This window comes from Pseudoalteromonas sp. SCSIO 43095 (assembly GCF_023650455.1).
In the GTDB taxonomy this organism is placed as follows: domain Bacteria; phylum Pseudomonadota; class Gammaproteobacteria; order Enterobacterales; family Alteromonadaceae; genus Pseudoalteromonas; species Pseudoalteromonas tetraodonis.
In genome coordinates this window covers 2,983,530-3,041,200 of record NZ_CP087995.1, presented here as the reverse complement: position 1 = coordinate 3,041,200, position 57,671 = coordinate 2,983,530, and the positions used below count along the sequence as shown (strand labels likewise).

The following is a 57,671-nucleotide window of genomic DNA, read 5'->3' as shown; positions in this document are numbered from 1 at the left end:
AGAGTTAAAAAATGAACCTCAATGGTGGGATTCAATGTACGGCCAATAATCATTTAAATGCGCACTTAAAATAATTTATAAAAAGTGCGCTATATAAAAGTAATTTGATTATTCTTTTTTGTAATATAAAGTTACCGAAAAAATTAAACTCTGTGTTATGCATGTAACGAATAATGCTAACATGCAAGGCTACTATTAAAAAAATAACAGACTATGGCAATAAATGTTTTATTGGTTGAAGATGACGAGCTGCTAGTAAAGCGCATCCAAAATCATTTTATAAATACCGAGTTCTCTATTGACGTTGACGCAACGGGTGCCGATGCTTTAAGCATGGTTAAAAGCCGTGTAAATCAGCGCAGTGCTATTTCCTTGGCAATTATTGATATTGTGCTGCCAAAGCGCAATGGTTTACAACTTGCCAAAGAGTTAAATACGCTCACCGATATCGGTGTTATTTTGTTATCGAGTCGTGACTCACAAGCTGATCGTATTGCTGGTCTTGCTCAAGGTGCCGATGACTATATTTGCAAGCCTGTCGATTTACTCGAGCTTGAGTTGAGAATGCGCGCTTTATACAAACGTATTGCAAACAATCAACACGACGATGACAGTGAAGAGTTTATCGAATACGCAGATTTTAAACTCCATCCAGATAACCGCACACTCATTACAGCCAGTGGGATTGAATCACGGCTCACCGAGGCAGAGCATAAAGTGCTTATTTGTTTAATCGGCAATGCCGGTAAAGCCACTTCACGTGAAAAAATATCAGAAGAAATTGGCCAGCCTGATTGGAGCCCCAACGATCGTACTGTAGACGTGTTAGTGGGTCGTTTACGTAAAAAGCTTAACGATGAGAAAGATCAAAAACGCATCGTCACCGTGCGTGGTAAAGGCTATATGCTATCTATTTAGTATTGGGTTAACTGCGATAATAAACGCTCAAATGCCCGATAATTAAGTGCTTCTTTAAGCTCATTTAAACTAATTTGTGGCGCGCCTTTTAAATCACTAATGGTACGCGCTACTTTTATCACTCTATGATAAGAGCGCGGCGATAACGCCAGCTTTTCACTTGCTCTAGCTAAAAACTGTAGCTCCGCAGCGGGTAACTCGCAGTATAAGCTCATTTCTTTGTTATTTAGCCGCGCATTTACTTTACCTTGGCGTTTTAATTGTATTGCATAAGCCGCTTCTACTCGCGCTCTCACTTCAGCACTGGTTTCTTCTGCAGTCGTACTTTGTAGCTCCACGCTGCTTAGTCTAGGGAGCTCAATTTGCAAATCAATTCTATCGATAAACGGTCCCGATACCCGCGATAAATAACGCATCACTTGATCAGGGGTCGCCCGTTTATCATGATGGCACCCAGTCGGGCTGGGATTAAGTGCTGCAATAAGCTGAAACTGTGCCGGAAATTCCATTTGTCTTGCCGCGCGCGAAATCGTCACGGTTCCGGTTTCCATTGGTTCTCGTAACGAGTCCAGTACTTTGCGCTCAAATTCAGGCAGCTCATCTAAAAATAATACACCATTGTGCGCTAACGATATTTCACCGGGTTTAGGGTTAGACGAACCGCCTACCAGCGCAACGGCAGAGCAAGTGTGATGAGGATTTCGAAATGGTCGCTGACGCCAATTGGTTAAATCGATTGAGTGGCCAATAATGGAATACAAAGCGGCAGTATCAATGGCTTCATCATCTGACATGGTTGGCATTATTGTAGACATTCGTTGCGCAAGCATTGATTTACCGGTTCCTGGTGGTCCTAAAAATAGTAGGTTATGTCCACCTGCGGCAGCAATTTCTAGTACTCGTTTAGCACCGGGTTGGCCTTTTACATCACTTAAATCGAGTAAAAAGTCTGGCGCTTGGGTACAGTCAGGGTAGGTAATATTCAATGGTAAAGGTTGTTGGTTGAGTAAGTCTCCCCACACCTCTTGTATAGAGCTTACCGCTTTTCGTTTTACACCGCTGACAAGGCTGGCCAAACTATCGTTTTCAAGAGGAAGAAAACAGCAACGGTTTTGCTCTTTAGCTCCAAGCACTGAGGGTAAAATAGCATTTACTGCACGTATTTCACCATTAAGTGCAAGCTCACCATAAAACTCATACTTATGAATATCAGGGCAGACTATTTGCCCCGATGCGACCAAAATGCCTACCGCAATCGCAAGGTCAAACCGCCCGCCGTCTTTTGGTAAATCGGCAGGTGCTAAATTAACGGTGATACGTTGATCGGGAAATCCAAATTGAGAGTTTTCAAGGGCGCTGCGTACTCTATCCTTGGCCTCTTTAACCGATGCTTCGGGTAAGCCGACAATATGAAATGCAGGTAAACCATTCCCTAAATGCACTTCAACCATAACCTCGGGGGCATTAATTCCTACTTGTGCGCGAGAAAATATACGGGCTAATGACATTCCTTATCCTAGTTAACTGCTATATTAAACCAGTTTAGTCAGGATATTTAAAAACATGTAATATAATCTTCCATTTAATGGCCGAAAAGCGCAGCAATAAGGTCATTAACATACTCAAGATCATCGCCACTTCCACCGTTAAAGATAGGTTTATAGCTAACGTATACACGATACCACCAGCAATACAGGTAATAGCATAGAGCTCACCTTTGAGCAGCATAGGAATATCGCGGGCAAGCACATCGCGAATCAATCCACCAAAACAGGGGGTGATCACCGCCATAATAATAACCGTCATATCAGGCATACCGGCCAATTGCGCTTTTTGTGCTCCCATTACCGCAAAAAAGGCTAAACCAAATGCATCGGCTGTTTGTAAAACATAATAAGGAATCGATTTTTGTTTATTGATCAGTCGTGTTGTAACAAGCACTGCTGCTAAAATAGCATAGAAGTAGCTTTGATCGTGTAACCAAAATACGGGTTGATCGAGTATCACATCGCGAACAGTACCGCCACCAATAGCCGTAACGGTTGCAAGCACAACTACACCAAAGCCATCCATTTTCTTTTCATAGGCAACCAAGGTGCCCGATATAGCAAATACCGCTACGCCAATTAAATCAAACCAGTGATAGAGTTCAGTCATAATTTTTATTACAAAAAGTTTTAAAGAGTTTAACGCATAGCATACTAAATATTCAGCAATAACACTTTCAAAAAGTAGAATTAGAAAAGAACAGTAGGTATACGTGTTAAAAATAGCATGAGGGAATATGAATTTTAGGCATAAAAAACATGTTGTTTCAGTGGTTGCGGGAGCCGGATTTGAACCAACGAGCTACCCATTTCACTGAATTTTAAGCATAAAAAAACACGCTTTAGGCGTGTCGATTTAATAAAACATGTTATTTCAGTGGTTGCGGGAGCCGGATTTGAACCAACAACCTTTGTTGGCTAATGGGGAGCTGAGTCCGACGCGCTTTTAGACGCACTGAATTTTAGGCATAAAAAAACACGCTTTAGGCGTGTTGCTATACTATAACTGTTTATTTCAGTGGTTGCGGGAGCCGGATTTGAACCAACGACCTTTGCTGGCTAATGAAGAGCTGAGACCGACGAGCTACCCATTTCACTGAATTTTAAGCATAAAAAAACACGCTTTAGGCGTGTCGATTTAATAAAACATGTTATTTCAGTGGTTGCGGGAGCCGGATTTGAACCGACGACCTTTGCTGGCTAATGAAGAGCTGAGACCGACGAGCTACCCATTTCACTGAATTTTAAGCATAAAAAACACGCTTTAGGCGTGTCGATTTAATAAAACATGTTATTTCAGTGGTTGCGGGAGCCGGATTTGAACCAACGACCTTCGGGTTATGAGCCCGACGAGCTACCAGACTGCTCCATCCCGCGCCTGAAATTGCAGATTTGTTTATAGTTGCTTACATTACAACTTGGCTTCCAATCCTCTAAAGGAAATTGGTTGCGGGAGCCGGATTTGAACCGACGACCTTCGGGTTATGAGCCCGACGAGCTACCAGGCTGCTCCATCCCGCGCCTGTATATTTTAAGTCTATCGACTACTTAATTTAATCTCTTAAGTTAGAGTTTACAGTAACCTCAAACCTCTAAAGGAAATTGGTTGCGGGAGCCGGATTTGAACCGACAACCTTTGCTGGCTAATGAAGAGCTGAGACCGACGAGCTTTTCTTTAACTAGCATTTTTACAGTAACCTCAAACCTCTAAAGGAAATTGGTTGCGGGAGCCGGATTTGAACCGACAACCTTTGCTGGCTAATGAAGAGCTGAGACCGACGAGCTTTTCTTTAACTAGCATTTTTACAGTAACCTCAAACCTCTAAAGGAAATTGGTTGCGGGAGCCGGATTTGAACCGACGACCTTCGGGTTATGAGCCCGACGAGCTACCAGGCTGCTCCATCCCGCGCCTGTATGTTTAGAGTCCCAGAGCCGGATTTGAACCGACGACCTTCGACTTCAGGTTTAAGCAGTCCGGCGAATGATTTATCATTCTGCTCCATCCCGCGCCTGTAATTTCTTTGTAACAGTATCGTGTTATTCACAAGCCTGTTTCGAAGAGAGCGCTATAATATAGGAATAAACCTATAATGCAAGGTTTTACTAATTAAAAACGTTTAAGTGAACAAAAACCCATCAAAAGGCGGTTATTACACTAATCGCTGATGTGGGTTTATCATTTTTTGCCACTCCCAATCGGGATGCCCCATAACAATAAAGTCTGGGTTTTCTGTGCTTTCCCTTTGGTTATAGGTCAGAGGGTTAAACTCAGCATCGGTAATACACCCCCCCGCCTCTTCAACTATTACTTGTGATGCGCCAGTGTCCCATTCACCAGTGGGACCAATTCTTAAAAAGCAGTCAGCTTTACCTTCAGCAACAATACAAGCTTTAAGCGAACATGAGCCTAAAGCCACCGTTGCAAATTGCGCATTTAAATACTGACTCACGGCTTCTATTTTTTGGCGGCGACTTACAGCCAAAGTTAAGCTTTCGGGAGGCGCTACAAATATTTGTTTATCATGCTCGCCTTTACGCTTAAACGCCCCATTATTAGCGGTAGCAAAATAGGTCACGTCTTTTGCTGGCCAATGAATCACTCCCAATACAGGATGATTATTTTCTATCAGCGCAATATTAACGGCAAAGTCGCCGCTTTCTAATATAAATTCACCGGTGCCATCCATCGGATCAAGCAGCCAATAGCGTTGCCAGTGCTGCCTGTCTTCCAATGCTGGGATCGGCGTCTCTTCTGACATAATAGGAATATCGGGAGCTAGCGCTTTTAAGCCAGCAACAAGTACATCGTTTGCGGCTAAATCTGCTTTAGTAACTGGCGTACTGTCTGATTTTTCTTGTTGACCAATATCATCTTTTTTATAAATAGCCATAATTGCATCACCTGCACTTTGGGCAAGTGTTATGCATGGTTCAAGTAATTTATCCATTAGTCGCTCCTGAGGCTAAGTACTTATCTAATAATAGCAGAGCGGCAACACTACGTGCTTCAGTAAAGTCAGGTTGTTCTAATAGCGACTGCCACTGCGCAAGTGGCCATTTAACAAGCACTAATGGCTCTGGCTCATCACCTAATAGGGTTTCAGGGTATAAATCTTTAGCAAAGAGGATATGCATAGTGGCATTGAAATAACTAGGCGCCATAGTGACCGTTTTAAGTGCTTCAAAGTATTCTGCACCAAAGCCAATTTCTTCTTTGAGCTCTCGGTTTGCCGCTTGCTCAGGTGTTTCACCGGGGTCAATTAATCCTTTAGGGAAACCTAACTGATAGTCATTGGTGCCGGCGCAATACTCTCGAACGAGTAGTAGTTCGTTTTCAGCTGTGATGGGTACAATCATAACGGCTCCACGGCCACCGCCGCGAATTCGTTCATACTGACGCTCTTCGTCATTTGAAAATTTTAGTTCTAAAGACTCCACAGTAAATAAGCGACTTTTAGCGACAACATTATTACTGAGAATTTGTGGTGGTGTTGGGTGCTTTTTCTGTGTCATGGGCATCAATTTGCTATCATTGCAGTTATACTAATCATATACCCAAATGAGTATAAGATGCGAGTTTCAGTTTGAATTAAAAGCAATTTAAATGCAGAGTTAATCATAAAATATCTTACCCGTAGTTAAGGTTAAATATTTATCTGCCGTTATTGAATTCGCCCTTAATATTTCATCATTGGGTATATGTTTTTAGAGTTCAATTAACAGAGCCCATTATATTTCGCTTGCAAGCATTTCATCGCAACGTAATCATTTAACGCCTCAATTTCCACAAGGATATATCATGCTCAATTGGTCAAAAATCGATACTGTATTACTCGACATGGACGGGACTTTACTTGATTTACATTACGACACTGACTTTTGGCTCAATGTTGTTCCACAACAACATGCTCTGGCTCAAAATATCAGTTTTGAGGAAGCCCGCGCAGATATCTTAAAACGCTATCAGGCTGTGAGTGGCAAAATTCAGTGGTACTGCTCTGACTATTGGGAAGCACAGCTAAACTTACCTATTCTCGAATTAAAGCGTCAATCTGCACATTTAATTAAAATACGTGAAGATGTTCCGCATTTTTTAACTGAACTTCGACGTGCAGGTAAAGAACTCATTTTACTTACCAATGCTCATCCAGAATGCGTAATGCTTAAATTTGAACATACCGCTATTGATAATTATTTAGACGGAGTGGTGTCAACGCATGAATATGGGGTAAGTAAAGAGCAACAAAGTTTATGGCATAAGGTTCAAGGGGATTTAGGGTTTGATAAACGCCGCACATTATTTGTAGATGACAGCTTACCGGTATTAAATGCCGCACGAGAATACGGCATTGAGCATTTACTTGCGGTTGCTAACCCTAATAGCCAGCAACCGCATAATGTAATAGCCGATTACTTAAGCGTCACCGATTACCGTAAGCTTATTTAGGGTAACGCGCTACTAGGCCTTGATATACCTGTTTTGCAAAATCTACATGCTCAGTATCAAGGCTTTTAACTACTTCAACTAAGTGTTCGTTATCTTCTTTGCCATGCCACACTTTAATGTAGCTACCCTCTTTGTAACCATGATCCTGACGGAAGAAGTTCAGCGTATTTTTACCCACATAGCCACGATATAAATCATCAATATCCATACCGATTTGTGCCATACAACCGGCAAAAGCAGCCGCATTAAAGGTTTTATTGGCAACCGCACTGGCCGCTAATAGCTCAAGGGTTTGTTTGAAGTCATCACCTTGTTGTGGGGCGCTCATTTGAGTTTGTAGCTGCGTAGCGATTTGCTCGTAGCTGGTCTTACCGTCGATACGTAGCGATAAACCAAAATGAAAAATATCAACCAGCTCTAAAATTACTTGTTCAGTATCTGGCGTTTGTTTTTTCCACCATTTCCAACCGTAATGATCCAGCATTTCTGCACATTCAACCCAAATAGCTCTATACCACTCAAAGCCTTGACTAAACCATTGCTCATGTACTTTGGTATTCATGGCATTTTGCATTTCTAGCATAACAACTAGTTTGTTTAAATTCGCAGACATACTGGTTCCACTGTTGGATTTATAATTAGGGTAATAATACAGATAATATAACTTAACGACCAGCCGAAAACTCATGCCATGAGTTGATCAGGTCAACAAAGTCTTCAAAACCACAACCACTGCTTAAATCATTCTCTTCCAGCATGAGTTCATCATCTTGGTAGGCTAATATATCTTCGTTATCTTGATGCAACGCATGCGCTTCGAATAATGCTTCATCTTTAGAAAGAATTAGGTCAATTTCGTGGCCTTTAAGTGTTAACGGTTCAAAGCTTGAACTCACCGAGCTAATAAGTGCTTGTACCATCGCGACTTTTTCTTTGCCAATTTCTTCGTTTAACCAGCGGCCAATTAGGGCATGCTCGCTGCTTATTTTAATGCGCAGCCCGCTAATAGGGTCACGTATAAATTGATATTCCATAACTTTATTCCAGTACTGCCAATGCAACAGATTATAACCTAATCAGCTATGAATAATGAAAGCCAGATACAAAAATAGCGCCATAAGGCGCTATTTAGTATCATCAATTTAGCTAACCGCCTGAGCGATAGCGTGCAGCATCAATAATTGCCCATAAATGGAACACGGCACCGATTACGGCTGGAACAACTAAAAACCATAGCGCATAACCGCCAAAAACCAGAATTGCAAAAACAAGTGCCGCTAAAATACGGCCCTGCACCAACTGCCCTAAACCGGGGAAGAAAATATTACATAACGCTGCGATTACGTTACCGCCAGAACCTTGTTGAGACATACTAACCTCTGTAGTTTAATTAATTTCGTATGTGTACTTATTATTTATACTTACACACTTTATGCCAATTTATTAAAGCTTACAAATCATGTAGTTAAATTATTACGAATTTATCAGTTTAGTATTTTTTGCCAAATATAGGTCAAATTAGCAATTTTAAATAGTTATTTTAATTACTTGCTCAGTTTATACTGTTAACTATTCAACAACTTAAATACGTATTTTATAAATAGCTGTTTATAAAAACAGTATTTTATTTAGCCTAACAAAAACACCTGTTATACTGCCCCCATTATTGATTGAAAAGGCGTAACGATGGACGTTTCTGAATTACTCGATGGCTTAAATGACAAACAACGCGATGCCGTTGCAGCCCCACTACAAAACATGCTGGTATTAGCAGGTGCTGGTTCGGGTAAAACACGTGTTTTAGTTCATCGTATCGCGTGGTTAATGCAGGTTGAGCAAGCTTCTGCTTATAGTATTTTTGCGGTTACCTTTACTAATAAAGCCGCTAAAGAAATGCGCACGCGAGTAGAAGAAACCTTAAAAGCACCAGTCGGTGGTATGTGGATTGGTACATTCCATGGTTTATCACATCGTATTTTGCGCGCTCATCACCGTGAAGCAAACCTACCAGAAGCCTTTCAAATTTTAGATTCTGATGATCAGCTAAGAATGATCAAGCGCCTATTAAAATCAATGAATATTGATGACAAAAAATGGCCTGCTAAACAGTTTGGTTGGTATATAAGCGCTAAAAAAGATGAAGCTCTGCGCCCTAAAGATATTCAGGCATACGATATTAACGAGCAAATGATGCTGCGTGTTTACGCGGCCTATCAAGAAGCTTGTGATAGAGCGGGCCTAGTTGATTTTGCAGAAATATTACTACGTAGCTATGAGGTTCTTAAAAATAACCCAACCTTGCTGCGTCATTATCAGCAGCGCTTTGCGCACATGCTTGTAGACGAGTTTCAAGATACCAACACCATTCAATATGCGTGGTTAAAACTACTTGCGGGCGATACCAGCAGTATCATGATTGTAGGCGATGATGACCAAAGTATTTATGGTTGGCGCGGCGCAAAAATAGAAAACATTAAACGCTTTTTAACTGATTTTGACGCAGAGACGATTCGCCTTGAGCAAAACTATCGCTCGACTGCCACTATTCTTAAAGCCTCAAACGCGTTAATTCAAAATAACTCCGAGCGAATGGGTAAAAGTTTATGGACCGACGGTAACGACGGTGAACCTATCTCTATTTATGCTGCTTTTAATGAGCTAGATGAAGCGCGCTTTGTAAGTAGCAAATTACGTAGCTGGCTTAATGCAGGTAACGCACTACAAGATGCGGCTATTTTATATCGTAGTAATGCGCAATCACGGGTACTTGAAGAAGCGATGCTACAAGAAGGTTTAAAATACCGAATTTATGGCGGTATGCGATTCTTCGAACGCCAAGAAATTAAAGATGCTCTTTCATACTTACGCTTAGTGGGTAACCGCCAAGATGATGCGGCATTTGAGCGTGTTATTAATACGCCCGCCCGCGGCATTGGCGATAAAACATTAAGCCATATACGTGACTGCGCTCGCGCTGAATCTTTGCCGCTTTGGTATGCTGCTAAAGCCATTGTAGAGCAACAGCATTTATCGGGTCGCGCTTCTGGAGCGGTTGCCAAGTTTGTCGAACTTATTGAGCATATTGAAGATAAAATTAGTGACTTAACGCTGCATGAGCAAGCTAAATATGCCATTCAAACCTCAGGGTTAATGGCAATGTATCAGGCTGAAAAAGGTGAAAAAGGCCGTGCTCGGGTTGAAAACTTAGAAGAATTAATTAGCGCCTGCGATCAATATGAACTCCCTGAAGAGGAAGAATTTAGTTCACCACTACAAGGCTTTTTAGCCTACACCTCGCTTGAATCAGGTGAAGGGCAAGCTGATGAACATGAAGATGCGGTACAAATGATGACGCTTCACTCAGCTAAAGGCTTAGAGTTTCCGCTGGTATTTATGGTCGGTGTTGAAGAGGGCATGTTCCCATCACAACAAAGTAATGAAGAAACGGGCCGTTTAGAAGAAGAACGCCGTCTTTGTTATGTAGGTATGACCCGTGCTATGGATAAACTGTATATAAGCCACGCAGAAAGCCGCCGTTTATATGGTCAAGAAAAATACCACAGCCCATCGCGTTTTTTACGTGAAATACCCGAAGACTGCGTAGAAGAAATTCGCATTAAAACACAAGTCTCAAGACCGCCTGCTGCAGGGCGCTTTAGTGCATCAGTAAGCCATGCGGCATTTGAGGAAAGCGGGTTTAACTTAGGTCAACGCGTACTGCACGCTAAATTTGGTATAGGCACGGTGCTTAATTACGAAGGCAGCGGCGCACAATCGCGTGTACAGGTTAACTTTGACGACTTAGGTAGTAAGTGGTTAGTAACAGCTTATGCAAGACTACAAGCCGTTTAACCGCGTTATAAAGCATCTGCAACAGCAGCTAACGAATGCTAAACATCGTCAGTTACTGTTGCTTACAGGCGATAAAAATTGGTGTTATGAGCAATGCACTCAGCTGCTTGCTCAATTACAGCAACCCTCTTTTGTTCTTTCTAAAAACACAAATTTAGTTAATGCACATTGGCCAGAGCATACCCATCAAATTTTAGGGCAAGAGTGCGCCCATGCTGTTTATGATGGCTACAGTGGACTGGTGCCAGATAAACTAGCAGCCTTGGCGGGCGTAGTTCAAGCGGGTGGCTTTTTAATTCTATTACTTCCAGCGCTCAAATCACTTGAACATTGGTGCGATCCTGCGCTGCCATTATTTCAATCATTTGGACAAGCGCATCAATACAGCTTTTTTAATCAACGTTTAAAGCACTTACTGAGCAGCGCCTCCTTATTACATTTTAATCAACAAGATGACTGGGTTACTCTTGCCGACATTGATGCATCAGCAGGTACAATAGATTTTACCGAACAACAACAATGTGTTGAATTAATAAAAAAAACCGCGCACGGACGGGCAAATAGACCATTATTGATTAATGCTGATCGGGGACGGGGGAAATCAGCGGCGTTAGGGATTGCCGCAAGCGAGCTCAGCGATAAAAGAATCCTCATCAGCTCTATGCAATTTCGCGCATTGCACAGCAGCTTTAAACATTTAGCAAACGCACTTAATTTGGAGTATCAAGCAGGCAATAAATGCATTGCAAACATGCAATATATTGCACCTGATCAACTACTTAACGAACAGCCTGAGTGTGACTTGCTATTAATTGATGAAGCGGCAGCAATCCCTGTTCCAATGCTCATAAAACTACTCCACCTTTATCCTCGCGTGGTATTTTCAAGCACCATGGTTGGCTATGAAGGCAATGGTCGCGGCTATATTCTAAAGTTTACTCGCTACATTAAAACGCATTTTAAAAATATGCGCAGTATGACTCTTGAACAGCCTATTCGCTTTGCAAAGCAGGACCCATTAGAGCAGCACATTCGCACGTTATTAGCCTTAGATGCTGAACATCACAGCCTCACCTTATACTCTACCCCTTTGCAATTTAAGCAATTACAGGCACATCAACTTGCTAGTAACGAGTCACTACTTTATCAAGTGATTGGGTTGCTAACGCTGGCACATTATCAGACCAGTGTGAATGATTTACGCCACTTACTAGACGCCACTAAACAACATGTATTTGTTTGCCAACAAGGTGATAATATTCTCGGTGTCTGTTTAACTGCGATTGAAGGTGGATTTAATGCTGCCATGAGCAATGAAATAGCACAAGGAAAGCGTAGGCCTCAAGGTCACTTAATGGCACAAACGCTAGCACAATTGAGTTTTAATGCTGATGTTTTAAAACAACACTGCGCCCGCGTGGTGCGTATTGCCATTGATCCACAGCATCACAACAAAAAAATAGGCACACAGTTACTTAAATACTGTGAACAGCAATTGCAGAGCGAGTGTCATTGGTTTGGTGCCAGCTTTGGTGGCAATGCGCAATTACTCAGTTTTTGGCAAAGTAATGGCTTTGATTTAGTTAAACTCGGTTTTCAAAAAGATAAGGCAACGGGCGAGCACAGCGCATTAGTTGTTAAAAGCTTAACTAAAAGTGAGCAACTAGTAGAGCAATTAGTAGCACAGTTCGAAGCCGATTTCCCTTTGCAACTACTCGATCACTATAGTCAGCTTGATTATCAACTGGTCGCGAAAATTGTCTCTCATTTTAATACTCATACCGACAGTATCACTGAGCAATCAAGATTAAAGTCTATGTTAACAAGTGACTACCAGCTTTTTAATATAAAACCATTACTCTGGCGACGTTTTTGGGCATTGCCGTATAGCTTGCCAACCGATGACGATAATTTCCAATATGTTTTTATTAGGCTAGTATTACAAAATTGGACACCGAAAAATATCCAAAGTCAGTTAGGTTTGAATGGCACAAAGTCATTTAATACATTATTTAAAAAGGCTGTAAATAATTGGTATGAGCGCATTTCGCATAATAGTAAACCTTAACATTGTCCTTATAGCATTAGTGCTTGGGCAAACTTTCGCGCGTGCCGAGCAAACCAACGACAAAGTAATTAAGCTGGGCATGTCTACTGCACTAACTGGTCCTGCTAAAAATATTAGCCAATAGTTATATAAAGGTAGCAGCGTTTATTTTGACAAAGTTAATAACGCTGGCGGTATTAATGACGCTAAGGTGCTACTTTTAGTTGCTGACGATCACTATGAACCCAAACAAACCGTTAATAATACTCGTGAGTTTATTTACACAAATAAAGTTGATGCCCTGTTTGGTGCCAAGAGTACCCCAACCAGCCATGCAATTATACCTTTACTAAAGCAAGCTATAACGACGAAGCACAAGAACAAATCAAATACCTCGTTGAAGAGCATAAACATACTAAAATAGGGCTGTTTATACAGGCTGACGAATTTGGCTTATATGTAGAATCAGGGCTAAGAGAAGCACTCGCTAAATATAACCTTACACCGGTAATAGTTGCTCGCTACAAACGCAATAGCCAAGAAGTGGAGTCAGCACTTAATACCTTAAAATTAAGCGGAGTTACGGCAATCTGTTTAGTCGGCACTTATGAACCACTCTCTGAGTTTATTAATAGCGCCCAAAAGCAAGGGTTTAATCCTGAATATACTAGCGTTTCGTTTGTACCCAGCTTTGACTTATTTGATGAAGTAAACTCACCATCAAATATTATGGTAACGGAGATTGTTCCAAACCCACTAAATTGTAACGATAATTTTTGTACTGAGTTTTTAGCCGATATGCAAGCGAGCAACATTAAAAAACCGAGTCGTCTTCATTTTGAGGGTTATATTAACGCTATGGCATTTAGCAAAGCAGAAGATATAAAACCTCTCGATAAGTTGACTGAAATAGGCTTTGATATTGATCCACAAACAAGAAATATGATGCATGGATTAATTAAGCTAGCCGATAAACACAGCGTACTTATTGATCCAAGCGCTATATTTAAACCCAAAGAACTTCAAGCTTCTAACAACACACAAGAGCAGGAAACCGAAGCCTATAGACTGTTCTAAGCTAATTATTTGTTATAAACAACACTTAATAACAAAAGTTCGGTTAGTAGGCTTTAAGTGTACTAGCTTTAGGCGCTTATTGTTTTCCTTTTACCTGATGCCTTTTACCTTTCAGCTGCATTTTCACTTTATTCCAGACGTAAAAAAGCCCGACTATTGCTAGTCGGGCTTTCTCTTATTTGGAGTCGGTGCGCTACTTCGTAGCGACAACGCAGTAGAGTGTCGTGGTGCCCACAGCGGTAGAGAGCCACATAGCAAATGTATAGAGTCGGCATTAGGCGCTTATTATTTTCCTTTTACCTGATGCCCTTTACCTTTCACCTGCGTTTTTACTTTTCTGCAGACGTAAAAAAACCCGCTACATTACTGTAACGGGTTTCTCTTATTTGGAGCCTGGTAATGTCCTACTTTCACATAGCAAATGCTACACTATCATCGGCGCTGTTTCGTTTCACTACTGAGTTCGGCATGGGGTCAGGTGGGTCCAAAACGCTATTGTCACCAAGCAAATTTGGTGTAAGTTCGATTTAATCAAGCTTACTAAAATTTGGAATTTCTGATAATAAAAGTTTTCAAGTATCTACTTTAGTTATATTAACTTCTTGCTTAAACTGTCGCATAAAACGCGTTTGGCGTTGTATGGTTAAGCCTCACGGGTAATTAGTACAAGTTAGCTTAATGGCTCACACCACTTCCACATCTTGCCTATCAACGTTGTCGTCTTCAACGGCCCTTCAGAGACTTTTAAAGTCTAGTGAGAACTCATCTCGAGGCCTGCTTCGCGCTTAGATGCTTTCAGCGCTTATCAGTTCCGAACGTAGCTACCGGGCAATGCCATTGGCATGACAACCCGAACACCAGCGGTTCGTTCACTCCGGTCCTCTCGTACTAGGAGCAACCCCTCTCAATTCTCAAACGCCCACGGCAGATAGGGACCGAACTGTCTCACGACGTTCTAAACCCAGCTCGCGTACCACTTTAAATGGCGAACAGCCATACCCTTGGGACCGACTTCAGCCCCAGGATGTGATGAGCCGACATCGAGGTGCCAAACACCGCCGTCGATATGAACTCTTGGGCGGTATCAGCCTGTTATCCCCGGAGTACCTTTTATCCGTTGAGCGATGGCCCTTCCATTCAGAACCACCGGATCACTATGACCTACTTTCGTACCTGCTCGACGTGTCTGTCTCGCAGTTAAGCTGGCTTCTACCATTACACTAACCGTACGATGTCCGACCGTACTTAGCCAACCTTCGTGCTCCTCCGTTACTCTTTGGGAGGAGACCGCCCCAGTCAAACTACCCACCAGGCACTGTCCGTAACCCCGATTCAGGGGCCAACGTTAGAACATCAAAACTACAAGGGTGGTATTTCAAGGACGACTCCACAAAAACTAGCGTCTCTGCTTCTAAGTCTCCCACCTATCCTACACATGTAGGTTCAATGTTCAGTGCCAAGCTGTAGTAAAGGTTCACGGGGTCTTTCCGTCTAGCCGCGGGTACACAGCATCTTCACTGCGATTTCAATTTCACTGAGTCTCGGGTGGAGACAGCGTGGCCATGGTTACACCATTCGTGCAGGTCGGAACTTACCCGACAAGGAATTTCGCTACCTTAGGACCGTTATAGTTACGGCCGCCGTTTACCGGGGCTTCGATCAAGAGCTTCTCCGAAGATAACCCCATCAATTAACCTTCCGGCACCGGGCAGGTGTCACACCGTATACGTCATCTTGCGATTTTGCACAGTGCTGTGTTTTTAATAAACAGTCCCAGCCACCTGGTCACTGCGGCTCCCGTCCGCTTAGAGAGCAAGTCTCATCACAGATAGGAGCGTACCTTCTCCCGAAGTTACGGTACGATTTTGCCTAGTTCCTTCACCCGAGTTCTCTCAAGCGCCTTAGTATTCTCTACCTGACCACCTGTGTCGGTTTGGGGTACGATTCGGTATAATCTGAAGCTTAGAGGCTTTTCCTGGAAGTATGGCATCAGCAACTTCATCACCTTGGTGACTCGTCTCGTGTCTCAGCCTAACAGCAACCCGGATTTACCTAAGTCACTAGCCTACACACTTTCACATGGACTACCATCGCCATGCTTGCTTAGCCTGCTCCGTCCCCCCATCGCAATTATACCAAGTACGGAAATATTAATCCGTTTCCCATCGACTACGCCTTTCGGCCTCGCCTTAGGGGTCGACTTACCCTACCCTGATTAACATGGGATAGGAACCCTTGGTCTTCCGGCGTGCGGGTTTTTCACCCGCATTATCGTTACTCATGTCAGCATTCGCACTTCTGATACCTCCAGCAACCCTCCCGGGTCACCTTCAACGGCTTACAGAACGCTCCCCTACCACTCAAAATAAATTTTGAATCCGCAGCTTCGGTGCATAGTTTAGCCCCGTTACATCTTCCGCGCAGACCGACTCGACCAGTGAGCTATTACGCTTTCTTTAAAGGATGGCTGCTTCTAAGCCAACCTCCTGGCTGTCTGGGCCTTTCCACATCGTTTCCCACTTAACTATGACTTTGGGACCTTAGCTGGCGGTCTGGGTTGTTTCCCTCTTCACGACGGACGTTAGCACCCGCCGTGTGTCTCCCGGATAGTACTTTACGGTATTCGGAGTTTGCAAAGGGTTGGTAAGTCGGGATGACCCCCTAGCCTTAACAGTGCTCTACCCCCGTAAGTATTCGTCCGAGGCTCTACCTAAATAGATTTCGGGGAGAACCAGCTATCTCCCGGTTTGATTAGCCTTTCACTCCTAACCACAGGTCATCCCCTAACTTTTCAACGTTAGTGGGTTCGGTCCTCCAGTTGATGTTACTCAACCTTCAACCTGCCCATGGCTAGATCACCGGGTTTCGGGTCTATACCTTGCAACTATTCGCCCAGTTAAGACTCGGTTTCCCTACGGCTACCCTAATCGGTTAACCTCGCTACAAAATATAAGTCGCTGACCCATTATACAAAAGGTACGCAGTCACAGAACAAGTCTGCTCCTACTGCTTGTACGTACACGGTTTCAGGTTCTATTTCACTCCCCTCACAGGGGTTCTTTTCGCCTTTCCCTCACGGTACTGGTTCACTATCGGTCAGTTGGGAGTATTTAGCCTTAGATGATGGTCCACCTATATTCAGTCAAAGTTTCACGTGCTCCGACCTACTCGATTTCACTTAAAATGCGTTTTCATGTACGGGACTATCACCCTGTATCGTGGCACTTTCCAGAGCCTTCCATTAACACATAATAAGCTTAAGGGCTGTTCCGATTTCGCTCGCCGCTACTCTCGGAATCTCGGTTGATTTCTTTTCCTACGGGTACTTAGATGTTTCAGTTCTCCGCGTTCGCCTCGTTAACCTATGTATTCAGTTAACGATACCTGCAAGCAGGTGGGTTTCCCCATTCGGAAATCCTAGTCTCAAGTGCTTTTTACTAGCTTGACTAGGCTTATCGCAAGTTAATACGTCCTTCATCGCCTCCAACTGCCAAGGCATCCACCGTGTACGCTTAGTCACTTAACCATACAACCCAAACGGGTCTTTGTTTTGTGACAGTTTAACTTCGCCAGAAGTTAATATTGAATACTAAAGTAGATACCAATTAATCATAAATGATTAAATTGGCACTGAATGATACTGCTATCATTCTTTTTTACTTTTGAAAACTCTGTACAAATAACAATGTTATTTATACGAATTTTATTATCAGCTTTTCCAAATTTTTAAAGAGCATATTAATCAGTTAACCCAAAGGGTAAAACTAACTAACAATCATCTGTGTGGACACTACGAACAAATAAGTTCTAAATCGTATAAGGAGGTGATCCAGCCCCAGGTTCCCCTAGGGCTACCTTGTTACGACTTCACCCCAGTCATGAATCACTCCGTGGTAAACGTCCTCCCGAGGGTTAGACTATCTACTTCTGGAGCAACCCACTCCCATGGTGTGACGGGCGGTGTGTACAAGGCCCGGGAACGTATTCACCGCGTCATTCTGATACGCGATTACTAGCGATTCCGACTTCATGGAGTCGAGTTGCAGACTCCAATCCGGACTACGACGCACTTTAAGTGATTCGCTTACCCTCGCGAGTTCGCAGCACTCTGTATGCGCCATTGTAGCACGTGTGTAGCCCTACACGTAAGGGCCATGATGACTTGACGTCGTCCCCACCTTCCTCCGGTTTATCACCGGCAGTCTCCTTAGAGTTCTCAGCATTACCTGCTAGCAACTAAGGATAGGGGTTGCGCTCGTTGCGGGACTTAACCCAACATCTCACAACACGAGCTGACGACAGCCATGCAGCACCTGTATCAGAGTTCCCGAAGGCACCAAACCATCTCTGGTAAGTTCTCTGTATGTCAAGTGTAGGTAAGGTTCTTCGCGTTGCATCGAATTAAACCACATGCTCCACCGCTTGTGCGGGCCCCCGTCAATTCATTTGAGTTTTAACCTTGCGGCCGTACTCCCCAGGCGGTCTACTTAATGCGTTAGCTTTGAAAAACAGAACCGAGGTTCCGAGCTTCTAGTAGACATCGTTTACGGCGTGGACTACCAGGGTATCTAATCCTGTTTGCTCCCCACGCTTTCGTACATGAGCGTCAGTGTTGACCCAGGTGGCTGCCTTCGCCATCGGTATTCCTTCAGATCTCTACGCATTTCACCGCTACACCTGAAATTCTACCACCCTCTATCACACTCTAGTTTGCCAGTTCGAAATGCAGTTCCCAGGTTGAGCCCGGGGCTTTCACATCTCGCTTAACAAACCGCCTGCGTACGCTTTACGCCCAGTAATTCCGATTAACGCTCGCACCCTCCGTATTACCGCGGCTGCTGGCACGGAGTTAGCCGGTGCTTCTTCTGTCAGTAACGTCACAGGATGCAGGTATTAACTACATCCCTTTCCTCCTGACTGAAAGTGCTTTACAACCCGAAGGCCTTCTTCACACACGCGGCATGGCTGCATCAGGCTTGCGCCCATTGTGCAATATTCCCCACTGCTGCCTCCCGTAGGAGTCTGGGCCGTGTCTCAGTCCCAGTGTGGCTGATCATCCTCTCAAACCAGCTAGGGATCGTCGCCTTGGTGAGCCATTACCTCACCAACTAGCTAATCCCACTTGGGCCAATCTAAAGGCGAGAGCCGAAGCCCCCTTTGGTCCGTAGACATTATGCGGTATTAGCAGTCGTTTCCAACTGTTGTCCCCCACCTCAAGGCATGTTCCCAAGCATTACTCACCCGTCCGCCGCTCGTCAGCAAAGTAGCAAGCTACTTTCTGTTACCGCTCGACTTGCATGTGTTAGGCCTGCCGCCAGCGTTCAATCTGAGCCATGATCAAACTCTTCAATTAAAAAGTTTTATGTCTTTCGACAGCTCAATGAATTCTGAATTTATTTAATATCTTTCGATATTGAATTGACTGTGCTGAATAATTACTAAAAGTAACTATTCTGTTGGTCACTCAGTTTCTCTTTCGAGAAATCACATTGAGACTCTAAATTTGCTTGCCTCGTTACTTGCTCAATAAAGAACGAAGTAGCTTGGCTGTTAGAACTCAATCTGTACGAGTACCCACACAGATGATTGCTTTATATTGTTAAAGAACGTTGCGATTAAATCGTTAAACTTTATCTCGCTAGGGCTGCGCATATTACGCTTTCCTATTTTTTTGTCAACACTTAATTTTGTTAAACTTGAAAGTTTTCAGAACTAAGTTTTACTCGACTCACTGAGTAGCTCGTGCCTCGTTATGCGTTGCCCTCTGCCGTCTCAGTGGGGTCGCATTATAGGGAGATCCGAAAACAGATCAACCCTTTTTTGAAGAAAACCTGAAATAAATGACTGTTCGCTGGATATTTAGACTAAACGCTCATTTTAACCACTAAAAACTCCGCAAAGGTCGACTTAATTAGCTTACTTTAAGTTTCCAACCGCATTTTTTCTGATACTTAATCTCTTGATTTAGCTCACTTGCCATCAACGGGTGATTTTTTAACCAATTATTTTCAAATTGAATCACTAACTCTTCATTCTCAGCTGTTATCTTAAAGTTTGGCAACACATCATCTTGTCGGCGCATTGATAGAATAACAGCGATACGTAATAGTCGAACCATATACGCGGCAACAATACTATGTGCACCTAAATGATCTAAGCATCCCTTTTGAAGGTCCCAGCGATGACTATTAGCTATAGCAACAATTACTTTATGCTCTGATTGTGAAAAACCGGGCATATCGGTATTTTCTAAGATATAAGCGGTATGTTTGTGGTACTGCTTATACTCTATTAGTAAACCTATTTCATGAAGCTGCGCGACAGCATTCAAAAGCGGTAATCCGTTTTGTGCTTCAATCGGCCAATAATGACTGACTTCATTAGCTAACAGTACTGCTAAACTTGATACTCTAGATGCTTGCTTTTGATCCACATGATAACGATTCATAAAACCATCAATAGTACGTTGGCGAATGTCGGTATTGTGTAGCTCCGGTAGCATGCTATATAAAACACCTTCACGAAGCGCGCCACCCGCTAATCCCATTTGTTCTATTTCTAGTGACTCAAACAGTGCAATTAAGATAGCCAGCCCAGATACAAACACTAAACGTCGCTCTTCACTTAACCCTGGCAAGTCGAGTTCAGCGATAGTCTCATAAGCAATAGATTGTTGCTTAATGGTGTATAGCTTTTCAAGGGTGAGCATTTCATTTAAATTTTGTGCCACCATGATTTCTTGAATAGCTTGTACGGTCCCTGACGCACCAGAGGCAAGTTGCCAACCAGCCGTTTTATACTCAGGCGCTATTTCATCAATAACAGCACGCGCGGCTTTAATAGCAGTATTAAAGTTTGCTTCATTTAACTGGCAATCTTTAAAGTAGCGTTCAAGGTAAGTAACACACCCTATATTAAGACTTTTATAGTGACGTGCTTCAAAGCCTTGTCCGATCACCACTTCAGTACTCGCACCACCAATATCAATAACTAGCTGTTTGCCCGCACATGAAGAAGTGTGCGCAACTCCTTTGTAAATAGTTCGCGCTTCTAGCTCACCACTAATAACATTAACTTTATGGCCTAATATTTTTTCAGCACGTAATTTAAAGTCGTCGGCGTTGGTTGCTAAACGAAGTGTTGCAGTGGCAACAATGGTGATGTTTTTCTTGGGAATATCTTGCAAACGTTCCGCAAACAAGGCCAAACACTCCCAGCCTCGTTGCATAGCCTCTAAGCTCAATAGATTATTATCATCAAGCCCAGCGGCGAGTCTTACTTTGCGTTTGACGCGACCTATTGTTTGCAAGCCACCCGCCACTGATTTGGCAATAAGCATATGAAAGCTATTTGAGCCCAAATCAATGACTGCATATACATTTTTTTGCGGTTTAAGTTGCCCCACCGTTCAAAAACCTCTAGTTACGAATACTATCAAACTAACGGTCGGTTAAGACCGTCCTTTTTGGTAACCATTATTTGGGCGACGTCCGTTGTTATTACTACGATTACGTGGACCGGTAGAAAAATTACGTTTTCTGTGAATAGTCGGCTTAGTCAAATCATCTAGCAATGCACTTTTATCGTAATGCGATAAAGGGATGCTGTGCTCGATGTATTCTTCAATTTCATGAAGGTTATAAGCATATTGCTCACACGCAAAGCTAATTGCATGACCCGAAGCGCCTGCACGAGCTGTACGACCAATACGATGAACGTAATCTTCGCAATCATCAGGTAAGTCAAAGTTAAATACATGACTTACTTCTGGAATATGTAAACCACGCGCAGCAACATCGGTAGCTACTAAAAAGTCTAGCTCGCCTTTACTAAATTGCGCGAGTATTGATTGACGTTTCTTTTGGTTTACATCACCGGTGAGCATACCCACTCGATGTCCATCTGCTTTTAACCATGCATACACAGTTTCACAGCTGTGTTTGGTGTTTGCAAAAACAATGGCTTTCTCGGGCCATTCTTCTTCAATCAGGGTTAACAACAGCTTAATTTTATCTTCTTGTGAAGGATGAAATAGCTCTTCTTGAATACGTTTACCCGTTTTTACATCGGGTTCTATTTGCACATGCTCTGGGTTTGTCATATGTTCAAATGCAAGCTCTTGTACACGATACGACAGTGTGGCAGAGAATAATAAGTTTAAACGTTCTGATGTATCCGGCATACGACGGAACATATAACGGATATCTTTAATAAAGCCTAAATCGAACATACGATCGGCTTCATCTAGCACGACTACCTCAATTTCATTAAGGGTGTAACAGCCTTGCTTGTACAGATCTATTAGGCGACCTGTAGTACCAATTAAAATATCAACGCCTTTTTCTAGTTGTGCACGTTGTTTTTCGTAATCTTCGCCACCATATACTAAACCTAAGTTAAGATTACAGTGCGGCGCTAAAATTTTTGCATCTTTGTGTATCTGAATCGCAAGCTCCCGAGTTGGGGCCATGATCAGGGCTCTTGGATGTTTACTAGGTGCTTTGCTAGATTGTAATAACCGGTGGCATGTGGCGGTTAAAAACGCCAACGTTTTGCCTGTACCTGTTTGTGCTTGGCCCGCAATATCGCGCCCTTCACAAATAAACGGTAGGCATTTAGCTTGAATGGGTGTGCAATATTCAAACCCACTTTCGGTTAACCCGGCAACCACTTCCGGTGCAATAGCAAAGTCTGAAAACTTTTTATCGGTCAAATGTGTCTTAGTCATAGCGTTTAAGCATAACGTTTAAACTTGCAATAAGAAACAAGAGTGTTTAAATACGCACTAAATATTTCGCCTAACTAAACCGGAGAGCGCAATGAGCGAGAAAATAATCCAAATTACCGACGATAGCTTTGAAGCTGACGTATTACAATCAGACAAACCTGTACTAGTAGACTTTTGGGCTGAATGGTGCGGACCGTGCAAAATGATCGCCCCAATTCTAAGCGAAGTTGCTGAGGAATTTGATGGCCGTGTAACGATTACTAAATTAAACATTGACCAAAACGCAGGTACTCCACCTAAATTTGGTATTCGTGGTATTCCTACACTACTACTTTTCAAAGATGGTCAAGTGGCTGCAACTAAAGTAGGCGCATTATCAAAAACACAATTAGTTGAGTTTTTAGAAAACAACATCTAAGTGTAAATTTATAAAAAAAGGGCGCTCAGCCCTTTTTTTATTATTTATTTTACAGAAGTACTGGACGCTGCAGTAATGACCTGCTAGTTTATAAAGCCAACTAATCCTTAGTTATATTCAACAAACCTCACTCAACGATCTAATAAAGCGATTTTGAGTATGACAACTGTAATAAAGAACCCACCAATATGCATTTACGCGAATTAAAAGACAAGTCTATAAAAGAGCTTGTAAACTTAGCTGAGTCCATGGGGCTCGAAAACGTAGCCCGCTTAAGAAAGCAAGACATTATTTTTGCTATTCTTAAATCCCACGCCAAAGGCGGAGAGAATATTTTCGGCGGTGGTGTATTAGAAATTTTGCAAGATGGTTTTGGCTTTTTAAGATCATCAGAAGCTTCTTACTTAGCTGGCCCAGATGATATTTATGTATCTCCAAGCCAAATTCGCCGTTTTAGTATGCGTACTGGCGACTCTATTTCAGGTCTTATTCGTCCGCCAAAAGATGGTGAGCGTTACTTTGCTTTACTTAAAGTAAACGAAGTTAATTTTGATAAACCTGAAAACTCTCGCACTAAAATACTTTTTGAAAACCTGACACCACTACATGCAAACGAACGTTTTCGTATGGAACGTGGTAACGGCAGTAAAGAAGATATTACCGCACGAGTTCTTGATTTAGCGTCACCCATTGGCCGCGGCCAACGTGGTTTATTAGTAGCACCGCCAAAAGCGGGTAAAACCATGTTGCTACAAAATATTGCGCAATCAATCACACATAACCACCCTGATGTTACATTAATGGTTTTACTTATTGATGAACGTCCGGAAGAAGTGACTGAGATGCAACGCCTAGTAAAAGGTGAAGTTATTGCATCAACATTCGATGAACCAGCATCTCGCCATGTACAGGTTGCTGAAATGGTTATCGAAAAAGCAAAGCGCTTAGTTGAGCACAAAAAAGACGTGGTGATTTTACTTGATTCAATCACACGTTTAGCACGTGCTTACAACACCGTTATTCCATCATCAGGTAAAGTATTGACCGGTGGTGTAGATGCTAATGCATTACATAAGCCTAAACGTTTCTTTGGTGCAGCACGTAACGTTGAAGAAGGCGGTAGCTTAACAATTATTGCGACTGCGCTTATTGATACCGGCTCTAAAATGGATGAAGTTATTTACGAAGAGTTTAAGGGTACGGGTAACATGGAACTACACCTTAACCGTAAAATTGCGGAAAAACGTGTATTCCCAGCTATCGACTTTAACCGTTCTGGTACGCGTCGTGAAGAGTTACTTACTAAGCCTGATGAGCTCCAAAAGCTGTGGATTTTACGTAAGATAGTCCATGACATGTCAGAAATTGATGCCATGGAATTTTTAATCGATAAACTATCAATGAGTAAAACCAACGATGAGTTTTTTGATTCGATGAAACGTCAGTAATCTGAACGCTGGTTAACTAAATGTTTTTAAATAAAAAAGACACCAGATGGTGTCTTTTTTATTTTTAGAGTAAATCAGCTTATCTGTATTGCTTAAGCAGTACCAGCAAGTCATTTACTAATGTTGTTAACTTTTGAGTGTTAATTTGTGACTGAAGTAATTCATCATCTAGTGCTTTTGCCACTAATGCTATCTCTTTAAACTCAAACATTTGTGCCGCACCTAAAACTCGGTGGCTATCTTTTTGCAACGATTTATAATCTCCAACTTTAAAATGCTGTTCAATTAGCTCACTTTCTGTAATCAGGCTTTGTTTAAAACTCGCTACTAAATCACTCATATCTACATGGATACTTTCTGTCGATAAATCCTCATTTGCTGAGCTTAAGTATTTAGCTAAAACAGTGTAAAAAGATTCTTTGTCTATTGGTTTTGCTAAATAATCGCTAAAACCAAGTGATAAGTAGTGGTCAATCTCGTGGCTCATGGCATTGGCCGTTAACGCTAAAATAGGCTGCTCATAGCCACATTGTTTGAGTAGTTCAAACGCAGAAATACCATCCATAACGGGCATTTGAATATCTAAAAGCACCAAATCCGGATACAACTTTAAACTTTGCTCTACGGCTTGCTCACCATTTTCAACGGCAATCACTTCAAGTCCTAGGGAGTGTAAATAACGACTGATCAGTTTGCGGTTATCACTGTGATCCTCAGCAAGCACCACCTTACCGGATAACAACCTATGCCCCTCACCCGATTTAGCCTGCATATCATCGTGGCAAACTTGCTCTTCAACTTGTATACAAGGCAAATAGAACGAAAACTCACTGCCCTTTTTAAACTCACTCTGCACGCTAATATAGCCACCCATCATCGCTGCTAACTGCTGCGACAAACTCAAGCCCAAACCGGTACCGCCAAAACGTCGGCTAATGCTGTTATCTGCTTGACTAAAGCATTCAAAAATAAGCTTAAGCTGTGAGGATCTCATACCAATTCCAGTATCTTGAATACAAAAGAGCAGCCCTTGATCCGTTTTGCTAACAGCAATTGTTACGTGCCCCTTATGAGTAAACTTAATGGCATTGGCGCATAAATTAATAAGTATTTGTTTTACTCGAGTTAAATCTAGCCGCGTAAAATAGGTATCACCTAACTGACTCTCTAATATCAGTGACAAGCCTTTCGCTTTAGCTTGTGGAGAAAACATAGCATGAACATCGTTGATCAATCGCACCATATCAAAACAGCTAATGTTAAGCTCTAGCCTGTTTGCTTCGATTTTACTTAAATCAAGCACATCATTGATCAGGCTTCTTAAATGCTCACTTTGTCGTTGTATTACCCTAAGCTCATCTTGTAATTGCTCAGCCTTGTACTGACCACTAATAAGATTATCTGTTTGCGCCAAAATAGCGGTTAATGGCGTTCTAATTTCATGGCTTATATTTGCTAAAAACTGGCTTTTAACCTCGTTAGCTTCACGCAGTTCTTGCGCCACACTTTGCAGCTCTTTGGTGCGCTGTTCAACTTGATCACTCAGCTTTAACTTCGCTTGTTTTTCTGTTCGGCGTTTATAAACAGCAATTACTGTAATTAAAATCAATATGGCAACAATCATCAATAAGAACATCAGCTGTGAACGTTTAGCTATTTGTAATTCTTGTAAGTATTGTTGCTGTTTTAATTGTTTAATTTCTTGGTTTAGCTGATTTGATTCAAACTGAATTTGAAATTGACTGACCGCTTTTGAGGCTTCTTCGGTATTAACACTGCGCTGATAATCAACATACTGTTGATGCAAACTTAACGCTTTTTCATAATCCCCTAAGCTAGCATGGATCAGCGCTTCAATCCCCAAACCGTCTTTTATGCGCATGCCATTATTATACTCTTTGGCAAGCGTAATTGAACGCTCTGAGGTTTCTTTGGCATTTTCTGTATCGCCTTGCACAAATTGAACAGTCGATAACACGTGTAAAGCAGCCGCTAGTAACGACTTATTATCAGCCTCAAGTGCAAACTGCTGCCCTGCATTAGCATGATATAACGCGACATCAAATTTATTTAATTTAAGGTTAATTGTTGCTAAATTGGCGTGCTTAGTCGAAAGCTGAAAGGCGTTATTAACACTTTGATAGTAGCGCAAAGCTAATTGGTTGTAATGCAACGCTAACTGGTACTGCCTTGATTCAGTGTACGCCACACCCATGTTACCGTATACCTGTGCAACGCCATCGTCATCACCAAGCTCTTGAAAAACTTTTAAAACCTCACGATACATCTCAAGCGCGGACTCATAGCGAGAGAGACGAATATAAATACCGGCAATATTATGTAATATATCGGCTTTATCTTGTGCGCTCCCCACTTTTTCATAAATGACTTTGGCTTGCTGATAATAATCGAGGGCTAGCTCCATGTTATACATATCAAAGTAAGCGAGCCCAATATTACTGAGTAAGTTAGCCTGTTTAATCGGGCTTTTAAGGGGAACGGCAATGTTTAACGCGCGATTATAATCAACGACCGCTTGTTGCACTAACCCTTGATAATAAAGCACCACGCCTTGCATTTTAATTGCACGAAAATAAAGTTTTGGCTGTTCTTTAAGGGTGCTATTCGCCTCTAGTAATTTAAAATACTTTAGTGCGTTAGCTAAATCACTCTGTGTAAACGCCAGCTCCGCTAAGTCACTGTAAATGGTCACGCGTTTTAAGTTTGGAAGATCAGGGTTAGCTAATATGTCTGTTGCAAGGCGGTGCTTTTTAGTCCATGTTTGCTCAAGATCGAACTGCTCAAACAAACTTGTCTGCTCATTGGATAAAGCGTCGTTTGATGCACCACTCAGTACAACCAAAAGAACAATAAAGCAGATGCGCTTTAACCGAGTCAGCATAAAAATATCCTTTAATCCTTGCTAGCCATAATAAAATGACAGCCAAACAATATGTAAACATCTAATTTAGACGAATATAAAACAGGCATTCACGCCCACTCCTTGGGGTTTAATGTTACTTAGGTGTATGATAATTTGTTAAAGATACACCAATTAATAGATTGTAAACAATGTTTAACCCACTGATAGATGAGATTTTTGAACTATTAATCAATAAAAAAGTGTGGATGGTTCATACTTTAGCATCGGAACTAAAAGAACGTGGGTTACTTGATACCTTAGCTGCTGATCCCGAGCGTGATTTATTTAAACATAATTTTTTAATTATGAATGCACTTTATCAATTACAGCAGCAAGTCATGCCAAAACAGCAGCTACTGATTGAAAGTTTACACATTGAACTGGTGAGCGACCCTCGCCAAAACCAACTTCACCCAAACGATCCGCTGCGTGACTACTACTTAAACTGGCAAAACTTTGAAACATCAACAGCAGAAATTAACGCATTATTAGACAGCTTTTGGCAACGTTTCAGTAAGCCTAAACAACATGAAGCGCCTTTAAGTGCTCAGCTACATCAGCAATTAATCGCTCGCTGGCAATTAGTACAACCAATTACCTTAAAAACATTACAAAAGCGTTGGCGACAACTTGCAGTACAGCATCATCCAGATAAACAAGGGGGTGATAATGAAGTGTTTAAACAATTAAAAATAGAGTATGAGCAACTCAAGGCGAGCTGCTCATTTTAGATCGAGAATTAACGCGTTAGGCGACGCGCACGGATTTTACGTCCTTTAATATTACCTTCGGTTAATTTGCGTAACGCTGGTTTAGATGAGTTACGCTCTACCGCAACAAATGCCACGTTATCAAGTACGTTGATTTTACCAACTTGGCGCCCTGCTATACCATCTTTACCTGTTAATGCCCCTAAAATATCACCCGCGCGCACTTTTTGCTTTTTGCCTGCATCTATCATCAGCGTCACCATTTCAGGTTTGTATGGCGGCTTATCTAATAGGTTATAAGATGGCATTGGCTCAGGAGTAAAGTCACGCTCATAGTGGTCACCAATTTGCGCTACTTTAAATTGCTCTGCCTCACCATAAATAGAACACGCAATCCCTTTTTTACCTGCTCGTCCTGTACGGCCAACACGATGTACATGAGTTTGTGGATCGTGAGCTAAGTGATAGTTAATCACCATGTCCATGTCATCAATATCTAAGCCTCGTGCAGCTACATCGGTAGCCACTAAAATAGACGCACTCTTATTCGCAAAATGAATCAGTGTACGCTCACGGTCACGCTGCTCTAAATCACCATGCAGTGCCACCGCACTAAAGCCTTCATCGGCTAAATCATCACATACTTGCTGCGTTTCAACCTTGGTATTACAAAACACCACACAGCTTTGCGGGGTAAATTTAAGAAGTAACAGCTTAAGCGTTGGATAACGCTGTTTATTATTATCCATTTTGTAGAAGTATTGTTTAATCGTGCTTTTTTCTTGCTGCTCTTCTACTTTAATCATTTCTGGATTACTTAGTACACGCTTAGCAATGGCTTCGATTGATTTTGGAAAAGTAGCGCTAAATAACAACGTTTGACGATTGGTTGGAATGCGATCAATTATGGCATCAAGAGTATCTTGAAAGCCCATATCAAGCATTTGGTCGGCTTCATCAAGTACTAACGTTTCAACATCATCTAAACGCAATGTACCTTTGCGAATATGATCATCAACTCGCCCCGGTGTACCCACAATAATATGTGCACCATGTTCGAGTGAGCCAATTTGTGGCCCAATTGAAACTCCACCACACAAAGTTAAAATCTTAATGTTATGAATACCACGCGCTAGTTTACGCATCTCAACCGCCACTTGCTCTGCAAGCTCACGAGTTGGGCATAATACTAGCGACTGAATACGAAAGCGTTTTACATTTAGCTTGGCTAAAACGCCTAAACTAAATGCCGCTGTTTTACCTGAGCCTGTTTTGGCTTGGGCAATAATATCTTTGCCACTTAAAATAGGCGGTAGGCTTTGCGCCTGTACAGGCGTCATTTGGGTGTAGCCGAGCGTTGATAAATTATCAACTAACCCTGAAGGTAAGGCCAACGATGAAAAAGCAGTTGCAGTCACAGTAAATTCCATAGCAAAAAATAACTTGAGAAAAGTCTCAATTAATATGTGGCTAATAATAGCAGAATTAACAATTGGCAACCATTAGCAACGAACGATTAAAAACTGCAATAAAGACATTGCAAATGATAGTTGTTTTCATTAAGATCTGCGACGTTTTACTATTCTAATAATTCTAAGCCGGAAGCTACTAATGAAACTTAATCCTCTTTTTATCGCTCTTTTAGCCTGTACCTCTGCAAATGTATTTGCCAACACCGCAAATATAGAGCGCATTGAAGTTAAAGGTAGTTACTTCAACGACTACAAAGTAGATAATGCCAGTGGGGCAATGAGAACATCTACCTCATTACTCGAAACCGCTCAGTCAGTTACCGTAATCACTGACACTATCGTAAATGAGCAACTAGCAACCACTCTTGGTGAAGTATTGACCAATGATGCCAGTTTAACTGCAGGGTCTAAACAACGAAATAGAGAAGTATTTAACTTACGTGGCTTTCAATTAAGCTCATCAACCGGCTACCTGCGTGATGGCCATCAGCATTGGTCTCATTACCAACAACCCATTGAAATTTTAGAGCAAGTAGAAGTTATTAAAGGCCCTTCAAGTATTTTGTATGGGCAATCAGGTCCCGGTGGCCTAGTTAACATGGTAACTAAAAAGCCAACTGCACAAACGTTATTTAGTGCCAGTGCCGATGTTGACCAACATGGTTCAACCCGCTTTATGCTTGATGCTGGCGGCGCACTCACCGAGGCTGAAGATTTACGTGCTCGTGGTATATTAGTAAAACAAGACGTTGAATATTGGCGTGAATATCAAAACGGTGAAAACCGTGAGCGTGACCGCTTTTTAGGTGCCTTAGTTGTAGATTACGATATTGGCGACAACGCACTTGTTCGTGTTCATTATGACCGTACCGATGACAAAGCAGGCTTAGATACTGGCGCTTGGATAGATAATGATGCCAACATTATTGGTGATGACAAAACAATTCGTGATATGTCATGGGCCTTTACCGACATTACTGTTGAAAACATGGGTATTGATTTCAAAGTATTTTTAACCGATAACTGGCAAGTTAATTTAGGCTACAATGAGCAAACGTTTGAACGTCAGCGCTTTGAGTCAGCACCACGTAAGCCAAGTGACTTTATCGAAGGTGATAGTTACCAGTCACGTCCTTACGATCGCTTTGATGATTGGCAGTTTAAAACTGCTTTTATTGACTTCATTGGCGAATTTGAAACCTTGGGTGTACATCATCAATTACTTGTAGGTGCTAACTCACTGGATTATTACTACGGCCAATTACGCACATCTGCTGATACGATTAATTTTTCTGCCGGTCAAAATGAGCCTAATCGCCCTAATATAAGTTACAAATCAGATGACACTATTAGCTCATCTGCTTACGACTACTACGGGATTTATATCCAAGATTTAATTTCATTCTCACCAGAATGGCAACTATCACTGGGTGGTCGTTACGATAAACAAAGTAAAGAAAACAGCAATAACGAATCGTTCGTACCTAAAGTTGGTGTACTTTATCATCCAAATGCCTCTGCAACTGTTTATGCAAGTTACTCAGAAGGGTTTGAGCCGCAAAACGAAACATTAGTAAATGAAAAAGATGTTAATAACGGTATGAAGCTCGATGCTATTACCTCTGAGCAAAAGGAAATTGGGGTAAAATGGCAACTGTTTGATGATCGATTAATGCTTAGCGGTGCCTTATTTGATATTAGCAAAACAGGCACCTTAGTGAGCGAAGATCTTGTTAACCCTATCGGTGATATAACGAGCATTACCACGCAGGCAGGTGAGCAACGCCATAAAGGCTTTGAGCTTGCTGCTCAAGGTGCTGCAACTGACCGTTTATTTGTTATGGCATCAACCATGTATTTAGATGCTAACTATGAGCGTGATGAAAAATTAGAGGGCAAACGCCCTACTGATGCTCCAAAATGGTCTGCCTCTTTATGGACACGTTATGAACTCAATGACGCTGTTGCTTTTAATGCAGGTGCGTTCTACGAAGGAGAGCGTTTTGCTGATAACGCTAATACCGTAACAAAAGAGGGTTATACTCGTGTTGATATTGGCGCAACCTACAAGCTTAACTTAAATAACAATGATATTAACTTACGTTTAAATATTGAGAACTTATTCGATAAAAACTACCTAGTCGGCGGCGGTTTAAATAACGTTACCGTAGGTGAAGGCACAAGCGTGCGTTTAGCCGCACAATTTAGCTTCTAAGCTGATTCTCTATAAAGCCCATATCAAAAAGTATGGGCTTTATAAACCAATCCTTTATGACATAATTACTTACAGTTTGCTGCTTTACTAATTTATCACTTGCTCTAAAGTTGTAAATTAACAAGGAGCCTTATTATGTTGCTTTTCAATACGAGTCAGTCATTTCCTTATTTTGCACAAACGCAGTGCTGCCCCAATTGCCATAGCCGCGCCTATCATCTGATAAACCAAAGTCGCTTTTTACGCTTTACGGTTATTCCTGTTTTACCTTTAGCGCTAAGCTATAAATACGAATGCTATCAATGTGGCTATAATGCGCCTGCAAAGCTAAAGCAGTTACCTATTTTTGAAATTGTCACTCTACCTAAATACTTTATAGGAGTGTTTTTAGCGTTATGGGTGGGGCTGTTTTTTTACCAACAACACGCTGCAGCGCAAGCGCAAAAGCAACACTACTTAACTACCCCTAAAGCGTACGACACGTATTTAGTACACGCCGATAAATTTACTCATGAGCCATGGACACTGACCAACTTAAAAATTGCGCAGGTTTTAAGTTTTGATGAGCAGTTTATAACTTTTCAGGTAAGTAACTACAGCTATAAACGTAACAACGGCATTACGACAGCAATGCGTACTAGCTTATTAGTGCAAAACGGTTATTTCTCAACTGACAAAATTACTTTGCCTCGTAGCGAAGTTATAAGACTCTATAACGACGGGGTGATTTACGACGTACTACGCCCCTCAGCAAACAGTTTATATGGTGGTTTTGTAATGTTTCCGCCAAAACCTAAACCGCTATATAAAGGTTTAAAGCTCGACAAAAATAACCAACAAGGGATTACCTACTTTAAAAATGGACAGTATAAAGAAGCCGCTGAAAGCTTTAAGCTTGCCGCAAATGCCGGCTCGCAATGGGGGCAGCTAAATCTTGCGCAAATGTATCGAGATGGGCAAGGCGTAACTAAAAATGTAAAAACAGCAAAGTATTGGTACGAGCAAGCAATAGCGCAAGGTAATAGCAAAGCGAAATATGAGCTAAAACAGCTTTGTGACAATAGCCAATGTAAATAACCTAAGCTGTAGTTAAATAATTAATAGTGTGCGCTTTGATGAAAATATAAAACAAAGCGCAGTCTAAAAATTCGCACAGTAGTTATTTTTTAAATATTTTTGTATAAGCTAAATGCAGAATAACAATGCATAGCCCCGCTACTACCCCTAGTAATCCGTCAAATATAAGAGGGGCTAATATTTCGCCGGTGCCATTTAATAACGACTTACCTATGGTTATTACTTCTAATTGCCAATGATGTAGTAGCTCAATACCGTGGGATAAAATGCCGCCACCGACTAAAAACATGGCCACAGTGCCGGCAAAGGCTAAAAATTGCATAAGCCTTGGCGCTGCTGCTAATAAGCCTTTACCGATCAGCTCTTTAAACTTATTGGCCGACACCTTGGATTGGTTAAGTAAATACAATCCCGCGTCATCAAGTTTTACAATTCCAGCTACCAATCCATAAACACCAATTGTCATGATGATGGCAATAACACTTAGCACCAGTGCTTGATTCATTAATGTAGCCCCAGCCACAGTCCCTAAGGTAATTACAATAATTTCAGCAGAAAGAATAAAGTCAGTACGAATAGCACCTTTTACTTTTTGCCTTTCATATTCAACTAAATCTAACTTTTCATCATCATCTATCGTTTCCTCATGGTGAGGTAAAAAGCGAGCAAATACTTTTTCAGCGCCTTCAAAACATAAAAATAAGCCACCCATCATTAAAAGTGGTGTAATTAGCCAAGGCAACCACACACTAATTAATAACGCAGCAGGGACTAATATCGCTTTATTTAAAAAAGACCCTTTTGCCACTGCCCATACTACCGGCAGCTCTCTATCGGCAGTGACCCCTGTAACTTGCTGCGCATTGAGCGCCAAGTCATCTCCTAGTACGCCTGCCGTTTTTTTAGTCGCGACTTTACTCATGGTCGCAATATCATCAAGTAAGGTCGTTATATCATCAAGTAATGTTAAGAGGTTAGTGCCAGCCATGATATTCCCTAGCTAAAAATAAGAGCTTAAACATAACGTAAAGCCTTATTTTCACCAACGGTTAATTTAGCTTTGCTAAGCTCTTAATTAACCAAGCGACCAAATAAGTAAAACACAACCTAATGAAACACTACGCCATTACTATTACTTTAATAGCCCTGGTTGCATGCAATGAGCAACCCATTACAACAAACTACATGTGCGATAACACCGCTGCACAGCTGAATATTATTAGCAACAAACAGGCGACGCTCCGCTTTAATAAGCATGATTATTTATTAACTCATGAGGTGAGTGCCTCTGGTAGCAAATATATTAATACCAAGGTACTGTTTTGGAGTAAGGGCGAGCAAGCTATGCTAATAATTAACGGTAAAAAATATCAATGCACAAGCAATTAACCACTAACTAACAACATATTAAAAAACTTGCTACACTAACAAAAGTCTTAATACTGTTGATAAAGTTATGCATTCTATCGCTATAAAACATAAAATAATTTTAGCCTTTTCAGCTATTGGCCTATTAATGCTCACCAGCTGCATATTTTTTTACTGGTCACTCCATCAAATCAGTACCACTAACTCGCGCATAGAAACGTTAGCGGTTCCGGTACAGCAAGCAAGTAAAGACCTGCGTTTATCGCTACTTTCAATTACTAAATTTAATGCCATTGCTTACAGCCAAACTAAACTTGATTTACTACTGCAAAATAAAAAGCAAGCACACGCAGAGCAAACACAGTTTTTTAATAAATTAGAGACGCTAAAAGCGCAAGTTGCCAAACAACAAAGTATGCAAACATTACTTGTTACTATTCATAATGACTTCACTAAACTAAATACAATAAGCAACGACATGCTTGCAGTAAAAGAGCAACGCTTTAAGGCACAAAGTACCGCCGCAGCACTGACAGTTACCTTTAATGAACAGCTACGCGATCTGAGTAACCAATTACTTGATATAGAGCTCATAAACGTAGCAGGCAACCAGCAATCGCTTTTAAATGCAGTCTTTGGCACAGCGACTCGAATTGATGATTTATTATTTACTCTAAACAATAATGTCAAAGGCATTGGGCAAGTAACCACCTCAGAAGATATCAATGCCCACCAACAAGACACTTCTTTTTTACTCGATAATATTCAATCTAATCTTAGTTATTTAGAGCAACAAGCCTCTCCTATTACAAATAAGCTCAACGCCAATGAGTTAATAGCGGCGTTTAACGATTTAAGCAGCCTATTAAATAGCCCTGATGGGCTGTATGCATTGCAGAACACTGTACTCGATAGCAAAGACAAGGTTGATCAGCGGTTTGAAAGTTTTCAACATGCCTTTATCATTATAGAAAATCAGCTAATTGAGCTTAATAAACTTGCAGACACGCGCTTTGACTCCCTGCAAGAGAGCGCTAAGTCAGCAATCAATACCGGCTCTAGCTTAGTTATTATTATTGCTTTTGTTTTAATTGTTTTGCTGGTTATTATTTCAGTGTTTACTACTAACGCCATGCTAAAACCACTTAAAAAGGTAAATAAAGAACTCGCACGCATAGCCTCAGGTGACTTTTCACAGCGTAGTAATCCTCTAAGTAAAGACGAATTTGGTACCCTACTGCATAATACCAATAAGCTTTGTGATGATTTAACTCACCTAATAAAAGGGATCAGTAACGACGCCTACGAACTCGATAACTCAGCCATTCAAACCAGTGAAAAAGGGCAGCAAATGACCATCGTTGCTAAGCAACAGCTGGAGCGCAGCGCACAAGCAACCTCATTAGCGCAACGTATGCTACAAAGCTCACAAGCCGTTTACAAACAAGCGCAGAGTACCTCAAATGAAATAACAAATGCCTCGCAGTTTGCAAATGATGTCAATGACATTGCAAACAACAATAGCCAAAGTATTGAATCTCTTTTAAGCCGCTTAGATAAAGCCGTCACCAGCACCGAGGAGCTTGCGCAATACACCCAACTGATTGGCGCTATTGTTGATACGATTAGCAGTATTGCAGAGCAAACTAATTTGCTAGCGCTTAATGCGGCCATTGAAGCAGCAAGAGCCGGTGAACATGGTCGAGGATTTGCCGTAGTGGCCGATGAAGTGCGTTCGCTTGCAGCACGAACACAAAGCTCCACTAGCGAAATAACCACCATGATCAACACACTACAACAACATACTCAGACTACCCAAGCTGAAATAAATGATGGTCAACAACAAGCCAAGCATTGTGTTGAAAACAGTACTGAACTAAATGCAGCCGTTGAGCGTATCAAAAGCACGTTAGTATCGGTCAATGCAATGAGCAAAGACATTGCCCATGCATCGCATGAACAACTTGCAAACAGCACTGATATCCAACAAATAATGGCTAAGGTAACCGATCATGCCACCTTAAATGCCGACAATGCGACGACCCTAGCAAGCGAAAGTGAAGATGTTAACCAACTTGCACACTCTTTAAAAGATGCGGTAGAGCGCTTTAAGTTTTAAGTGCAAGTAATGACTTGGCTTGCATGAACTGGGTATAATACTTTTAACTTTTTGCTAAGTAACGGCCCACAATGAAATACAAAGATCTACGCGATTTTATCGATTTACTTGAAAAACGAGGCGAATTAAAACGCATCAGCCAAGAAATCGACCCGTATCTTGAGATGACCGAAATTGCCGATCGCACACTGCGTGCTAAAGGCCCCGCTTTATTATTTGAAAACCCGAAAGGGTATGACATGCCTGTTCTAGCTAACTTATTTGGTACACCTAAGCGTGTAGCAATGGGTATGGGCCAAGAAGATGTCAGTGAATTACGAGAAGTTGGTAAGTTATTGGCATTTTTAAAAGAGCCAGAGCCACCAAAAGGCATTAAAGAAGCCCTTGGACAAATTCCGGTATTTAAGCAAGTCCTTAATATGCCAGCCAAAGAAGTAAAAAAAGCACCGTGCCAACAAGTTATTTTACAAGGTGACGATGTTGATTTAACCAAGCTTCCTATTCAGCATTGCTGGCCTGGTGATGCTGCGCCTTTAATTACTTGGGGTTTAACCGTTACCAAAGGGCCTTATAAAAAGCGTCAAAATTTAGGGATTTATCGCCAGCAGTTACTTAGCAAAAATAAAATTATTATGCGTTGGTTATCTCATCGTGGTGGCGCGCTTGATTTTCAAGAGTGGTGCAAAGAACACCCTGGTGAGCCGTATCCGGTATCAGTGGCATTAGGGGCAGATCCTGCCACAATTTTAGGGGCGGTTACTCCGGTCCCCGATACATTAAGCGAATATGCTTTTGCCGGTTTATTGCGTGGCAGTAAAACGGAAGTGGTTAAGTCTATTTCGAATGATTTACAAGTACCGGCCAGTGCAGAAATCGTGCTTGAAGGGCATATTATGCCGGGAGAAATGGCACCTGAAGGCCCCTATGGCGACCATACGGGTTACTATAATGAAGTCGATGACTTTCCCGTTATGACGGTCACTCATATTACTCATCGTAAAGACCCTATTTATCACAGTACCTTTACGGGCCGTCCGCCTGATGAGCCAGCTATTTTAGGGGTGGCTTTAAACGAGGTATTCGTACCAATTTTACAAAAACAATTTCCAGAAATTGTCGATTTTTATTTACCGCCAGAAGGTTGTTCGTATCGTATGGCCGTGGTTACCATGAAAAAACAATACCCAGGGCATGCCAAGCGCGTAATGATGGGGGTTTGGTCATTCCTACGACAGTTTATGTACACTAAATTTGTTATTGTCTGCGATGATGACATTAACGCCCGAGATTGGAACGATGTAATATGGGCTATTACTACCCGCATGGATCCTGCACGCGACACCACGTTAATTGAAAACACGCCAATAGACTATTTAGACTTTGCATCGCCTGTCTCTGGCCTTGGTTCAAAAATGGGCATGGATGCAACCAACAAATGGCCTGGCGAAACAACCCGTGAGTGGGGCGAACCTATTGTTATGGATCAAGCCACTAAAGATCGCGTTGATGAACTTTGGGATAGTCTAGGTATTCTTTAACGACTTTGGTCTAGGCTATAAACTCACCCTGCGGATATGCTACTATTGCTCAAATAAAGTGCGTATCCGCTAATTTAAGGTAAAACATGCAAACATTACACGCTGACGTTGTTTCTATCAGTCCACTAACAGAATTTGTTCATAAAGTTATTTTAAAGCCGCAGCAACCCGTCACATTTGAAGCTGGCCAATATTTACAATTGGTTTTAGGTGAAAAAGATAAACGTGCGTTTTCAATTGCAAGCCGTCCTTCACAAACGGATGCTTTAGAATTACATATTGGTGCTTCAGTTGCTGACTCATATGCTATGCAATCGCTAGAGCACCTTCGTAGTGCCCACAATAATAATCAAACCGTGACTATTGAAGCGGGCTTAGGTGTTTCTCAACTACGTTTGCAGTGCGAGCGCCCCATTATTTTACTTGCTGGCGGCACAGGCTTCTCTTACGCAAAATCAATGGCCGATCACCTTGCTGAAATAAACTGTCAGCGCCCAGTGCTATTTTATTGGGGTGTTAAAGAAGAGTCTGCGCTGTATGCACACACCGAAATGAAAGCTTGGGCAGATAGCCATAAGCACTTCGAATTTATTCCTGTGGTAGAAAATCCTACTGACAGCTGGACTGGCCATACTGGTTATGTGCATAAAGCGGTAATGGACGATATCATCTCGCTTGAACCTTACGATATTTACATGGCAGGTCGTTTTGACATGATAGGCATAGTGCGCGATGACTTTATTAGCCACGGAGCCATTCGCGAAAACATGTACGCAGATGCATTTGCTTTTATAAAGTAAAAGATAGCAGATTATTTTTAAGGCACCTTAGGGTGTCTTAATTGTTTTTATTACCCGCCATTACCGCTGCGATGATTGTTATTACCTATTAAACTCATCAACATAAACAATTTCCTAAAATCCAATCTATAAACCATACTTTGTATAGAACATTCAGCGGGAGAAACCTAAATGCTAAATACAAAAGTAAAAGATTTTATGCAACACAAGTTGCCTCATATTACCCCTAATACAGAAATGACGACCGCCATTGCAGAACTACAAAAATTTAAATTGCTTGGTGCCCCAGTATTTGACGATAACAAGTTGCTAGTAGGTTTTATCTCTGAGCAAGAGCTACTTAAACCCCTAATGCAAAGCAGTTATTTTTGTGACGGTATGGTAAAAGTGTCGCAGTTGATGCAAACAGAAGTTGTGACGGTCAGCGGTGATACCAATATCATGGAATTAGCAGAACAAATGCAACCTGGTAAGCCAAAGAATTATCCCGTGGTTGATGGTGACGTTGTAGTTGGCATGATCAGCCGTGCCGATATTTTAAAAGCACTTTATGATAACTACGTTAGCTGTCAAACTCACATATAAACAAAAATGCCACTGTAAACAGTGGCATTTTTAATCGTATGGGTGATTAACGCTGTGCGACTTTGGTTTTGAGTGCCTGTTTATCTGCATCACTTAAATACGCCATTTCAAGTGCATTGGCTTGCGCTTTTTCCATATCAGCTTGCGATAAACCAGCTTGTGGCGCTGCAGTTGCATATTCGTACTCAATTTCAATCCCTTCAACAGCCGGATCATCGGTATTAATGCTGGCCAAAATGCCATGATCTAAAAACTGTTTAAGCGGATGCTTAGTTAAGTCATTGACTGTGCTGGTTTGAATATTGCTGGTTAAGCACGATTCAATACCAATACGGTTATCACGTAAATAATCCATTAGCGTTGAGTCTTCAATCGCTTTAACGCCATGCCCTATTCTGCTTGCACCAAGCTCGTTTAATGCTTGCCAAATACTGGCAGCACCCAATGCTTCGCCAGCATGCACGGTAACCGCTAAATACGCATCACGTACTTGTTTAAAGTGATCAACAAACAGCTCGCCAGGGTAACCAATTTCGTCACCGGCTAAATCAACCGCGACCAAATCATTTTTAAAAGCAAGTAAAGCATCCAGCTCGTGTTGACAGGTTTTAACACCATAAGTACGAGACAAAATACCAATTAAGTTTGCTTTAATATCAGCATCTTTTGTTGCACTTTTAATACCATCGACCACAGCTTCAACAACGCCCTGAGGATGTAAACCTTGGCTTTGTGCCATGTAGTAAGGGCTAAAACGTAGTTCTACGTAATCAAGGCCTTGCGCTTGTGCATCTTCAATGTTTTCTATCGCAATTCGTCTACAAGCATCATAATCACCCAGTACCGTGACCCCCCAATCAAGCTTTTGTAAAAATGCCATTAGGTTTGGCTCAGGATCAATAACCTGAACATGAGGAATAAGTGCCTCAACATTATCTGCTGGTAAAGCTATATTAAACTGACGACCAAGTTCTAATATGGTTTGCGCGCGTACATTCCCATCTAAGTGACGGTGAATATCTAGCAAAGGTATTTTTCTATTAATCATAGTAGCTACTCGGTTGAATTAAAATTGCGCGAATGATACGCAGGTACATTAATATTTCAAGTGTAGAATATTTAAAATGGCGCTTGGAGGCCTTATGTCTGCCTTTTGTACAAAAATACGTGTTACTTATCTAAGCGAGATAAATAATACCAAAGCGTTTTAAATAGCTCATCAGCTTCAATAGGCTTGGTCATGTAGCTATCCATTCCAGAGGCAATCGCTTTTTGAGCGTCTTGTTCGTGAGCGTTGGCGGATAAACCAATAATAGGTAAATCAATAAAACCTAACTCATTACGAATCACTTTTGTTGCTTGTAAACCATCCATATTAGGCATTTGAATATCCATAAATACTAGATCGTAGTTTTTTTCGCTAAGCATCGCAATCGCTTCTAAGCCATCTTTTGCGATATCAGCAATACCGTGTTTAGTTTCTAAAATAGCACTTACAACATGTTGGTTTAATGGGTTGTCTTCCACTATAAGTAATTGATATTTTTCTAAAGAAATATTACTGACATCAATTTTTGATAAAGCATCAGCACTGTATTTGGCTTTTGGCAGCGATGAATGAACTGGTAAGCTAAAAGTAAACGTAGATCCATGCCCCTCACTGCTTTTTAAATCAATAGCCCCTCCCATCAATTCGACCAATTTTTTACAAATACTCAAACCTAAACCAGTACCACCGTACTGACGCGACGTTGAGCTATCGGCTTGAGAAAAGGGTTTAAAAAGCTGTTTTTGAGCTGCAGAGCTAATGCCAATCCCGGTATCGTTAACGCTAAAGTATGTCATTTTTGATGATTGCCAAATCTTTAACGTAATACAGCCCTTTGCGGTAAATTTTACTGCATTATTTAATAAATTAAGCAGAATTTGCTTTAAACGAATAGGATCGGTATTGAGAGTTAAATGCGCATCGCTGTCATACTCTAATTTTAAAGAAAGCGATTTACTCTCCACCTCAAATTGCATTAAACCGACGATGTCCTCGGCTAATTGTTTGAGGTTCACAGGCTCTTGCATTAACTCAAGTTTACCGGCTTCCATTTTAGAAAAATCGAGTACATCGTTTAACACTCTTAATAATACACTTAGAGCACCATCAGCTTGCTCTATATAGCCTTTTGCTTGCTGCCAATCCTGTTGTTGTAGCGCTAGATAGTGCATACCCTTTATGCCATTTATTGGCGTACGTATTTCATGGCTCATGTTGGCTAAAAACTGACTTTTTATAGCACTGGCTTCATCGGCCTTTTGTTTTTCTTGGCGTAGCGTGAGTGTTTGCTTTGCCACTTGTTCGCGAATTCGAATATTGGTAGCCGTCACAGAGATCAAAAATATAATCAACAACCACACAAATAACATACCCACTATTTGCGCCAGCCAGTATATTAACCACGATGATTTTAAAACGGGTTGATGCAGCTCAACGCGCCACATTCGCTGACCAATTAACAACTGATATTTTTTTAGTAACACCATAGAATGATGCTCTGCAATATAAAGTGCCTGCTGTTTTTCAGTATTATTAATATCAAAAAAACTAATCGCAATACGCTCATTAGAGTCAAACGACAGCGACTTAGAAAGTTTAGCTAAGCTAACCACGGCAACAACAAATCCTTTAAAATCGCCTTCTGTTACCACATTTCCAAAAACGGGATACATAAAGAGTACACTTAATTCATCGTTATTCGGTATCAGTGCTGTCGGTTCACTGATCACCAATTCATTAAGTACTTTAGATTTAGTGAGTGCTGTACGCACTTGCTCGTTTGAACCTAAATCAAACCCAACAATATCTTTCATACCCCTAAGTGGATTTATATATTTTACAGGGTAATACAACTCTCGATAGGGGGCTTTTTGCCATTGCCCATTCGCTGATTTTTGTTTGATAAACGGGTTTTCGCTATCAACTTGCTCAATCCATGATTGATACTCGGCACGAGAATCATCAGTAATAGCAGGAACCCATTTAAAAGCGAGTATTTCTTCACTGTAGCTTAATTGTTTAGCCGTAAACTGCGTAAACTCACTAAAACTAACGTCTTCACTATTTGCTAAAAAACCACTTAATAAAGATAGATGTGCAATGATCTCATCTAACTTTTGATTTATAGCGCTTTGAGTCGCAAGCACTTCCGTTTCTTGTTTTTGAGTGTCTTTTTGTTTTTTTACACTCGCTGCACCATAAAAACTAATACTAATAATCGCATAAATAAGTAATGCAGGAACAATAACTTGTAGCCGATGACGCAACTGCGAATAGTTAAATATAGCCAGTACTAACGGGGTAAAAATCAGCACCCCAATTGAGTCACCTATCCACCAAGTAATAAAGGTACTGATGACATTAGATGTGCTAATAAAATGATTTAAAACAAGTAGACTAGTTCCTGCTCCAGCAGCTATGACACAACATAGCGGCCCACCAATCACCAAGCTTTGAATACTAAGTTTTAAAGAAGATAAATTAAGGGGAGCTTTAATGACTTTGGTAATAAGGAATGCACCAAGCCAAGCCTGAAAAAATATGGCGCAACTAACCCCGAGGGATTGGATTAATATTTGCCAATTTAAGATATCTGCGGAGTTATCTAAGTGAATTAAATTAACAAAAACCGCACCGGCAAAAATGCCAGCATAAGCGCGACGCCCCCATAGTAAAAAGCTTGCCAGCGCAATACCAGCCGGAGGCCAAGAGGCAACCGCATAACCGTTAACGGCGAGTAATAAATTACTAAGATAACCAGTAAAAAAATAAGCGCATGCAAGACTAAAAGAGAGTGTAAACACATTTTTCATAGCCTTCGCTCCTGCACTTTTAATTATTGATTTATAAAATATAATCCACTATTGGTAGAGCACAAGCGCCTTATCTAATTGTGCGCTGTGTTTATAGCTTAGTATAGCTTGTTGTCGATACTGTGATTTGTTATCGCTATTAAGCGCCTTGTCGAATACTCGTGCAGCTAAATCATAATCACCTTGGGCATTCGCTAAACACGCCAATGCTAATAATAACGCGTTATTGTGCTCGTCTTTTTTCAACCGTTCTTGAATGCTTGATTGCAACTTATATGCATTACTTGGCGCAGCTTCACGTAAAATGTCGGCAAGTTCAGTGTGGTGCTTAGCATGTTTGAGCATTTTAATTAACGCGTTTTCAATACTCGCCAACTGCCCTGTTTTTGCCATTTGAGTTAAGTACGCAGTGTGCGCATGTGCTTGCAATTTCTTACCTAATTGCTGGTACTTACTGGTTAGCTCATCACTTGCTTGAGCAGCAAAATAAGCTAAAAACACCTGCTGCCACTGCTTATCGCTCAATGCATCTTTACGTAATAAGCGCGGTAAAAAGTCTTCTAGTATTTTAAAGTGCTGCTGTTGCACCAACACTTCAGTGTACAATTTTAGCTCAAGTACCGTGGCTTTTTTAGACTCAGCCGCCATCCGTATTTGCGGTTCAATAACACTGCTGTCGCCACTGGCTAACCACAGTTTAGCCACTTTTAGTTGCTGCTCAGGGCTTATTTCAAACAAGTATTCCAGCGCTTTATCGGGTTGATTATTTGCCAGTGCAGCTTTTGCTAGTAACGCCAAACGTATGTCTAAAAATTTAGCTGGCACACTGTTACTTGATAACGCGCTTTCCACTTGCGCGTAATCGTCATTAATCAAGCTCCACAGCGCTTGCTCTATAGCTGCATGCTTGCGCTCTTGGCTGCGAGCAAAAAATCCATGTTTGGTATTTCTGTAAATAGATAGGCAGTAGCGTATGAATTTGTAAGTTAAATACAAAGCTGCTGCGCTCAGTGCCGCCATAATACAAAACGAAACAATCGTACCTTCTATGGTCGTGTTATTAAATGAAATCAGTACATAGCCTTTTTCATCTAACACGAAAGGAGTGATCGCTAATACCAATACAATAGCGACAATAAAAATGATCAACCCTATCATTGTGCCCACTCCTTAACTTGCTCAGTACTTTGCAATGTCACCTCAGGGTTAAAGTTAAGCGGCTCTTTTTCAAGGTTTACTAAAGTTTGTAATACCACTTTTGTGACATTATCATCTTGCTTAAAGTATTCATTAACCAAACGTTTTGTGTCGTTTAAGGCGCTAAAATAGATGCTGGCTTGCTTGCTCATTAGCGCATCTTGCGCCTGAGTAATATTGAGCTTTATGCGCTGATTAATTAGGTGGCGCTCTCTATCAGTTAATAGCGGCTCTATTAATACCCCTTCGTGATGGCGAATTGTAATAAAGCTATCAACTATTTTATTCCAGCTATTTCGGATGTTTTGTTGCCAATCACTCATATTTTCAGAGAGCGCGTTTTCGTCAATTACTGACGCTTCTTCTGGCAAATTAACCGCATTAAATACCAAGTTATCGATACGATCTCTTACACTATTTAACTGTAAGTAAATCGCCTCTGTTGCAACGGGTTTAATGCTATCGAGCGTTTGTATGTCTTGTATAATTGCTTGGCGTAACTCAAGCGTGCCTGGGTGGTCGCTTAAAAGTGAATCTAAACGTTTAAGCACTGCACTTGTGCCTTGATAATCTTGTTCAGCCCACAATTTAAATTCAGCCATACGTTGTAAGCTGGTCACTTCTTGTGGGTTTAATGTGTTACCACTTTGCTGCACTTTTTGCAGTGCTGCTTTTAATGCTTGCTGATTTTTTACAGAGTTTTCATTGAGCGCCATAGCAATTTGCTCTTCGCTCTTTTGTAACGCTTGCTGTAGACTGAGCTGCTCAGACTTAAGCGCTTGTAGCTCTTGCTGCAATATCTTATTTTGCTCTGTTAATGCATTAACCGCTAAATTTTGCACTTTACCGGCATTGAGCTTTTGATAAAACTCATAACCCACGCCACTGGCAACAAGTAACGAAATCACCAACGCTAAACTCCCCACCTTACTCACTTTATGGGTATTATTTTGCGTTTGATTATTGGCTTTTGCAGTGTCATTTTTAGCGGTGTTAGACGTGTTATTGGCTATTGGCTGCGCTGCTTTTTCTACTTTTGACGTCGCTGACTGTTCACTCATTTTGCTACCTTGCTGATTAATGCAGGCAAACATAGCGTGGTCGCTAGCCCCTGCCGCAGTATGTATATGTGTCGAATTTATTTTTTGCTGTTGTAAATAATCGCCAATACGCTCACTGGCAACATAAAATTCGCACTGTTGTAACCATGTTAGTTGCGCCGCGGTAAGGGTATTAAAAATGGCATCAACGGCGGCATTACTAGTAATGACTATACCGTGTACATTCTGGCTTTGCCAGTGGTCAATCCAGTCAGCGGGTTGTTGCGCTACCGGCTCGCGCTGATACACTACACAATTATTTAAAAAAGCACCGCGTTGTTTTAAGGTTTTTGCTATCTCAGGCCGCCCACCAATACCTTTAACTAACACAATATTACTGCCATCAACCTCAGCCAATGACTTAAGGGCCAGCAACCCCTCAGAGTCATGTTGTTTTGGCAGAGCCGCACGTACACCAAATACTTCATAAATGGTGTCGGCTGTTTGTTGGCCAACACCATAAAACTGCGCTTTGATGTTAATTGCAGGCTTAAGGGCACTCAGTGCATGTACTGCATCTTGCGAAACAAAAATAATTTTGTCGGCATTAACCAACGGGCTTAGCTCAACGCTTGTTGGGGTTAAATACGTTATTTTTAAAACAGGACATAAAGACGCTTGATAACCCGCTTGCTCAAGTTGCTGTGCAAGGGCTGCGCCTTTTCCTTCGGGCCGAGTTATCAAGATGTGTTTCATTATGCGTCTCGATATACGTCAGCAAGGATTTTATCTGCGCCTTGTGCTAAGAGTTTTTTAGCCAGCTCAATCCCTAATTTTTCCGCATTATCAACATGCCCACTAATTTCATCGCGTAAAATTTCGCTGCCATCAATAGCCCCAACTAAACCACGTAAATGCACTTGCTCGCCATCAACCAGTGCATACGCACCAATTGGCACTTGGCAGCCCCCTTCTAAGTGGCGGTTCATTGCGCGCTCAGCATTAACACGAATACGAGTTTCACTGTGCTCCAGCGGTGCTAATAAGGCTTTAGTAACTTCATCATTTATACGGCATTCAATACCGACAGCACCTTGACCATTAGCAGGTAACGACACTTCTGGCTCAATAAAGTCACGAATACGTTCACCCATTTCTAAACGAATTAGCCCAGCCGCTGCGAGTATAATCGCATCGTATTGACCACTATCAAGCTTTGCTAAACGTGTATTTACATTGCCACGTAAGTCACGAATTTCTAAATCCGGACGCATCGCTCTAATTTGACATTGACGACGTAAACTTGAGGTGCCAACAATGGCACCTTGCGGTAACGCATCAATATTGGCAAAATTATTTGAGACAAACGCGTCACGCGGGTCTTCACGCTCACAAATAACGTGTAACTCTAAATCATCTGGAAATTCGACTGGCACATCTTTCATTGAATGCACTGCAATGTCTGCTCGCCCATCAAGCATGGCTTGTTCTAGTTCTTTTACAAATAAGCCTTTACCACCAATTTTAGCCAGTGGTGTATCTAAAATAATGTCACCTTGAGTCGACATAGGCACCAGCTCTACACGCACGTCATCGTGAAAATGCTCTAGCTGCGCTTTTACAAATTCAGCCTGCCACAGTGCCAATGCACTTTTACGAGTAGCAATGCGAACTAACTTTGTTTTTTCAGTCATAAAATATCCATTAATAATTACTGGGGTCTGTTGACCTTCCAGGATTAAAACCTGTTCTATCTGAGGGCGATTTAATCAGCTAAAATTCTAAATTTTTTTTGCGCAATGAGTAAGCCTCGCTCATCAACCACATCAACGCGCCAATTCCCTAGCTGGGAATCCATAATATTTTTAGTTGAGTAAGTTCGGTAGCGCGGAGAAGTAACTTTGAGCGACACTTCCGCCATCACTTCCCCTTCAAATAACCAAATGTGCTTTACCTGCTGACCTTGTAAGTTTTTAAGCTCACTAAAAAATGACAATGATTCTTCAAATTGGCTTAAACGCACATCGGCGGCAAATACATTGGTTGGTTCACGATTACTCACACTGCGTGTCAATACGGCGCGGCTAATAGTAGCTGTATCTATTTTGGCACCTATGGCCACACTCGCAATTTGTGCTGATTCAGCAAATACTTTTTGCTCAGCCGGTTTTTCACTGGCCGTTTCGGTTTCAGGCGTTTGGTTATCTGTTGCAGCCATGGCTGCTTCTTCAGGCTCAGCAGTGAGCGTTGGCTCTACTTCTTGCTCAATATTACTTTGTTGAACTTTAGGCTCTGATGTTACTTGTTCGGTAATAGGAGCTGGTCTTTGCTCATCTGGGGAAAGGATTTTAGGTGCTGCAATTGCGACACCGCTCAGCGGCTCCTCACCAGCATCTGTTGCGTTTTCACTTTCTGCTGATGCTGCAGTATCATCGCTTAGCGACACAATTGCGGTTTGTTGCTCAGTAAAATCGAGCTGCTCATGAGGATGCGGCGCCCCTTGATCAGCATTCACAGCGCTAGACAGGCCGTAAATAACCGCTGCAGAGGTCATAATCACCAACATAGAAATACTCACAATACGACGCCAATGCCACTCATAGCTCACGCTGGGTTCACTAACCTGTGGTTCACGTTTTACATTTGCTGTTATTACTATTTTTTGACTCATTTTGACCCTCAGCGGCTCCTAAACTAACTTAAGCGAGAAATTAACCATTGGCGCACAGCTTGTAACTCTTGTGTACAAACCTGATGCCCCATTGGGTATTCTTGCCAACTTACATCCATGTTATGCGTTGATAACACTTCAAACGCACTTCTACCCGCGCTATGCGGTACAACGTCATCTTGGCTCCCATGAGCCATAAATATATTTAGCTGTGTTTGCTTTGCTTCATCAGCCAATTTATGTGGCACACACATATAGGTTGATAGTGCCATAACGCCAGCAAGCTTTTGCTCTAAACGCGGGGCTAAATGTAGCGATATGACGCCACCTTGTGAAAATCCCGCTAAAATAATTTTGTTCGCCGGTATGCCGTTAGCAATTTCTTGCGTTATTAATTGCTCAACTTTTGCTGCAGATTCCCTAACCCCCTGTTCATCTGCACGTTTGTCTAAATCCATCGATTTAATGTCATACCATGAGCGCATTTGCATACCGCCGTTAATAGTAACAGCCTGCATAGGCGCATGCGGAAAGATAAAACGCACACCTAGTTCACTGGGTAAATCGAGCTGTGGCGCTACTGGGGCAAAACCATCACCTGAATCACCCAAACCATGTAACCAAATAACCGTGGCTTTATGCGTCCCCTGAGCTGGGTATTGAACAAACTCTAAACTCATAGCGATGATTGCCACTTAATTTCTTGACCCGCTTGACGTGTTGACGCTTCATTGATGAAACTCCAAAACTCTGCGCCTGAGCGGTTATCGATCCATTGACCATCACGCATTTCAAAATGGTGACCATTAAATTTTGTTGCCACCCACACTTGATGCAACGGTGCTTGCTTATTAATCACAATTTTACTGCGATCTGGAAAAATAATTTCTAAAATACCTTGAGCCGATTCATAATCTAAATCTGCTTCACAATCATCAACTTGTTCTTCAATTGTGAACATAAGAGCTTCTGCTAACTGGTGATATTCGTGATCAGTCATCGTTAATTTCCTTTCAGGCAAGACGCCTAAATAATGGGTGCATGTTTGTACAGCTAGTGTAACAGGAATAAAATCATCCGCGAATAGCTGCATTTTTTAGATATTCTGTTACTCTGCGATTATAAAGCCAGCAACCGTATTAATCTAATGAAAGCGACATATACCTTACAATTAAAACAACTATTAATCAGCACCGTTTTGTTGTGTGCGTTAGCTGGCTGTGGTCAAAGCGGCCCGCTGTACTTACCAGAGCAGCCTACTGAACAAAATCAGCCAACAGACACCCCCAAAAAGCAAACACCTATTGAGCAAAAACAGGAGCAGTAAATGGATTTTTTTAATTATAAAAACAACCAACTATTTGCTGAAAATGTCAGCGTAGCAACGATTGCACAGCACTATGGTACACCGTGTTATGTGTATTCAAGAGCGACGTTTGAACGCCATTATTTAGCGTTTGCTAATGCAGCTCAAGATCATAAAAGCCTAGTGTGCTACGCCGTTAAAGCAAATTCAAATATTGCAGTATTAAATATACTGGCGCGACTTGGTGCGGGTTTTGACATTGTTTCAAAAGGCGAGCTCGCGCGGGTCATTAAAGCGGGAGGCGCAGCCAATAAAGTGGTGTTTTCTGGGGTTGCTAAAACCGCTGACGAAATTGCTTATGCGTTAGAATTAGGTATTAAATGTTTTAACGTTGAATCAATCTCAGAGCTTGAGCGCATTTCAGAAGTAGCCTGTGAGCTTAATCTAGACGCGCCAATTTCTATTCGTGTTAATCCTGATATTGACGCTAAAACACACCCGTATATTTCTACTGGCTTAAAAGAAAACAAATTTGGCATTGGTATCGAAACCGCGTTAAGTGTATATCAACATGCTGCGTCGTTACCTGGCTTAAATATTGTTGGGGTTGATTGTCACATTGGCTCACAGCTGACACAAACCAAACCGTTTTTAGAGGCGCTTGATAAACTACTGGCATTAATTGATGAGTTAAAAAATACAGGTATTGAGTTAAGCCATTTAGATATTGGTGGAGGCCTTGGCGTAACCTACGACGACGAACAGCCTCCCCACCCGAGTGAGTATGCAGCACAAGTAACACAGCGCCTTACCAATTATCGCCACCTTGAACTGATTTTTGAACCAGGACGGGCTATTGCCGCCAACGCTGGGATTTTAGTGACTCAAGTTGAGTTTATTAAGCAAAATCAAGACAAGTATTTTGCGATTGTTGATGCGGGTATGAACGACATGTTGCGCCCATCACTTTATCAAGCTTGGCAAAAAATTATTCCTGTCTCGGTGCGTGATGACGAAACACCTACCCACAACTATGATGTAGTTGGGGCCGGTGTGTGAAACCGGTGACTTTTTAGGTAAAGACCGCCCTCTAGCACTCAAGCAAGGTGACTTGTTAGTGCAGCGTAGCGCTGGAGCGTACGGCTTTACAATGAGTTCAAATTATAACTCACGCCCACGGGTTGCCGAAATAATGGTAGATGGTGAGCAACATCATCTTATTCGCGAACGCGAAACCATCGAAAGCCTATACCAAGGTGAGAAAATTTTACCATAAACGTTTTTGTTACCTAGCTGCTCTGTGGCATGATTAGCACAGAGCAAAACCGAATTAGAGCGCTATGTTAGTTAATTTTTCCAAAATGCACGGCTTAGGTAACGACTTTGTTGTGATTGATAATATTACACAAAACGTTTTTTTATCCCGTGATCAAATCAAAAAGCTGGCCGATCGCCATTTCGGCATTGGGTTTGACCAATTACTGATGGTTGAAGCCCCTTACTCACCCGATCTCGATTTTCACTATCGGATTTTTAATGCCGACGGCCACGAAGTAGAACAATGTGGTAATGGCGCCCGTTGCTTTGCCCGCTTTGTACGCATGAAAGGCTTAACCAATAAGCATAAAATTAGCGTTTCAACTAAATCTGGTAACCTCACCCTGTATATTGAAAAAGACGGCCAAGTAACGGTTAACATGGGACACCCTAATTTTGAGCCGAGCAAAATCCCGCTCAAAGCAACCAAACGTGAGCTGACTTACATTATTCGTGCAGAAGAGCATACCGTTTTTAGTGGTGCTGTTTCTATGGGTAACCCGCATTGCGTCATGGAAGTAGACGACATTGAAACGGCACAAGTGAGTACCCTTGGCCCGTTGCTTGAAAATCATGAACGTTTTCCACAGCGCGCAAATATTGGCTTTATGCAGGTTATTTCTCAAGAACACATTAAACTCAGAGTGTGGGAACGTGGTGTAAGCGAAACACTTGCTTGTGGTACCGGTGCATGTGCCGCTATGGTGATTGGCTTTATTCAAAACAAGCTCACCAGCACAGTGCAAGTTGATTTACCAGGCGGTAGCTTACAAGTTCGCTGGAGTGGCGAAGGCCACCCAGTGCGTATGACAGGCCCCGCTGAACATGTATTTGATGGGCAAGTTGCACTATGAGTGAATTAACTAAACAGCAAGTAATAGATTACTTACAACAGCACCCTGATTTTTTAATAAATCAACCTGCGCTATTAGCGCAACTTGAGTTACAACAGCAAGTTCAGGGTGCGACTTCGTTAGTACATATTCAGCAACGTCAACTACGTGAACACAATACTCAGTTAAAACATCAAATCGAGACGATGACCAAGCATGCCACGCAAAATGAACTCGTGTACCGCTTGTTCAGTCAATGCCATCGTCAGCTTTGGAGCAATTACGACTTTAATACTTTGGCAAGTAACTTACGCAACATTATTTGCATGAGCCCGACTATCAATGAGTGCAAACTCGTAAGATACGACAGCGCGTTTGAGGGCTTAGTAGAGCATAGATTGTCAGATAGTAATCATTATTTAGGGCGGGTAAATCAGCAAGAGCGCGACTTACTCTTTAACGATGATACCCAATCGGCCGCCCTGTATTTAATTGGCGAACCTACTAACCCCTACGCAATTTTGGCTTTTGGCAGCCACGATGAGAACCACTTTGAGCCCTCACAAGATAACTTATTTGTGTTAGATTTTGTACGCTCATTACAAATACGGTTACTGGAACTGGCATGAGCGACGACACGCCAAATATTAGCGACTTAAGCGATAACTGGCGTACACCCATCACGTTATTTAGTGATTACTTAAAATTTGAACGCCAGTATTCAGCGCACACCGTCAATCAATATGTTAGCCAATTAGGTTTTGCCGCCTTGTATTTTAATAAGCTATGCGACAATTGGTTTGCCGTACAAAGTGAGCACATTCGCCGTTACAGCATGGCGCTGCGCGCTAAGCAACTGAGCGGCAGAACAATCAGCTTAAAGCTAAGCTGCATTCGAAGTTTATATAAGTTTTTAAAAGCAAAAAATATTACTGAGCAACCGCATTACCATAACCCCGTGCAAGGGATAAAAGGCCCTAAATTTGCCAAGCCTTTACCTAAAAATCTTGATGTTGACCAAATGGCACGTTTACTCGAAATACCCGATGACGATCCACTTGCCATTCGAGATAAAGCCATGATGGAACTCATGTATTCATCAGGTCTGCGCATTAGCGAGTTAGTTGGTGCTAACATGCAGGATATAAACGCCCGTAATGGTGAAATACTGGTACGTGGTAAAGGTGCAAAAGAACGCCTAATACCGGTTGGCTCTAAGGCCCTTGAGGCATTAAAGAAATGGCTCGCGGTTCGGCCGCTATTTATGGGCGCAGACGAACACGCGGTATTTTTAAGTAGTAAAAAAAACCGTATCTCTGTGCGCCAAGTCCGTTTGCGAATGCAAGAATGGGGCATTAAACAAGGTATAAGCTCACAAGTGCATCCGCATAAATTACGCCATTCATTTGCGTCGCATATTTTAGAATCGTCTGGCGATTTACGAGCAGTACAGGAGCTATTAGGCCACAGTAGTTTATCTGCAACCCAAGTTTATACTCATTTAGATTTTCAACACTTGGCTAAGGTGTACGACAACACCCATCCACGTGCTAAAAAACGGACCGATTAGGGTAATAACCATGATCCGATTTAATCGCGCAATTTCTCCTTTTTCTGTACTAAGCTTTGACTTAGACGACACCTTATACGACAACCGCCCAATCATAACCGCAGCCGTTCAGGCACAAATTGATTATTTAAATGCGCTGCCAGGCTATAAAAAACAGGGGCCACAGTTTTGGCAACAATGCCGTGAGCGAGTTGTTCAACACCAACCTGAACTCATTGATAACGTCACTCAGTGGCGTAAACATACCCTACGCTTAGTTTTGTCTGAGCTTGGTTTTAAAGACGATGAAGTAGAGCATCATGCACACAGTGCTTATCAAGCATTTGCTGATGCGCGCAGTAATATTGAAGTGAGCGAAGACGTACTAACATTGCTCGATAAACTAAGCCAGCACTACAAATTAATTGCCATTACTAACGGTAATGTAGAGGTTGAGCGATTTAATTTAAAAGATAAGTTTGAACTGGTGCTGCAAGCTGGCTTGCACGGTAAAGCTAAACCACATACGACCTTATTTGATCAAGCTGCAACACATTTGCGTATTAACAACAGTGAAATTTTACACATAGGTGACAGCCTTGATAGCGATGTGCAAGGTGCTAATAACGCTGGCTGCCAGTCTGTGTGGTTAAATAATCAAGCACAAGCCTATGCCTACAAAGGACTTGCTGATATTGAAATAACCAACATTCATGCGTTAACCCACTTAATTGGTAAATAAACTATGCTTGTTTTATTGGCTCAATTGAATATAAATCAATCACAAGATAGGTTAGGGGTAATTACTTAACAATATCTTATAATAACAAGGACAGCGTATGACACTCACAAACTACTTAACAACGCTCGCGAATGAGCCTAAGAGCATTGGTTTTGCTGATACTATGGCCATTATTGATGCGCATTATACTTTTACAGCGTGCAGTTTTAGTAACCATGGGTTATTGAGCTCTGCGAGTGAAAATAACGGTTCATGCAAAATTTTTGCGTTTGCTAAGCTCAATGGTATTAGTAAGCAAAATACATTAGATTGTTTTGGGGCATTTTATCGCGAAGACGTACTAAACAACCCAGATGCAGACGATCACATGAATATTCGCACCTTTATGTTAGCGCCTGAAGCCACCCCATTTTTAGGTATTACCTTTGATGGTACGCCATTAACAGCAAAAAAATAACGCTCCAATCAGCGTTATTTAGCCACTATTAGCGGTTTTTCCATAAAGTAACGAGTGCCATTAAGTGGGTAATTATCAAGTTGATATTTAACTTGGTAACCCCGTTTTTCATAAAAAGGCTTGGCTTGAAAATCTAAGGTGTCAAGCTGAGCCTGAACGGCACCCATTTCAATTGCTGCATTTTCAAGTGATGTTAATAACGAATCAGCCAAGCCATTGCCTCGTGCAGATTCATCGCACCATAACCAGCTTATTAGCAACCAGTTACCAAACACATGACCGCTTATGCCTGCAACTAACTCACCTTGTTTATCGAGATATTTAAAGCCAAGAGGTTGACGCTGTGCGTCGAAGTGCTGAGCATTAAACTCAAGCATGTGCGCGCGCAGTGCTTGATTTAATTGCTCAGAATTATCGGGATGTAATAGGTACATTGGATGATTTCAAATAAAGCTATATTAGCAAATACCTGACATTAAAACAGGTTGTTTTGCCCAAAGGGCACTTCGAGCATATTACTGGAAATTTTTTCTGGTTGACCACACATTTCATCATAAGCACTGGTGTGCCTTAGCATCATTTGTGCATAGGCGATATCTTCAAAGCGTTTTTGAATATGTAATGGGCTTGGTGCCTTCACAAATTCACCATTACTTTCTTGTACGTAGTATTCAACATTATTTATGACAACAGACACTTGGTACAAGGCCATTTCCAGTGAATGAACAACCACTTTTTGTAATGGCTGATGCTTTTTTAGTTCTGAAAATTGAATACCCATAGTAACCTACCTACTGTTAAATTAACTGTCCAAGTAATCAATACGCAGCTTTGCTATAATCGCGATCAATATTTTTTAATTACACGGCATTATGGATACAAAAATTCGACTCGCTAAATACATTGCCCATGCCGGTGTTTGCTCACGAAAACAAGCGTCGCGCTTGATTGATGAAGGCGTTGTCATGGTTAATAATCGCCCCGCTAATCATATTGATCATGTCGACGAAAACGACCGTGTTATCGTTAATGGTCACGCCATTAAAGGCCCAGCCGATTTAGTGTACTTTGCCTATCACAAACCGGTAGGGATTGACTGTAAACTCAATCAGCACGACCCAAGCAGCCTTATTCATCATTTACCGCAACTAACACGGGTATACCCTATTGGTCGCCTTGATAAAGACTCACGCGGATTGCTTATTTTGACCAATGATGGAGATTTTTGTAACCAGCTGATCCATCCAGACTTTCATCAACCTAAACGCTATTTAGTCACCGTCAATAAACCTTTAGATGCGGATTTTTGCGAAAAAATGGCTGCAGGCGTCCCTGTCGATAAGCAAATGACTTTGCCGTGTGAGGTGACTAAAATCACTGACAATCAGTTTAGTATTATTTTAAAACAAGGACTCAACAGGCAAATTCGTAAAATGGCGCATTACTGTGGTTACAAAGTGATTGATTTATACCGCGTACAAATAAGTGAATTACTGTTAGACCATTTAAATTTACCTGAAAACCAGTTTATAAAAATTAATAAAAGCGACATTTTAGGCTAACAAGCTCACGCTCCCCCCCTCACTTTAATGCGATAAAAAATATAAAATAAACCTGCAAAAATAGATTACAAATGTAGTCTTAAATTAAAGATTACACTTGTAGGCAATAAAATGATCGAATTATCAAAAGCAGAATTTGAAGTGCTGGACGCACTCTGGATTAACTACCCCGCCACAGCCAGCCAAATTATTGAGCGTTTAAGTGACGATAAACAATGGCACGAAAAAACCATTAAAACCTTATTGGGTCGTATTGCCCCTTTGGTAAGTGGCTTCGCTAAATCGGATCAACTCTCTCAGCAAGATATAAACGAGCTTAAAAAAGTCATTGATGACTGGGAAAATAATCAAAAGTAAGGAGTTTGCATGGTAATTTAAATAGGATTTAATTGGCTCATTGAACAGCTGCTATTATTAAGTCTGTTGTTTGCAGGGTTTGTTTTACTTGAGCGCTTTGGCTTAAAAACCCTTGGTTCACGCTTTGTGTATAAATTAGCTTGGTTAATACCTGTATCAGTTCTGTTGGCTAATTTACCTAGTGCAATTAAGCCACTACAAAATAGCAGCATTAGTTACTATTTAATTACACCTAATCAGGTACTTACAAACGACTTGAGTGTTAGTTTGGCGCTACTGTATGTCATTATTACTACGATCTTATTAATTGCCGCTGTTGTTACCCATACCCGATTTGTCAAAGGCCTACAGCTCACTGAATTAGCGCACTTTAAGCAAGTAACAGTAGGAGTACAAACTTATACCAGCGCTCAGGTGGCTACGCCCATGGTCATTGGTGTTTTTAATAGCAAACTGGTATTGCCGCACAATTATAATACTCTGTTTGATAAAGCTACATTGGCGCTTATTTTAGAGCACGAAAATGTGCATATAAAACGCAAAGATAACCTAACAAATGCGCTGCTATTACTGGCTACAATTTTAATGTGGTTTAACCCTTTAGCTTGGATGGCTTACGCAAGCTTTAGACGCTTACAAGAGCTGACTTGTGATGAACGGGTACTAAGCAATAAAACCACAAAGCAACTGATTTTATACAGCAAAGCCTTAATAAACTGCGCTGCCAATGCGCCAGCGGGTCTGATGGCTTATTCTCGTTATAAACTGACGGCGATCATGCCAATAGCGGCTCCCATGCCTACCAGCCAAGTGATCGAGCGAATAATATCGAGGTTTAAATAATAAAAAGTACAAAATAAAATACGCGCTACAATATGCGTCATCGCTAAAGTTTCGGTTACGGCATTAACATTGTTTGTGCCTAATACAGCAGCCAAAGCAACGGCAAAAACCGCTAACGATTCAAAACAATTTTGATGAGCAGCCAGCGCCCGTGCTCCGAGTCCTGTAAGTTGTGTTTGTTGTTGCCGCGGATGTTTATTATCGTAACCACCGAGCTTATTCATTTCAATAATAGCTGGGATCCTTGCAACATAAGGCATGATCACTGCAATTAAGGCGCAAACCAATAAAATCGTCATTATCATTCTCGAGTTATTATTTATGACCCAAAATAACACAGCAAATAGAAAAAAGCCGCCAAATATAAATAACCTGAGCTCTGGCGGCTAGCAGTAACATCCCTCACACTATAGCCGATTTAAGCAGTGCGTCACTGTGGCAAATTGTCGCAGGTGATGAATATTCATTATGCCTTTTTGATGGTCGCTTTCATGTCACAGTACTGCTAAATTACTCCTCCGCTTTTTTGTATGTTATTTAAGATGATTTGGATTTTACTCACTATTTTTGCCGCATTTATGCAGTCATGGCGTAATGCGCTGCAAAGTAAATTAAGCGCTCATGTCAGCGTTGCTGGCGTTACTCT

General features: G+C 41.6%; 47 protein-coding genes, 3 tRNA genes, 3 rRNA genes and 3 pseudogenes (2 of these 56 cut by a window edge). 27 read left to right on the top strand and 29 right to left on the bottom strand.

What is annotated here, in order from left to right:
* Positions 1-49, top strand: partial view of an alpha/beta hydrolase family protein gene (locus LOC50_RS14340; protein ID WP_250653406.1) — the final stretch only. The gene continues 2,444 nt to the left of window position 1, outside the view; the window shows 49 of its 2,493 coding nt (coding positions 2,445-2,493); the start codon falls outside the window, past its left edge; it ends in the stop codon at positions 47-49.
* Between the two features lie 164 nt (positions 50-213).
* Positions 214-918, top strand: coding sequence for a response regulator transcription factor (locus tag LOC50_RS14335; protein WP_013463763.1), 705 nt, complete (start codon positions 214-216; stop codon positions 916-918).
* On the opposite strand, the gene LOC50_RS14330 is transcribed toward LOC50_RS14335, so the two are convergent.
* The 7 genes from LOC50_RS14330 to nudE form a co-directional block, all read right to left on the bottom strand.
* Complete coding sequence (locus tag LOC50_RS14330; protein ID WP_036980878.1) at positions 915-2,426, bottom strand: YifB family Mg chelatase-like AAA ATPase; 1,512 nt, start codon at positions 2,424-2,426, stop codon at positions 915-917. The genes LOC50_RS14335 and LOC50_RS14330 overlap by 4 nt on opposite strands.
* Before the next feature lie 34 nt (positions 2,427-2,460).
* A complete protein-coding gene (locus LOC50_RS14325; protein WP_024601286.1) occupies positions 2,461-3,075 on the bottom strand; it encodes a trimeric intracellular cation channel family protein in 615 nt (204 codons plus the stop codon).
* Between the two features lie 690 nt (positions 3,076-3,765).
* Positions 3,766-3,842 (bottom strand) — tRNA-Met (locus tag LOC50_RS14320).
* Between the two features lie 67 nt (positions 3,843-3,909).
* Positions 3,910-3,986: transfer RNA gene (locus LOC50_RS14315), tRNA-Met, on the bottom strand.
* Positions 3,987-4,298: 312 nt separating this feature from the next.
* Positions 4,299-4,375 (bottom strand) — tRNA-Met (locus LOC50_RS14310).
* A 241-nt stretch (positions 4,376-4,616) separates the two neighbouring features.
* On the bottom strand, positions 4,617-5,414 hold the full coding sequence (gene cysQ / locus LOC50_RS14305) for a 3'(2'),5'-bisphosphate nucleotidase CysQ (RefSeq protein WP_036980876.1): 798 nt from the start codon (positions 5,412-5,414) through the stop codon (positions 4,617-4,619).
* Positions 5,407-5,979: an ADP compounds hydrolase NudE gene (gene nudE / locus LOC50_RS14300; protein WP_024601288.1), complete on the bottom strand. Its 573-nt coding sequence runs from the start codon at positions 5,977-5,979 to the stop codon at positions 5,407-5,409. Before nudE ends, cysQ begins: the two co-directional genes overlap by 8 nt.
* A gap of 286 nt (positions 5,980-6,265) precedes the next feature.
* Between nudE and yrfG the strand changes: the two genes are divergently transcribed.
* Positions 6,266-6,913 carry a GMP/IMP nucleotidase gene (gene yrfG, locus LOC50_RS14295; protein ID WP_069440199.1) on the top strand — a complete coding sequence of 216 codons (648 nt, stop codon included), beginning with the start codon at positions 6,266-6,268 and terminating at the stop codon, positions 6,911-6,913.
* Here yrfG and LOC50_RS14290 read toward each other — a convergent pair.
* From LOC50_RS14290 to LOC50_RS14280, 3 genes are all read right to left on the bottom strand, one after another.
* The gene (locus LOC50_RS14290) at positions 6,906-7,526 is read right to left on the bottom strand and encodes a dUTP diphosphatase (RefSeq protein WP_036980873.1); all 621 of its coding nucleotides are present in this window, start codon (positions 7,524-7,526) and stop codon (positions 6,906-6,908) included. The genes yrfG and LOC50_RS14290 overlap by 8 nt on opposite strands.
* A 52-nt stretch (positions 7,527-7,578) precedes the next feature.
* Positions 7,579-7,947 (bottom strand): YacL family protein, encoded by a 369-nt coding sequence (locus tag LOC50_RS14285; protein WP_036980872.1) that lies wholly within the window; start codon positions 7,945-7,947, stop codon positions 7,579-7,581.
* A 112-nt stretch (positions 7,948-8,059) separates the two neighbouring features.
* Positions 8,060-8,284, bottom strand: a complete 225-nt coding sequence (locus LOC50_RS14280) for a hypothetical protein (protein WP_013463755.1) — start codon at positions 8,282-8,284, stop codon at positions 8,060-8,062.
* A 315-nt stretch (positions 8,285-8,599) separates the two neighbouring features.
* On the opposite strand from LOC50_RS14280, the gene uvrD reads away from it, so the two are divergent.
* From uvrD to LOC50_RS14265, 3 genes and pseudogenes are all read left to right on the top strand, one after another.
* Positions 8,600-10,765, top strand: coding sequence for a DNA helicase II (gene uvrD / locus LOC50_RS14275; protein ID WP_214553450.1), 2,166 nt, complete (start codon positions 8,600-8,602; stop codon positions 10,763-10,765).
* Positions 10,743-12,833, top strand: a complete 2,091-nt coding sequence (locus LOC50_RS14270) for a GNAT family N-acetyltransferase (RefSeq protein WP_250653405.1) — start codon at positions 10,743-10,745, stop codon at positions 12,831-12,833. Before uvrD ends, LOC50_RS14270 begins: the two co-directional genes overlap by 23 nt.
* A pseudogene (locus tag LOC50_RS14265) lies at positions 12,802-13,889 on the top strand (ABC transporter substrate-binding protein). Before LOC50_RS14270 ends, LOC50_RS14265 begins: the two are co-directional and overlap by 32 nt.
* 391 nt (positions 13,890-14,280) lie before the next feature.
* Here the strand turns inward: LOC50_RS14265 and rrf are convergent.
* The 5 genes from rrf to rhlB form a co-directional block, all read right to left on the bottom strand.
* Positions 14,281-14,395, bottom strand: a 5S ribosomal RNA gene (rrf, locus tag LOC50_RS14260).
* Between the two features lie 133 nt (positions 14,396-14,528).
* A 23S ribosomal RNA gene (locus LOC50_RS14255) occupies positions 14,529-17,415 on the bottom strand.
* A 291-nt stretch (positions 17,416-17,706) separates the two neighbouring features.
* Positions 17,707-19,242 (bottom strand): 16S ribosomal RNA (locus tag LOC50_RS14250).
* Together the 16S, 23S and 5S rRNA genes form the textbook arrangement of a ribosomal RNA operon.
* A 558-nt stretch (positions 19,243-19,800) precedes the next feature.
* Positions 19,801-21,294 (bottom strand): guanosine-5'-triphosphate,3'-diphosphate diphosphatase, encoded by a 1,494-nt coding sequence (gene gppA / locus LOC50_RS14245; RefSeq protein ID WP_069438777.1) that lies wholly within the window; start codon positions 21,292-21,294, stop codon positions 19,801-19,803.
* 45 nt (positions 21,295-21,339) lie between these two features.
* A complete protein-coding gene (gene rhlB, locus LOC50_RS14240) occupies positions 21,340-22,617 on the bottom strand; it encodes an ATP-dependent RNA helicase RhlB (RefSeq protein WP_010392673.1) in 1,278 nt (425 codons plus the stop codon).
* A gap of 91 nt (positions 22,618-22,708) precedes the next feature.
* Here rhlB and trxA point away from each other — a divergent pair, with 91 nt between their 5' ends.
* Complete coding sequence (gene trxA, locus LOC50_RS14235; RefSeq protein WP_013463750.1) at positions 22,709-23,035, top strand: thioredoxin TrxA; 327 nt, start codon at positions 22,709-22,711, stop codon at positions 23,033-23,035.
* Between the two features lie 188 nt (positions 23,036-23,223).
* Entirely contained in the window at positions 23,224-24,483 is a 1,260-nt protein-coding gene (rho, locus tag LOC50_RS14230) for a transcription termination factor Rho (RefSeq protein ID WP_013463749.1), read from the top strand.
* Positions 24,484-24,562: 79 nt separating this feature from the next.
* Here rho and LOC50_RS14225 read toward each other — a convergent pair whose 3' ends face one another.
* Positions 24,563-27,385 (bottom strand): tetratricopeptide repeat protein, encoded by a 2,823-nt coding sequence (locus LOC50_RS14225; protein WP_250653404.1) that lies wholly within the window; start codon positions 27,383-27,385, stop codon positions 24,563-24,565.
* Between the two features lie 170 nt (positions 27,386-27,555).
* On the opposite strand from LOC50_RS14225, the gene LOC50_RS14220 reads away from it, so the two are divergent.
* Positions 27,556-28,137, top strand: coding sequence for a DNA-J related domain-containing protein (locus LOC50_RS14220; RefSeq protein WP_248533581.1), 582 nt, complete (start codon positions 27,556-27,558; stop codon positions 28,135-28,137).
* 8 nt (positions 28,138-28,145) lie between these two features.
* Here the strand turns inward: LOC50_RS14220 and dbpA are convergent, their stop codons facing one another.
* Positions 28,146-29,534 carry an ATP-dependent RNA helicase DbpA gene (gene dbpA, locus LOC50_RS14215; protein WP_171034688.1) on the bottom strand — a complete coding sequence of 463 codons (1,389 nt, stop codon included), beginning with the start codon at positions 29,532-29,534 and terminating at the stop codon, positions 28,146-28,148.
* A 193-nt stretch (positions 29,535-29,727) separates the two neighbouring features.
* Between dbpA and LOC50_RS14210 the strand changes: the two genes are divergently transcribed.
* Entirely contained in the window at positions 29,728-31,803 is a 2,076-nt protein-coding gene (locus LOC50_RS14210) for a TonB-dependent siderophore receptor (protein ID WP_214552288.1), read from the top strand.
* 135 nt (positions 31,804-31,938) lie between these two features.
* Complete coding sequence (locus LOC50_RS14205) at positions 31,939-32,880, top strand: tetratricopeptide repeat protein (protein WP_250653403.1); 942 nt, start codon at positions 31,939-31,941, stop codon at positions 32,878-32,880.
* 82 nt (positions 32,881-32,962) lie between these two features.
* Here LOC50_RS14205 and LOC50_RS14200 read toward each other — a convergent pair whose 3' ends face one another.
* Positions 32,963-33,868, bottom strand: coding sequence for a DUF808 domain-containing protein (locus tag LOC50_RS14200; RefSeq protein WP_036980862.1), 906 nt, complete (start codon positions 33,866-33,868; stop codon positions 32,963-32,965).
* A gap of 122 nt (positions 33,869-33,990) precedes the next feature.
* Here LOC50_RS14200 and LOC50_RS14195 point away from each other — a divergent pair, with 122 nt between their 5' ends.
* From LOC50_RS14195 to LOC50_RS14175, 5 genes are all read left to right on the top strand, one after another.
* Positions 33,991-34,269 carry an MliC family protein gene (locus tag LOC50_RS14195; protein ID WP_250653402.1) on the top strand — a complete coding sequence of 93 codons (279 nt, stop codon included), beginning with the start codon at positions 33,991-33,993 and terminating at the stop codon, positions 34,267-34,269.
* A 67-nt stretch (positions 34,270-34,336) separates the two neighbouring features.
* Complete coding sequence (locus LOC50_RS14190) at positions 34,337-36,367, top strand: methyl-accepting chemotaxis protein (protein WP_250653401.1); 2,031 nt, start codon at positions 34,337-34,339, stop codon at positions 36,365-36,367.
* 71 nt (positions 36,368-36,438) lie between these two features.
* On the top strand, positions 36,439-37,905 hold the full coding sequence (gene ubiD, locus LOC50_RS14185; RefSeq protein ID WP_250653400.1) for a 4-hydroxy-3-polyprenylbenzoate decarboxylase: 1,467 nt from the start codon (positions 36,439-36,441) through the stop codon (positions 37,903-37,905).
* An 86-nt stretch (positions 37,906-37,991) separates the two neighbouring features.
* A complete protein-coding gene (gene fre / locus LOC50_RS14180; protein ID WP_069438769.1) occupies positions 37,992-38,705 on the top strand; it encodes an NAD(P)H-flavin reductase in 714 nt (237 codons plus the stop codon).
* Between the two features lie 171 nt (positions 38,706-38,876).
* Complete coding sequence (locus tag LOC50_RS14175; protein ID WP_013463737.1) at positions 38,877-39,290, top strand: CBS domain-containing protein; 414 nt, start codon at positions 38,877-38,879, stop codon at positions 39,288-39,290.
* 46 nt (positions 39,291-39,336) lie between these two features.
* Here LOC50_RS14175 and add read toward each other — a convergent pair whose 3' ends face one another.
* The 8 genes from add to cyaY all read right to left on the bottom strand — a co-directional run bounded on the left by add (position 39,337) and on the right by cyaY (position 49,059).
* On the bottom strand, positions 39,337-40,338 hold the full coding sequence (gene add, locus LOC50_RS14170; protein ID WP_250653399.1) for an adenosine deaminase: 1,002 nt from the start codon (positions 40,336-40,338) through the stop codon (positions 39,337-39,339).
* 122 nt (positions 40,339-40,460) lie between these two features.
* Positions 40,461-43,151, bottom strand: coding sequence for an ATP-binding protein (locus LOC50_RS14165; RefSeq protein WP_250653398.1), 2,691 nt, complete (start codon positions 43,149-43,151; stop codon positions 40,461-40,463).
* A gap of 48 nt (positions 43,152-43,199) precedes the next feature.
* Complete coding sequence (locus tag LOC50_RS14160; protein WP_036980855.1) at positions 43,200-44,309, bottom strand: heme biosynthesis HemY N-terminal domain-containing protein; 1,110 nt, start codon at positions 44,307-44,309, stop codon at positions 43,200-43,202.
* Entirely contained in the window at positions 44,306-46,144 is a 1,839-nt protein-coding gene (locus LOC50_RS14155; protein WP_250653397.1) for a uroporphyrinogen-III synthase, read from the bottom strand. Before LOC50_RS14155 ends, LOC50_RS14160 begins: the two co-directional genes overlap by 4 nt.
* Complete coding sequence (gene hemC, locus LOC50_RS14150; protein ID WP_250653396.1) at positions 46,144-47,082, bottom strand: hydroxymethylbilane synthase; 939 nt, start codon at positions 47,080-47,082, stop codon at positions 46,144-46,146. Before hemC ends, LOC50_RS14155 begins: the two co-directional genes overlap by 1 nt.
* A gap of 71 nt (positions 47,083-47,153) precedes the next feature.
* A complete protein-coding gene (locus tag LOC50_RS14145; protein WP_250653395.1) occupies positions 47,154-48,059 on the bottom strand; it encodes a DUF2914 domain-containing protein in 906 nt (301 codons plus the stop codon).
* Between the two features lie 23 nt (positions 48,060-48,082).
* Entirely contained in the window at positions 48,083-48,739 is a 657-nt protein-coding gene (locus LOC50_RS14140) for an alpha/beta hydrolase (protein ID WP_036980847.1), read from the bottom strand.
* Positions 48,736-49,059 (bottom strand): iron donor protein CyaY, encoded by a 324-nt coding sequence (gene cyaY, locus LOC50_RS14135; RefSeq protein WP_013463729.1) that lies wholly within the window; start codon positions 49,057-49,059, stop codon positions 48,736-48,738. The genes LOC50_RS14140 and cyaY overlap by 4 nt, the downstream gene beginning before the upstream one ends.
* Before the next feature lie 147 nt (positions 49,060-49,206).
* Here cyaY and lptM point away from each other — a divergent pair, with 147 nt between their 5' ends.
* From lptM to LOC50_RS14100, 7 genes and pseudogenes are all read left to right on the top strand, one after another.
* Entirely contained in the window at positions 49,207-49,386 is a 180-nt protein-coding gene (gene lptM / locus LOC50_RS14130; protein WP_036980845.1) for an LPS translocon maturation chaperone LptM, read from the top strand.
* Positions 49,387-50,641 (top strand): annotated as a pseudogene (gene lysA / locus LOC50_RS14125) (diaminopimelate decarboxylase).
* 64 nt (positions 50,642-50,705) lie between these two features.
* Entirely contained in the window at positions 50,706-51,536 is an 831-nt protein-coding gene (dapF, locus tag LOC50_RS14120; RefSeq protein WP_013463726.1) for a diaminopimelate epimerase, read from the top strand.
* Entirely contained in the window at positions 51,533-52,144 is a 612-nt protein-coding gene (locus LOC50_RS14115) for a DUF484 family protein (protein ID WP_076922602.1), read from the top strand. The genes dapF and LOC50_RS14115 overlap by 4 nt, the downstream gene beginning before the upstream one ends.
* Positions 52,141-53,085, top strand: a complete 945-nt coding sequence (locus LOC50_RS14110; protein WP_250653394.1) for a tyrosine recombinase XerC — start codon at positions 52,141-52,143, stop codon at positions 53,083-53,085. The genes LOC50_RS14115 and LOC50_RS14110 overlap by 4 nt, the downstream gene beginning before the upstream one ends.
* A gap of 10 nt (positions 53,086-53,095) precedes the next feature.
* Positions 53,096-53,806 carry an HAD-IA family hydrolase gene (locus LOC50_RS14105; RefSeq protein WP_013463723.1) on the top strand — a complete coding sequence of 237 codons (711 nt, stop codon included), beginning with the start codon at positions 53,096-53,098 and terminating at the stop codon, positions 53,804-53,806.
* A 97-nt stretch (positions 53,807-53,903) separates the two neighbouring features.
* Entirely contained in the window at positions 53,904-54,263 is a 360-nt protein-coding gene (locus LOC50_RS14100) for a HopJ type III effector protein (protein WP_036980838.1), read from the top strand.
* Positions 54,264-54,277: 14 nt separating this feature from the next.
* Here LOC50_RS14100 and LOC50_RS14095 read toward each other — a convergent pair whose 3' ends face one another.
* Both LOC50_RS14095 and LOC50_RS14090 read right to left on the bottom strand, forming a co-directional pair.
* Positions 54,278-54,697 (bottom strand): GNAT family N-acetyltransferase, encoded by a 420-nt coding sequence (locus tag LOC50_RS14095; protein WP_033103665.1) that lies wholly within the window; start codon positions 54,695-54,697, stop codon positions 54,278-54,280.
* A gap of 41 nt (positions 54,698-54,738) precedes the next feature.
* Positions 54,739-55,044 carry a DUF6482 family protein gene (locus tag LOC50_RS14090; RefSeq protein WP_036980836.1) on the bottom strand — a complete coding sequence of 102 codons (306 nt, stop codon included), beginning with the start codon at positions 55,042-55,044 and terminating at the stop codon, positions 54,739-54,741.
* Between the two features lie 91 nt (positions 55,045-55,135).
* Between LOC50_RS14090 and LOC50_RS14085 the strand changes: the two genes are divergently transcribed.
* The 3 genes and pseudogenes from LOC50_RS14085 to LOC50_RS14075 form a co-directional block, all read left to right on the top strand.
* A complete protein-coding gene (locus tag LOC50_RS14085; RefSeq protein ID WP_036980835.1) occupies positions 55,136-55,825 on the top strand; it encodes a pseudouridine synthase in 690 nt (229 codons plus the stop codon).
* Positions 55,826-55,936: 111 nt separating this feature from the next.
* Positions 55,937-56,182, top strand: a complete 246-nt coding sequence (locus tag LOC50_RS14080; RefSeq protein ID WP_250653393.1) for a BlaI/MecI/CopY family transcriptional regulator — start codon at positions 55,937-55,939, stop codon at positions 56,180-56,182.
* A gap of 21 nt (positions 56,183-56,203) precedes the next feature.
* Positions 56,204-56,944, top strand: a pseudogene (locus LOC50_RS14075) (M56 family metallopeptidase); the annotation flags it as partial.
* Here LOC50_RS14075 and LOC50_RS14070 read toward each other — a convergent pair.
* Positions 56,941-57,324: an MAPEG family protein gene (locus tag LOC50_RS14070; protein ID WP_033103663.1), complete on the bottom strand. Its 384-nt coding sequence runs from the start codon at positions 57,322-57,324 to the stop codon at positions 56,941-56,943. The pseudogene LOC50_RS14075 and the gene LOC50_RS14070 sit on opposite strands and share 4 nt — an antisense overlap.
* Before the next feature lie 243 nt (positions 57,325-57,567).
* Between LOC50_RS14070 and LOC50_RS14065 the strand changes: the two genes are divergently transcribed.
* Positions 57,568-57,671, top strand: partial view of a DMT family transporter gene (locus tag LOC50_RS14065; protein ID WP_250653392.1) — the start only. It continues 778 nt past the right edge of the window; only the first 104 of its 882 coding nucleotides appear in the window; the start codon lies at positions 57,568-57,570; the stop codon falls past the right edge of the window.

What these genes read in the sequence shown, in the direction of transcription:
- LOC50_RS14335 (WP_013463763.1), top strand. Translation starts at nt 214, where the DNA reads ATGGCAATAAATGTTTTATTGGTTGAAGATGACGAGCTGCTAGTAAAG.
- LOC50_RS14330 (WP_036980878.1), bottom strand. Translation starts at nt 2,426, where the DNA reads ATGTCATTAGCCCGTATATTTTCTCGCGCACAAGTAGGAATTAATGCC.
- LOC50_RS14325 (WP_024601286.1), bottom strand. Translation starts at nt 3,075, where the DNA reads ATGACTGAACTCTATCACTGGTTTGATTTAATTGGCGTAGCGGTATTT.
- cysQ (WP_036980876.1), bottom strand. Translation starts at nt 5,414, where the DNA reads ATGGATAAATTACTTGAACCATGCATAACACTTGCCCAAAGTGCAGGT.
- nudE (WP_024601288.1), bottom strand. Translation starts at nt 5,979, where the DNA reads ATGACACAGAAAAAGCACCCAACACCACCACAAATTCTCAGTAATAAT.
- yrfG (WP_069440199.1), top strand. Translation starts at nt 6,266, where the DNA reads ATGCTCAATTGGTCAAAAATCGATACTGTATTACTCGACATGGACGGG.
- LOC50_RS14290 (WP_036980873.1), bottom strand. Translation starts at nt 7,526, where the DNA reads ATGTCTGCGAATTTAAACAAACTAGTTGTTATGCTAGAAATGCAAAAT.
- LOC50_RS14285 (WP_036980872.1), bottom strand. Translation starts at nt 7,947, where the DNA reads ATGGAATATCAATTTATACGTGACCCTATTAGCGGGCTGCGCATTAAA.
- LOC50_RS14280 (WP_013463755.1), bottom strand. Translation starts at nt 8,284, where the DNA reads ATGTCTCAACAAGGTTCTGGCGGTAACGTAATCGCAGCGTTATGTAAT.
- uvrD (WP_214553450.1), top strand. Translation starts at nt 8,600, where the DNA reads ATGGACGTTTCTGAATTACTCGATGGCTTAAATGACAAACAACGCGAT.
- LOC50_RS14270 (WP_250653405.1), top strand. Translation starts at nt 10,743, where the DNA reads ATGCAAGACTACAAGCCGTTTAACCGCGTTATAAAGCATCTGCAACAG.
- rhlB (WP_010392673.1), bottom strand. Translation starts at nt 22,617, where the DNA reads ATGACTAAGACACATTTGACCGATAAAAAGTTTTCAGACTTTGCTATT.
- trxA (WP_013463750.1), top strand. Translation starts at nt 22,709, where the DNA reads ATGAGCGAGAAAATAATCCAAATTACCGACGATAGCTTTGAAGCTGAC.
- rho (WP_013463749.1), top strand. Translation starts at nt 23,224, where the DNA reads ATGCATTTACGCGAATTAAAAGACAAGTCTATAAAAGAGCTTGTAAAC.
- LOC50_RS14225 (WP_250653404.1), bottom strand. Translation starts at nt 27,385, where the DNA reads ATGCTGACTCGGTTAAAGCGCATCTGCTTTATTGTTCTTTTGGTTGTA.
- LOC50_RS14220 (WP_248533581.1), top strand. Translation starts at nt 27,556, where the DNA reads ATGTTTAACCCACTGATAGATGAGATTTTTGAACTATTAATCAATAAA.
- LOC50_RS14210 (WP_214552288.1), top strand. Translation starts at nt 29,728, where the DNA reads ATGAAACTTAATCCTCTTTTTATCGCTCTTTTAGCCTGTACCTCTGCA.
- LOC50_RS14205 (WP_250653403.1), top strand. Translation starts at nt 31,939, where the DNA reads ATGTTGCTTTTCAATACGAGTCAGTCATTTCCTTATTTTGCACAAACG.
- LOC50_RS14200 (WP_036980862.1), bottom strand. Translation starts at nt 33,868, where the DNA reads ATGGCTGGCACTAACCTCTTAACATTACTTGATGATATAACGACCTTA.
- LOC50_RS14195 (WP_250653402.1), top strand. Translation starts at nt 33,991, where the DNA reads ATGAAACACTACGCCATTACTATTACTTTAATAGCCCTGGTTGCATGC.
- LOC50_RS14190 (WP_250653401.1), top strand. Translation starts at nt 34,337, where the DNA reads ATGCATTCTATCGCTATAAAACATAAAATAATTTTAGCCTTTTCAGCT.
- ubiD (WP_250653400.1), top strand. Translation starts at nt 36,439, where the DNA reads ATGAAATACAAAGATCTACGCGATTTTATCGATTTACTTGAAAAACGA.
- fre (WP_069438769.1), top strand. Translation starts at nt 37,992, where the DNA reads ATGCAAACATTACACGCTGACGTTGTTTCTATCAGTCCACTAACAGAA.
- LOC50_RS14175 (WP_013463737.1), top strand. Translation starts at nt 38,877, where the DNA reads ATGCTAAATACAAAAGTAAAAGATTTTATGCAACACAAGTTGCCTCAT.
- add (WP_250653399.1), bottom strand. Translation starts at nt 40,338, where the DNA reads ATGATTAATAGAAAAATACCTTTGCTAGATATTCACCGTCACTTAGAT.
- LOC50_RS14165 (WP_250653398.1), bottom strand. Translation starts at nt 43,151, where the DNA reads ATGAAAAATGTGTTTACACTCTCTTTTAGTCTTGCATGCGCTTATTTT.
- LOC50_RS14160 (WP_036980855.1), bottom strand. Translation starts at nt 44,309, where the DNA reads ATGATAGGGTTGATCATTTTTATTGTCGCTATTGTATTGGTATTAGCG.
- LOC50_RS14155 (WP_250653397.1), bottom strand. Translation starts at nt 46,144, where the DNA reads ATGAAACACATCTTGATAACTCGGCCCGAAGGAAAAGGCGCAGCCCTT.
- hemC (WP_250653396.1), bottom strand. Translation starts at nt 47,082, where the DNA reads ATGACTGAAAAAACAAAGTTAGTTCGCATTGCTACTCGTAAAAGTGCA.
- LOC50_RS14145 (WP_250653395.1), bottom strand. Translation starts at nt 48,059, where the DNA reads ATGAGTCAAAAAATAGTAATAACAGCAAATGTAAAACGTGAACCACAG.
- LOC50_RS14140 (WP_036980847.1), bottom strand. Translation starts at nt 48,739, where the DNA reads ATGAGTTTAGAGTTTGTTCAATACCCAGCTCAGGGGACGCATAAAGCC.
- cyaY (WP_013463729.1), bottom strand. Translation starts at nt 49,059, where the DNA reads ATGACTGATCACGAATATCACCAGTTAGCAGAAGCTCTTATGTTCACA.
- lptM (WP_036980845.1), top strand. Translation starts at nt 49,207, where the DNA reads ATGAAAGCGACATATACCTTACAATTAAAACAACTATTAATCAGCACC.
- dapF (WP_013463726.1), top strand. Translation starts at nt 50,706, where the DNA reads ATGTTAGTTAATTTTTCCAAAATGCACGGCTTAGGTAACGACTTTGTT.
- LOC50_RS14115 (WP_076922602.1), top strand. Translation starts at nt 51,533, where the DNA reads ATGAGTGAATTAACTAAACAGCAAGTAATAGATTACTTACAACAGCAC.
- LOC50_RS14110 (WP_250653394.1), top strand. Translation starts at nt 52,141, where the DNA reads ATGAGCGACGACACGCCAAATATTAGCGACTTAAGCGATAACTGGCGT.
- LOC50_RS14105 (WP_013463723.1), top strand. Translation starts at nt 53,096, where the DNA reads ATGATCCGATTTAATCGCGCAATTTCTCCTTTTTCTGTACTAAGCTTT.
- LOC50_RS14100 (WP_036980838.1), top strand. Translation starts at nt 53,904, where the DNA reads ATGACACTCACAAACTACTTAACAACGCTCGCGAATGAGCCTAAGAGC.
- LOC50_RS14095 (WP_033103665.1), bottom strand. Translation starts at nt 54,697, where the DNA reads ATGTACCTATTACATCCCGATAATTCTGAGCAATTAAATCAAGCACTG.
- LOC50_RS14090 (WP_036980836.1), bottom strand. Translation starts at nt 55,044, where the DNA reads ATGGGTATTCAATTTTCAGAACTAAAAAAGCATCAGCCATTACAAAAA.
- LOC50_RS14085 (WP_036980835.1), top strand. Translation starts at nt 55,136, where the DNA reads ATGGATACAAAAATTCGACTCGCTAAATACATTGCCCATGCCGGTGTT.
- LOC50_RS14080 (WP_250653393.1), top strand. Translation starts at nt 55,937, where the DNA reads ATGATCGAATTATCAAAAGCAGAATTTGAAGTGCTGGACGCACTCTGG.
- LOC50_RS14070 (WP_033103663.1), bottom strand. Translation starts at nt 57,324, where the DNA reads ATGACGATTTTATTGGTTTGCGCCTTAATTGCAGTGATCATGCCTTAT.